Source organism: Polymorphospora sp. A560 (genome assembly GCF_045781765.1).
Classification (GTDB): Bacteria; Actinomycetota; Actinomycetes; order Mycobacteriales; family Micromonosporaceae; genus Polymorphospora; species Polymorphospora lycopeni.
Window position 1 is genome coordinate 6,015,275 of the sequence record NZ_CP122282.1, and the last position, 50,699, is coordinate 6,065,973.

The following is a 50,699-nucleotide window of genomic DNA, read 5'->3' on the forward strand; positions in this document are numbered from 1 at the left end:
CCGTCGACTACGCCAGCGAGCCGTTCGCCGGCCTCGACCGGGCGCGGGCTGAGGGTCGGCTGCGGGTGTACTGCCTCGGGGTCGCGCTGGACGCCCTGACGCTGTTCGGCGAGATCATGACCGTCCTCGTCCTGGACTCCGACGTGTTCGACGACTTGGCGGCCGACTTCGTGGAGGCCAACGACGAGGGCCGGGTGGTCGCCGAACGGTTCGCGTTCGATGAGGGCACGATCCGCGGCCTGCTCGACGGTGGGCGCCTGGCGCCGGCCGGGGCCGGCTGCGTGGAGCTGGCCTGGCGGTGGCGGGACCGGCTGCTCGGGTAGCCGCCGTTTGCCAACACGGACGGCCGATTCGTTGGCGGGAGCCGCGTCTTGCAAAGTCGGCTTGGCGTCGTCGGCACTATCCGCGTGGCGGACGTTCGCGGCCCGTTCGAGATCCGGACAGGCGGTAGAATCGGGGACGAAAGCTGAATAAGTCGAGCCCGGACGCGGTGCTGGTAACACCGGCCGGGCTCTTGATCGCCTAGTTGGAGGCGACCCATGCTTAGGGTAGAAGTCTACCTGTTGCGTACGTCTGTGCGACCGCTCGGCGGTGCCCGATGAAGGTTCGCCGCTCAATGCCAGACGCCGGCTGGACTCCGATCGCCAACACCGCGCACCGAGACTACGGGCTGTCCTGGCGTGCCCGCGGCCTGCTTGGCGAACTTCTCTCCTACCCCGACGGTTGGGACACCAACGTCGACAAGCTCGTCGAGGCCGGCCGCAGGTACGGCAACTTCACCGAGGGGCGGGCCGCGATGCGTACGGCGATGAAGGAACTCGCCGACCGTGGCTACGTCCAGTACGTCCGGGAGGCGGACGCCAAGGGGAAGTGGACGACGGTCGTGGTTGTCTCCGACGTTCGTATAACCGCAGGTCGCGCCGACGTACCAGAAACCGGAACGTCGGATATCCGAGACGTCGGAGAACCGGGCCGTCGGGAAACCGGAACGTCGGAAGACCGGTCTGTTACTACAAAGACGGACACGAACACGGAAACAAAGACTGATCTTCAAAGATCCGGTGACGAACATTCCGAGTCGCTCGCTTCGCTCGCTCTCGCCTCTGACGAGGCGAGCAGCGATGACGAGAACGACGAGGCTTCGCGTGTGCTGAACAACGTCTACCGCGTCATCGACAACATGGATCCGGACCTTCGCCGGCGGCACCTGCTTGCCGTTGAGCGGAAGCGTCCCAAGATCTACCGGGAGTGCCGGAAGGCTGCGATCGAGCAGTTGGAGCGGGCCGACCCGGAGGTGTTGAAGGGGTCAAGGTCGGCGATGGCAATCGACCGGTTGAGCTACAAGTGGATGGCGCAGCACTACTCGCCGCGGTGGCCGCAGTGGTTCTCGCAGCCGTTGGAGGTTGCCTGGCGGGAGATGGGGATGCCGCGGGCAGCGTAGGCCGTCTGGCTACCGCTCTTCGTAGTAGGTCTCCTCGTACCAGACCTCTTCGTACTCGTAGTAGACGACCTCGCCATCCTCGTCCTCGTCTTCGTCGTCGTACCAGTAGTCGACGGGGTGCGCCCACCGCCATACGAGCCAGCCGAGGAAGAGGACCAGGGCGAGGCCAGCGAGTCCGACGAGGGCGGGCGGCACCGCGTTCATGGGGGCCTCCGACGGCTGGGGGCGGTGCGGCCGAGGGTAGGTAGGCATAGGCGGTGATCACAATGTCGGGTCGCCGACAGCTGTCGGCCGGGCAGGAATCCACAGGGGATCTCCCGCGTTCAGCGGGCCCACGGCGGTGTGTTAGAGACGACCCCATGGCCGGCAACCTGTCGGCCCGGACCGCTGGGGAGTTGCTGATGGATATGTGGAGCGACGCGTTCGACACCATGAACGCGATCGACATGAAGGCGAAGGAGTTGACCCTCGATCAGCAGTTGAAGCTTGCCGAGATCAAGGCGCTACTGTCGATCTCGCAGGAGCTGTCGAGGATTCACCACAACGGCATCAACCCGACGTACGACTCGGGTTCGTAGCCCCGGACAGCGTGAAGCCGGCCCCCACACGGGAGGCCGGCTTCGTCGTTGCGGGGGTCAGCGGTCGAGCAGGGCCTGGATTGCGGGCTCCAGCCCGTCCGGGTTGTAGACGGCGACCGGCGGGCTGCCGACGCCGGACCGGTCCCAGAGCATCACCTGGTACTGGCCGGCGGGCTGGTGCCGGGCTGCGATCTCTCGGGCGAAGTCGTCCGGGGTGAGGTTGCTCTGCTCGTGGCCGCGCGGGTCTTCGGGTTCGCCGGCGATGACCTGGTGGCTCCAGATGCCGTGGCGACGGCGCTGGATTTCCCAGGTGTAGCGGTTCGTCATGGTCGAAGCCTCTCAGGACTCAGTGACGGACTGGTCGATGTGCTGCCGCCGGATTTCGGCGAGCGCGGCCACGAACCGGTCTACCTCGGCGTGGATCTGCTGTTCGGCGGGGCCGTGCGGGTCGAGCCATGGCGCCCCGTCGACCCGGCACCACTCCAGGGCTTCGTGGATGGCTTCAGCGACCGCGTAGCCGGCGTACCGGTCGATCCACCCCGCCGGGTTGAGGATGGGCGGGTCGGTGGGCCGGGGGTCATCCCAGTCTCCGGAGGCGTTGAGGTCGCGACCGTAGGCGCAGGGAATGGAGGGGCCGGTGATGCCGTCGGAGCCGAACTTGCGCCGGACTGGTGAGCGGGCGTAGGTGAGCTGGAATTCGACGCGGGCGGCGGCTTCGGTGGCGGCGACCTGTTCGAGGTCCCAGAGTTCGTCTTCGCTGGCGAGGTCGGTCATCGTGTCCCCTTGGTGTGGGCGGCTTGGTCAAGCTGGTCGGCGCGCTGTTCGAGTTCGGTGACGTCGTACAGGTCGGCCCACCGCTTGGCTTGGTCGCGGAGGCGGGCGGCTTCGCGCCGGAGTTCGGATCGGCGGCCGGCACGCTGCGGGCTCACCGGAACGCGTCCTTGGGGATGCCGACGAAGATGTGCGCCGACCCGAACGCCTCGATGTTTGCGGTGTGCTCGGCCATGGTTTCGCCGCCGCACTTGAGGCAGCCGCCGTGGACGGGCTTGTCGAGCCGAACCGCGTAGGTGACGCCGACGGGTCCGCGCGAGCGTACAGAGCGGATGTGGTTGCCGCAGACGCGGCCGTTGTCGGTGCTGGGGTGGTTGGTGCGGGCTTTCGACGTCTTGCCGCAGCGGCGTGTTCCGGTGTAGACGGTGCCGGTGCTCCAGCCGCACCGGTCGGCGGGGGTGATGGTCACCGGGTCGCCTCCTTGGCGTCGTGGTCAGCGAGTGCCTTCTCCCCTGCGTCGGTCAGCTCCCAGAGCCGCCCGGAGTAGATCGAGAGGCCAAGCTGTCGACCAGGCTGGATCAGACGCGGCTGAGTGTTGGCGAGGTCGTTGCAGGTGCCGGTGACGGTTGTCTTGCTGCCGTCGGCGGCCTTCCAGATGTCCTTGGTCTTCTCGGTGCGGGTCCAGCCTTGGTAGCGGAGGACTTCGCCGCGCTGGACGGCGCGCAGAACTCGGACGCGGAGCGGGGTGAGCTTGAGGGTGGCGGTCACGTCACGCCTCCTTGGCGGGTGCGAGGTGGGTCCACTCGGCAAGGTTGACCTCGTCGTACCGCCGCCAGCCCCGACTGTCGCCCACGTCGACCCACACCTCGGCGTGCGGGCTGATGCTGGTGGGGTTCGCGAAGTAGGCGCGGGCACGGTCGCCGAGGGCTTCGTACGCCTTCGGTTGGCTGCTGTGGTTGGTGGTGGTGCCGGCGTGACGGGCCTGCCACTTCTTGCGCTTCGGGGGCATGGTCAGTTCTCCTTCCAGGGCGAGATGATCTGCGTACCGTCCGGCAGCACCCGCGTCTCCCGGTAGGCAACCGCCGTACGGGTCGGGTACGTCGGGTCGAGCCGGCCGCTGAGCATCACCGTGGCCACGGCCAAGTTGAGGTCTTCGGCTTCTGCGGCGGCGGCTTGCCGGTCCACGGTGGGGCTGTGGGTGGTGGGGTGGTTGGGCCAGTGGTAGGCCACGGCCCATTCGGTGTGGGTGGCTGGCTCGCCGAGGGCGTAGGCGATGGCGTCGGCTTGAGTGCGGAAGTCGGTGACGGGCACGGTCAGCTCCCCTCGGCCGCGACGCCGCCGTTGCGCTTGTCAGCGAGGATCCAGCGGGCACGTTCAGCAGCGGCCGTCAGTTGGGCGGTGGGGTTGGGCTGACTGGCGACGGCCTGTTCGAGGCTGCGAAGTGCGGCGAGCGCATCCGCAAAGCCGTCGGCGAGCTGGTTAACGAGTTGGAGCCGTTCGGCGGCCAGCATTCGGGTTTGGGCGAGTTCGCGGTCGAGGGTGCGGGCGATGGACTGAGCTGGGCGGAGCTTGTCGACCATGGTGACGGTCCCTTCTCGGATGGTCGGGGTCGGGTGTGGCGCCCTCGGCCGGATCCGATCCGGCACCGTCGCGGCTCGGCGAGGGCTGGCGGGTTAAATGTCGTCGTACCGGGCCTGCAAGCACTCGGGCAGAGGACGAGCATCAGGATCTCGTCGTACAGCCCCTCCGAGTACGGGTCGACCATGAGGGTGCCCGGCTTTCCGCAGCCGCAGTTCTCGTCCACGATCTCGCCGTCGATGACCTCGACGTTGTCGTGCGGCTCCAGGTCCGTCATGGCTGCCCTCCTCGGGTTGTGGTGGCTGGTTTGGGGGGCCGCCGGGGAGTCGAACCCCGCAGGTGCGCCGGAACGGCCCGGGTCAGGCGCCTTGGTGGGCGCGGCTGTCAGTCGCAGACGGGGCAGGAGTCGAACGCGGTGTAGTTGTGGACACAGTCGGTGGTTCGGGCGCCGGCCGCGCGGAGCTTGTCGAGGAAGGCCGCGTCCTGCTTGGCCTGGTAGTCGGCGTTGAGCGCGTTGATGTCGTCGATCCACTTCTGGTCGGCGGGGCTGAGCTTGTCGGCGCTGGTCATCTTGGGCTCCTTGTCGTGGTTGCCGGGTGGGCGTGGTCAGGCGATGCGCGGGGTGGCCGCGAGTCCGAGCAGGGCCAGCAGACCGGCGGCGAGGATCGGGCCGACGGCAGCCTCGGCGGTCGGCCGGTTGTCGATGGCGGCGAGCAGGTACGGAACCTCCTCCAGCACCTCGAACTCGGCCGTCTTGAAGGGCAGGCCGTCCGTGCCGTCCGTGTAGACGACGCCGATGGTGCGTCCGCCGCCGCAGTTGAAGTGGGGGCGGTAGGTGTTGGCCACCTCGCGCCAGGCGTCGTGCCGGCTGCCGGCGTAGCGGATCTTCATGCCGGGGCGGATGTCGGCGGCGGCGATGCGGCGGATCTTCACTGTCGGCTCCCTGAGGTCTGCGGGTGGTCGGGTGTGGCGGGCTCCCGGGCCTTGCACTCCGGGTGGCTGCTGGCAGCCCGTGGGGCCGGTGGTCCCGGCCCCGTCTTGCCTGTCAGGCGTTGTACGTGCCGACGTCGGTCAGGTCGGCGAGGGCGATCACGATGCCGCCGGTGAGGCGGATGTGGGTGTCGTCCTGGGCGATGACGTAGCCGGTGTGGCGGCTGGTGGCGGTGACAAGGACAACGGGGGCGCCGAGGTTGGAGAGCTGGCTGAGGGTGGCGATCCGGTTGACGTGGGCGGCGCGGGCGATGGGGCTGGCCTGGACCGGCGGGGCGACAGCCACAAGCACCTCGGCGCGGGTCAGCTTGCGCATCCCCTCAGCGTGGGTCTCGTAGTGCATCCGGCCGTCAACGATGCGGACGGTGACCTTCTCGTTGTTGATGATGCCCTCGGCGTACTGGACGAACTCGGCGGCGGGGCCGGGGCGGGTGGGGGCGAGGGCGGCGCGGGCTTCGAGGCGGTCGAGCTTGGCGGTGGCGGTGGTGGTCATCTCGTCCTCCTTGGTGCTGCTTGCTGATACATCTACCGTAAGGGGAGCCCTTGCATCTGTCAACCCTGCCCTTACACTGGAGGCATGCCAGATCCCCTAGCCCCACTACGCCGGCTCACCGCCATCCCCGACCCCGCCAAACGCGCGGTCGCCATCACCAAAGCCCTCGCCGACCTGCCCGAGGTGACGGCAGAACTGCGTGAAGCCAGACAAAACGCAGTCCTTGAGCTGCGCTCTGACCAGGGCCTCAGCCATGCTCAGGTGGCCGACCTACTCAAGGTGTCGCGGGCGCGGGCGCAGCAGATTGCGGAGGGACGGACCACAGGCAAGCGACGGGATCCGGCAGAGGCGACAGAGCCAACCGACTGACTGGCTATCGTTCGCACCGCCCGAAGTCGACGACGGGGCAGGCCGTACCAAGCCTGCCCCGTCTGCATGTCGCCGCTCACGCATTGTCCACGTGGTGTTTGGCCTCGTCGACTGCCTCTTCAAGCGTCTGCGGCCGATCCGTGCTGGTCTGCCAGCCGCAGGTGCAGGCGCCGGCATGATGTCCGGCGTCGTCGACCTCGACCAGCTCGATCCAGTGCTGGCCGTCGTCGGAGGTGACGGTAAGAAGGCTCACCGCTGACTCCCCTGCCGTCGTGCGGCCTCGATGTGCTCGCCGAGCCGCTTCAGGGCGGCCGGGCTCGCCTCGGGGTCATGCTCGGCCCGGCGCTCCAACTCGGCGAGCTGGGCAGCGTTCATCCGGGCCAGCGTGGCGGGGACGTTCACCGGCGCCGGTCCCGCTCGGCCTGCCGGCGGCTGACCCCGGCGAGCTGGGCGCGGGCTTCGCGCATCTGCGGGTGCTGGCTGAGTGCCTTCTGCGCTTCGGCGGCGAGCCGCTGCGCTTCGCGGCTACCGGTTGCCTCGGCGGCGTCGGCGAGGTCTCGCCACATGCCGTACAGGTCTGAGAAACTACTCATGGCTGCCTCCACGGGTGGTCGTGGCGGGGCGGGCAGCTTGTCAGGGCGGGCCCGTCCCGCTGCTTTTGGTGGGCGCCTCCGTGACGTCCCCGCAACGCCCGCCCCTCCCCCTCGGCGGGGCGGGCACTACGGCGGGATGCAACGGTCAGCGGGTCAGGCGATGACGAGGGCTGCGACGAACAGGAACGCCACATGCGCGGACTGGTCGAGGGCGTACAGCCCCCCTCCGCGCTCCAGCCAGTCCTTGTCCTTGCCGAGAAAGTCGGCGAGCCGCCTCAGGTGCACCCTGCGGTCGATGACGTAGTGGGTGCCGCCAGAGATGCCAAGGCCAACCGCAGCCGCTACCAGGTCAGGCGTCCAGCCAGTGGCGACGTGTAGCCCCACCAGGGCAACGACGGCGGTTGCGGTGTATCCGGCGCAGTGGGCTGTGCAGGCCAGCCAGCCGCGCCATCCGGGCTCACCCTTGGTCTTCGCCTCCCAGTCCGTTTGCAGCCAGTGGTCGGCCCACAGGTGCGCGACGTAGAGGGTGACGAAGACGGCGGCGAAGGCGGCGAGGACGTCAGTCATCGGAAGATCCGGGGCAGGGTCATGAGTCCGAAGATGGCGAGCATGGCCAGCGGGGCGATAAGCCAGTCGGGCATGGTGGCTCCTTGATCAATGGGTGGGCGGGCGGCCGGGTGGCCACCGTGCCGGTACGAGACGCGCCGGCCGGAAGCTCAGCGGTCGAAGACCTTGTTCCACGCCTGCCGGATCCACGTGGATCCGGGCCTCACTTCCGCCGCGTTCAGCAGGGCGGCGGTCCGGGCGAGGCTGGCGTGCAGGTGGGCGGTGACGAGCATCCGGTACCGCTCGTCCTCAGTCGGCTCGTACCGGCTGCCGCCGGGGATGGCATTCGGGTTGTCCGCCCACCTGTCGGTGCGATCCCAGTAGCGGGCGTTGGCAAGCTTGCCGAGACGGAGGGCTTCGGCAGCATGTTCGGGGCCGGTGACCGGCTCGGTGCGGTCCATGCGTGCTCCTTGCTGGTGGGTGGTCAGCCGCCTGGTGGCGACTCTCCAGCCGACGTCCACGCAGGTCGCCGGCCAGAGGGCCGCCGCAGGTCAGCCGACCGGCAGCACGCCAGTGGCGAAGCCGACACCGACCGCAAAGCAGACGGTGATCGCGGCAGCACCAACACCTGCGGCGATCCGCACCCACAGCCGGGACCGCAGAGGAGGCTCCTCCGTCCAGCCGTCGCCGGGCTCGGCCAACTGCCGGTAGTTGACGTCGTAGCCGGCAAGGGCAGCCTCGGCGCTGTCGAGCCGATCCACCTCAAGCTCACCCGCGTAGGTCAACTCCCACCCTGGAAGGCCGTCAGGTACCACGATCAGTCCGGCCGGCACCTCACTGATCTGCCGGGTGACGTCCATTTCGCCGTACGGGGTTGCCAGCCAGGATCGGTGGCCGTCCCAGCGAATCCGGGCGTCGTCGGCGTGGGCGAGGATGCCGTGCAGGTTGATGTCGGCCCACCTGTGAAGGTCGTCGAGCCACCCGAAGCCGATGTCGGTCGGATACCAGTGGGGCCGCTCGTTGCTGTCGACGGTCTGGTGGATGAGGTTGCGGGCAACTGCGGCAACGAAGGCGGTCGGGTCGACGGGGTCGATGCGCATGTCGGCGCCCCAGCCGGTGCGGATGACGGTGCCGTCGCCGTCGTCGATCTGGAGCCGCCAGTCAGCAGCGGCGTCGAGCAGGTCGCGGAGGACATCGGCGGTGGCCACGGTCACCACCCCCACGAGGCGCGGATCGCGGCGCGGCGGGCGTTCGTGCGGCCGGGCCGGACGCGGACGGTGCGGGTCTCGCCGTCCCGCTCGATGCGGCGGGAGCGGCGGATCTCGGTGCTGGCGTAGTTGATGGTCGCGGACGTGCTCATGGCAGGGCTCTCCCTTGGCGGGTTGGTGTGGGTTTGGGTGAGATTGGGCCCTCGGGCCGGCCGCGCCATCGGCGGCAACGACCGGTCCGGGGCGGCTCAGGACGCGTTCGGTCGCGTCGGCAGGTAGGCGGCGATGTCGTCGGCGAGCGCCACCAAGGCGTCGACCGCCGTGCGGTCGCTGATCTCGACCCGAATCGGGTCGCCGCAGTCGTCGGACAGGGTCAGGTGCAGGCGGCCCTGCTCGTCGTGCCCTAGGTGGGCGGTGAGGTGGTCGCCGATCCAGTGGACCCGGCTGGGAACCGACGGAAGGTCTTCGACCGGGGGCCGGCGACGGTTGGCGAAGTCGACGGCCACAACCGAGCCCATCTCACGCCTGCTCTCGAACCACGATGTGACCGCGCCGGCCGAGCCGGAACGTACCGACGTCGGTGACGAGCCTGACCAGGTGCCAGCCCTCCTCGACCCGCAGGACGATGACCCAACGGTGGGCACGGTCCTTCAGGTCTGCGGGGTCGGCGATCAGGTCGTGCCGGACGGTGTCGAGAGCGACGATGGGCCGCTCGGAGGGCTGGCTGGTGTCGAAGCCGGCAAGGTCGATCGCCTCGCGGCGCCGGATCTGCGGGGCGCTCACTGGTCCACCGCCTTGCGGAGCGCCTGCCCCTCGGCCCGCGCCTGCCCGGACGCCCGCTCCCAGCCGTCAACCTTCAGCGTGGCGCCGGTGATGACCTTCCGGGGCAGCTTCGCCGGGTCGTAGTGCAGGTCGACGAGGTCCTTCGCGGCCAGCGACATAAGCTGGGTGCTGGAGATCCCGGTGCCGCGGGCGCGAACGATGGTGCCGCCGTTACGAGCGATCCGGTCGATGAGCGCCTGGCCGGCCCGGCTGAGCGGCTTGGTCTCGACGCCGGACTTGGAGCGGCTGACCTGCGGCTTCCGGGACAGGCCGTTCGCGGCGAAGTCGGCCTTGATGGTGGCCAGGGTCCGCGGGCGCATGTCGGCGGCGATCTGCGCGTACGCCCCGGAGACGATCCGCTCGGCCTCGGCCACCACCAGTTCGGCCGCGGTCTCCTCGGCCTTCGCGACCGCGATGAGCTGCGGCAGCCGCAACTGGTCGTGGATCTCGGTCGCGGTCAGCCCGTCCAGGGCGAGGGCGCGGAGGTGGGCGTAGTGGGCGCGGGCGGCGTCGCGGTCGACGTTGGTGTAGCGGAGGTTGTCGCGCTCGATGCCGGAGCTGTCGAGGACGTGGATGGCGATGTGGGTGCCGAAGTCGGTGCTGATCAGGGTGACCGCGCCGTACTGGCGGGCGGTCGGGGTCGAGTCGGGCGTAAACTGCCCCATTGCTGGCTCCCTGGTTAGGTCAGGTAGTCGGTAGGTGCTCGGAGCGTTCCCGCGCTCCGTGGTGCCCGGCCCCTGTCGCGATTCCCGTCGCGGCGGGGGCCGTCTTGCTTTGTGCTGGCATCAGCCTATGGCATCCCACCCTTGCACACAACCCCGGGTTGCCAGATAGCTTGGTTGGCACCTACTCTCACTGGCATGATCTGTGACGTGAAAGAGGAGGAGCTTCGGGAAGCGATGCTGCGCTACGAACAGGATGGCCAGAACATCGCCGCCGCCGAAGCTGAACGCCGTGAACGCCGCGACGCCGCACTACGCCGCGCCAAGGACGAAGGCTGGCGCCCAGCCGACCTCGTCGAGTTCACCGGTTGGAGCAAGGAAACCATCCGCAAGGCACTCAACCCCGAGGCGCGCGAAACCGCGGCCAAAGCCAAGGCGGAACACCGAGCCGCAACCCGCCCACCGACCCCAGAAGAGTGGTGGGCGAGCCTGACCCCGGAGGACCAGGCTGCCTACGCCGAAGCGGCCCGGCCGCCAGTGAAGTTGCCACGCGAGCTGGCCGAGAAGATGGCCGCTGCCGGCGTTCGCATCTCCTACTGGGGCTTCGAGGGGAACGAGCTTGAGGCGCAGTGGCCACGGAGGTTCCTGACCTTCATGGCCCGACAGCGGCAGAAGTAGCGGCGTGGGCGCTGCCTGCACCATGGGGCGGCGCCCTCAGTTGCCTACCTAACTCTGCTCACCTCTGGGCTTGCCCTACTTGACCTCGCTAAGCTGGAACGTACGGAGTCCAAAGGGATGGACGTTAGGGGTACGACCATGAAGCCTCGTGTAACGAAAGAGGCCATCAAGCAGTTCGCTGTGCGTTCCACCAGGGCGTCGGCGAAGCTTGAGCGTCGAACCGTGTCGTCCGGCTCCCTCAGCTCGCCACAGGTGAAGAAGTTCATGGCTGAACGCCAGCAGCGGCCCTGATGCCGCTGGAACCTGGCTATGGCGAGACGCCAGTCTCGGACGATGAGCTCCAGTGGCTGCTACCGAAGGTGCACAGCCTGTTCGAGGAGCCGGTTACCAAGGCTGCCGTCTACGGTCTGGAGCAGGCCGCCCAGGTGGAGATCACCGAAACCCTGGTTGAGGAAGTCCTCGACGGTCAGCGAACCCTGAACGACCTACTAAGCGACTACTTCCTCCGCGACCTGCACAGATGGCTGTACGGAGACATCTGGACATGGGCTGGGACATACCGCCGGCACGAACTGAACATCGGCGTCGACCCCCAGCAGATTTCCGTGCAGCTTCGTCAGTCGATGGACACGCTCAGGTGGCGCTGGGAGGATGCGGGCAACCTGACCGCGCGACAGCTCGGCATCGCCGTACATGCCGAGGGAGTCCGCATCCATCCCTTCACCGACGGCAACGGTCGCGCCACCCGACTGCATGCCGATCTTGTCTTCATAGCCGCGCAGACCGGCGACACGCTGGAGCGGTACGACTGGGAGTTGGACAAGAAGCCGTACATCGAACTGCTGCGCGAGTACGACCGACACCGCAATCCCACCGACCTGGCCGCCTTCATTGCCGTCCAGCCGCTCAGCGAGTAGCAGCCCTACTCGGCGCCAGCCTTGCCCCGTCGCGCCGGCGGCAGCAGCCCACGAAGTCGCGCCTCCCGAATCCAGGCGTTCACGGTTTGCCGGTTGACCTTCCACTCTGCGGCCATGGCCGCGGCAGGGTGCGGGGTGGCTTTGGCCCAGGCCGTGAAGTGCTGGGCAACAAGCTTCGACCACTCTTCCTGCGACTGCCCGGACCGCTGAAGTGGCGGTAGCTTCGCCAGTTCGGCGCGGGCTCGTTCCGCTCCCCGCTCAACACCGAGGTTCGCGGCGCTCTCGATCGCCCCGATCGGCACCTTTCGCAGGTCGGCACCAGACACCGAGGCCTTCCCGAGCATCAGAACACCGGTCACAGTGAGCCGGCCGTCGATGTTGTCGAGCTGCGTCCAGAGCGCCACGTCCTTCGGGCCAGCATCCCCCGCGTGCCACCCCGTCCACTGGCCACCAAAGAGGCCGGTCAGCGCCTTTGCCACGTCCGCAACGTCGAGGCCATCGAAGGCCGCAAACGGGTCTGTGGGCGCGTTGAGCTGCACGGGTTTGCGGGGCTCCATGGCGAAGACGGTACAGCCGGCCAATGACGAATCAGGGCATACCCAGCCCGCATCACCATGCACGTGTGTGCACACGTCTCAAGCCGTGTGCACGTGTATGATGAACGCATGAGCACCGACACCCTCACGCGCACCGACGCGCCGATCCTGCTGACCGTGCAGGAAGCGGCCGACCGGCTCTCCGTCAGCCGGTCCACCCTCTACGCGCTCATGAAGTCCGGCGAGCTGCGATCGATCACGATCCGCGCTAACCGTCGACTGGCACTCACCGACGTGGACGCCTACGTACAGAAGCTGCTGGACCAGGCGTCGAAGACCAAGCGGGCCTGAAACGAGTAGCGGCGCCGCCCTGCCAGGCTAGCGCCGCGAAGACCTGAAAGGTCCACCTCGATGCATCAACGGTACAGCGCGCGTCAGCCAGTAGGCGAGGCGCCGTGAGCATTGACCTCATGCTGGAGGTGATGGATCACGCCCCAGCCGATCTCACCTCGGGTGAGCGGCTGGTACTGGTCATCATCGCGGAACGCGCCAACGAGGCGACGCGGGTCGCCAAGCAGAGCAAGGCGTGGACGGTTGACACGATCGCCAGCCGGGCTGGCGTCAGCCGGGACGGTCTTCGGAAGATCTTCCAGCGCCTTGCCAAGAACAACTGCGAGGTACGTCAGCAGTTGGGCACCGACAGCAAGGGGCGGCCAGTCTTCGCCTACGAAGGAACAGCGATGACCTTCGAGGTTCCCCAACTTGCCGAGAGGAGGGACGGCAGTACCACCTCTAGCAGCAAGAGGAGGGACCGCAGTGCCCCCTCTCACGAGCAAGAGGAGGGACCACAGTCCGCAAGAGGTGGTACTCCAGTCCCGCAGAGGAGGGACCGCAGTACCCCCCAGTCCCTCATGACCCTCAAAGAACCCTCAAACTCCTCTCTCTCCAGCGTTGAACCGACGGCGCCCGCTTCGAACTCCGGTGAGCCTTCGAGCGGAGAGAGAAGAGGGAATGGTGATCAAAAGTTCAAGTCGCTACCGCACAAGCTCATCGCCCAGCACGGCATCACCGACCCCGCCGAGGTCCAGTACGTCATCGACTACCTGACCGTTACCTACTGCATCGACGGCGACGGCTGGTGGATCACCGCCAACCGCAACCGCACCCTGCCGATGCGAATCCAAGAAGCCCTCGCCGACTACCAGGCATGCGGGCAGTGCCGCGGTACCGGCAAGGTGGAAGGTCGCAGCCCCTACGGCGACTACGAGACCATCGTCGACTGCCCTGCCTGCACGAAGGGGGAGCCAGCAGACGGCCAGCCCGACTTCATAAGGAGCCTGCGCAGTTATCCCGAGTGCCCGCACCGTCTACTCGGCGGCAACGTCCCCAAGCCGGATAGCGGCTGGATGCTTTGCCGTGAGTGCCGAAAGGAAGCTGGCTGGGTCGACACCACCCCCGCCAAACCGAAGTTCAGTGGCGAGCGCCGCGCGCCGGCAAGCTACGTACCGCCCGGCCGGATCACAAACTCCCGCGCCAACGTCGACGAGTACAAGATTGATATCGCTGAGGCGATGGACGCCCGCGACAGGCGGAACGCCCGCCGCCGTCCGCCAGACCGGTACGAGCCGTACAAAGACCCCGACGACCCCGACGAGTACGAGCGGCAGGTAGCCCGCGTATTCGGCGCCCGCCACCTTGAAGGAGACGCAGCATGACCCGCATCCTTCCCAACCCGACGCACAGCACCGCCCAGCAGCACGCCCGCCGTGCCGAAGACCTCGTCTCCCGGGCCATGTCCGCCTCCATGCGCGGCTGGTTCAGCGCGGGACGTCGCCGCGAGATGCTTGCCGCCGCCCAGGTCCACGCCACCCTTGCCACCATTGCAGCCGACACCAGCGACCTCCGCGACCGGCTCGACGCCGCCGAAACCGACGCCCGTGTCGCAACCACGAAAGCATCCATGGCCCTCGGCGAACTCGACAACGTCCTCGTGGCGCTCCGCAGCTACGGCCAGGACCTGGTCATCAACGGCGGCTCTCCGTCCGAGTCGGTAGCTCGGCTGATGGCCCGCGTCTTCAACGACGAACCGGTCCCCTACGGGCCCGCCGGCGACGACGAGGACGGTGGGCCGAAGTCCAACACCGAGCCTGCCGACGACATGGACGAGCCGTTCTCCTTCAACTCGCCGCCCCAGAAGCTCAACTGACCCCGATTGGAGCGACCATGACCGACACGACGACCAACAACGACTGGTGCTGTATCGGCCGGTGCGACTCCACCGCCGACGACTGGGACGACAAGCAGTGCATGCACTGCGAGTGCTGCTGCTCCTGCATGGGCTGCCTGTACGGCCCGCCGGACGGCATGCTGATGTTCCCGGACGTTGCGACGGAGGTGCCGGCATGACCGACCAGCCCCCCGACAACCTCACCAAGCTGACCGTCAACCTCATCCCCTCCGCCGTCGCAGCCCTCGACACCGCCGCCACCCGCAGCGGCGACAACCGCACCGACAGCCTCACCCGGGCCATCCAGGTCTACGCCGAACTCCTCGCCTGTGAGGTGGGGCAGGGCATCACGGTCACCGACCGGGACGGTAACCGGGTGACGTGGGCGCGGGTGCCGCTGAGCATGGACAGGAGATGACCATGACCGACCAGCCCGCCTACGCCTCGCAGATCATCCAGCCCGGCGACGTCATCGCCGTCGGCCGAGCCAACGGCCTTTGCCCCATCGGGCAGGTCATCGACGTCGACCAGCACAAAATCCGGCTCGTTCCGTACTCGCACCACGCCGAGACGTTCACCGGCGACCCCATCGCCATCCGCCGGGTCGACATCGTCAGAACCCTGCCCGCCGAGCTGGTTGGCGGCCGGTTCGCCATGGACCCGCTGATCGAATTCCAGCGCAAATGGCGCACGGGTCAGCCTGCTGCCGAAGGAGACCGCTAATGAACGCACCCACCACCCCGCCGTCGTTCGCCGACGAGCTACGCGCCGGCCGGGCCGCTCCTGCCGACATCGACGACCACATCGAACGTTGGCACGACCTGCCGGACGACGACCCGGACGCGACCACTGCCATCTACGACTACCTCGGCCTGACCTGGGACGAATACCGGATCATGGCCTACGAGCGGCCGGCATGAACGCGCCCACCAAGCCGACCGTTGCCGACGCCGACCAGCTCGCCGCCCGCGCCCACCACGGCCAGGTCGACAAGGCCGGCAACCCGTACATCGGCCACCCGCGCGCCGTTGCCGCCGCGCTCGCTCAGTACGGCGATGACGCGGTGATGGCCGGCCTGCTTCACGACGTCGTTGAGGACACCGACGTCACCCTGGACGACCTGCGGGCCGCCGGCTACCCAGAAGTCGTCGTGCGGGCCGTGGACGCCGTAACCCGCCGGCCCGGCGAGACGTACATGAACCTGATCCGACGGGCGGCTGCTGACCCGCTGGGTCGGCTGGTGAAGCTGGCCGACAACGCCCACAACAGCGACCCGGCCCGGCTGGCGCTCCTTGCCCCCGAGCAGCGGACGCAGCTCGTCGAGAGATACGCCAAGGCGCGCACCCTCCTGGAAGTTGGCGGCATCTGATGCCGACGTCCACGGACGACGTCACCCGCTGCCGCCTTTGCAAGACCTTTGTCCCGGTCGTTGACCTGAAGGCGCACGTCAAAACCCACAGCTGGTGGGAGCACCACACCTGGATCTGGAACCAGCCCCTCCGAATCAGCTGGTTGTACAAGCTGGTCATCTGGATGTGGATTGTCTCGCTGGGCGTAGCCCTTGCCATCGTCATCGGCGCCGTTCGGAATGAGGTCGGCATATGACCAGCCATGCGACGATCTGGGCAGGAGGACCGGCATGAGCCACAGCAGGCAAATCAAGGTCACGAAGTTCAGTGCCCCGTCCCGCCCCGACCCCGGCCCGCTGCCCAGCCCCGACGAAAAGGCGCGCATCCACGGTGTCGTCGACCGGATCAACGACATTGCCACCGGCATCCTCTTCGACGCCGCGAGAGGCCACACGAGGCTTCCAAGCAGCCCGTCGCCGTCCCTCGGGCATGGTCTTCCCACCGAACGTGTCACGAAGGCGCACACGGCGCTTCTGGCCGCCACAGACGGCGTCCTGCGGTCCGTCGTGGAACTGCACGCTCCGCACGGTCGGGTCAGCGAATGCGAGGGCTGCGACTTCGACGGCTACGACGCCGAACGCCCCGACTGGCCTTGCCGCACCATCGAACTGATCGCCGAACAGGTCGGCATCACCCTGACTGCGGAGGCCGACCGTGCCTAGCATCGTGATCAAGCCCGAGCGGGACCGAGACCTGTACGTGTGCTGGTCCACCATCACCGAATGCCCCATCGCCTGGGGCGACCGCGCGTTCATGCTCGACCACCTCACACGCGAACATCCCGCCGACGGTGCACCGATCGCAGAGCCTGGCGCCCGCCTCGACCGGGCCGACCTCAACGGCACCTCCGCCCTCGGAGGGTTCTCGTTCTTCGGCAAATGGGACGACGAAGGGTTCGTCTACGAGCAGCGAGGCGTTCTTCCCCGCCAGCATCTGGCTCGGGCGTGTGAGCTGCTGAACAATGACCGGGAGGCCGAGGTGTGGGACCTGCTGGAGCCGTTCGAGGAAGAGATGGCGGTACGCCGTGGCTGACGCGTGGCGAGCCGTGGGGCGGTTGCCGAGACGAGCCCGCTGGGCTCTCTCCCAGCTTTGGAGTCGAACCTGTCGCACCCACGAACTATGATCGAACACATGTACGAGATGGGTCGGGGCGTTTCACAGCACCACCAGCACCAGCAGGCACCGTATGCTGACCCCATGGCGGCGTCGGCAAGAGACATCACGGCGGCTCTCCGCGAGAGGCTGCCAGAACTTCCCACGGTCAAACTCCACAAACTGCTCTACTACTGCCAGGGTCACCACCTGGCCACCTTCGGTGAACCCATCTTCTCCGAAACGATCTCAGCCTGGGACATGGGACCCGTCGTCGGGACCCTCTGGTACGAAGAAAAGAATGGGGCGCCGCAAGGGGATGTCAACCTTATCGGCACGCCGCTTGGCGAGGCTGAACTAAACACTGTCGGCTATGTAGTAAGCCGGTACGGTTCACTCACAGGCAAGGACCTTGAAAACCTGACGCACACCGAGACGCCGTGGCAGACCGCAAACCGCTTCAGACAGCCAGGCGGCAGGGTGACGATCCAGCGCGAGTGGATTCGCGAATATTTCCTCACGGACGGCAGCCCTGCCGCAGGGGAAGAGGCCGTGCCACTCGACTCACTAGCCGTCTCAGAGTGGCTTGCTGGCGTTCAGGAAGAACCACCTAGCCCGGACGCCCCGGACGACCGGGAAAGGCTTCTGGAGATACGCGCAGAGATCGCCGCGAGGCTGCCGAGTGCGCGGTGAATCGCTGAAGTGGAAGCTGATTCGATTTCCGGAAGCTTTCGATCGGTGGGTAACACTAGACTCACCCAACGATGAGACGCGACTCATCGTCTTGGACTGGAGCGTAGGGCGCGGCGTCAATCCCTATCGGGGCATGCGACGAGAATCCGGATTCGACAACCTCTGGTTCGGTCCGATCCCGGGCACCGAATTGGACGGAACCGCAGTTACGTGCTCCTACTGGATCTACGAGACAACGAAGATGGTCAAGTGTGAGAGCTTCTGTAGGTTGAGCCTGCCTCTGTAAAACATCGGCAACGCCGCCTACCGCGACTCCTGCTCTTCCCTCAAGCAGATGCTGGACGCCGGCCGGCTCGACGACGTTGTCCGCGACTACGGCCCCGGCTGGGGACTGGTGGGACGATACCCGCGACCAAGTCGACCGGGACCGGCTGGCCCGGGTGTGGTCGACCGCCAACTGCGACCTGCACAGGTAGGGTGCTGCCGTGCGACACACCTACCTGCCCGGCCTGGTCCAGGACCTGATCGCCCGTTCCGCGCACCCCGGCATCAAGTTCGTTGAGCCGTGGCGTGGGATCGCCGACCACGAGCACGGCGCCGGCCTTCGCATCGTGTTCGGCGACGGCTCCGGCTTTGGAATCCGGTCCATCGCTGCCGCCGGCCCAAACGGCTCTCCGACAGGCGAACCCGCCTACGACCCGACCAGCCCGCCGCCGGGGGACGTGTCCACGATCGGTGCAGACGGGACGACCGGCGCCAAGGCGTTCGCTGCCTACCTCTCGGACCTGATCAAGGTCGCCGGGCATCCGGACGTCACGGACGCGATCCCGTCCGAGTACGCCGGCCAACTGTCGGTCAAGGTGCCGCTGGACAACGGCGCCGAGCTGTACCTGATGTTCGTGGAGGCGACCGGGCCCGGCGGACGCAGGCTGCCGGACTGGAAGGCCGCCGACTGGGGCGTCATGGCCTAACCGGGCCATCGGCTAGTATCAAAGCGCCTACCAAGCAGCTTGGATTCCGTCCGGACGTCGGTTCGACATCGGCCGGCACCCTTGCACCCGGACCCCGACCGTCGCCTCGGTCGGGGTTCAGCCGTTTCCAGCCCGCGCGAGCGCATTGACGGCGGTAGCCTGCCAGCATGGAGCCGCCCAGCCCAGAGTGCGCCGGCGTACCCGTGAGCGTGTCGGGCGACAGTGAGCGTGCCCGGCAGCCGTTTACGCTGGTGTCCGCGATGCGGTGCCCTACCTGCCGCGGCTCGTACACAAGCTGGCAGGTCCAAGCCGGCACCCTGCGCCACGGCGGCGGGGCTTCTTCCTCACCGCGGGCGGCTTCCTCCTAACTGAGGAAAACCGGCCAAGCTACGTCCCCACCCGCCTTGCCGACGGCGCTACACTCAGCCCAGCCGTCCCGTCGGGGGACGGAGCACCACCTTGAGCCCTATCGGAAGGGACACCATGGCTTTGAGCCGTTTGGCGCAGCAGTTCGCCGACGAGATCCGCAACCACGACTGGTCCGACGCCCCGTACCGGGTTGACCGGGCCGGACACCGTCACGACGACGACCGCAACCCCGGCAAGCAACTGGACGCCGTGGAGACCGATCGGATCCGCACGAATGTCATGTGGGTGACTGCCCAGGTGCTCGGCTACAACGACCCCAACTTCGACGTGAACGAGTTCGCGGGGCAGTGCGGCGTCGAGATCCGGACCAGGTCGGGTCGGATAAACGGCGGTATCTGGGCCGGCATCCGGAGCACGAACGGCAAGTACGACCCGCCGGGCCGCGAGCCCGAACTGATGGCGCCGAAGTCGTAGCGCGAACGGGTAAACTGGGGGTGCGCGACTGGTTGTCTGCCATCGGAGACGGTGGCACCCGCTGAGCGGCTTAAGCCGGCCGGCGCGCACCTCGAACCCCGATCGGCGTCTGCCGGCCGGGGTTCAGTCGTTCAGGTGTGATGCCGCTGACGTGAATTCAGTCCGAGGCAATTCAAGTTTTGGGCGAGTCAGCTTGAATTCGGCAGGAACACAACCGGTGGCACACTGTCAACGTGACCGATAACCTCCCCGAAGACGACGGCTACGACCTCATCTACCCGTTCACCGTCTGCGCCAGCAACGGCGGCCCCTACGACGACGAAGCGTTCACCGCCGGCATGCAAGCCGGCCGCGTCGACCACGCCCTCGCCGCCGCCGCGGCAGTCGGCATCACCGAGGCGACCTTCACCGTCTCGACCCCGCTCGTACCGCAACTCGACCTGATTGGCATGCACCGCGGCTTCAGCACCATGGAAGCGAAGGATGCCGAGGTCGACGGCTGGTCGTTCGTGCGGTTCTCGATGCCGCTGCCCACGTCGTAGGCTCGCCTGACCCGGCTGGGCATCCCCGCTGCCCGGTCGGGGTCGTTCAAGGTTTGTCGTCGAGACCTGAACCTTGCGCGGGAGCGTTCAAGTCGTGGCCCTACGGCCTGAACTCCCGCGGGTGGGTGTCGGGCTGGCGCTACTCGAAACCTACTGCAAACGGACGCAAGTAGCGTTTGCACAGGTCAGACCGCCTTTCCTGGCCACTGAGACGGCCTACTCGAAAGTGGCCGGCAAGAAAGATGGCCTGCGGTTGGGGGATGACGCGGCTGCCTGCACTTGCAAGCCCGGCAGCGGCGTACACCGGCGCGGCTGTTCCCGCATCAACCCGCGGCAGCCCGCACCAACCTGCACCGTCTACCGACTAGACACTTGCACTGTCTACCAGCTAGACTTAAGCTATGAGGGCACGGGAAGTCAACCAGCGAATCGAACGACTCGGCGGCACCATGCTCCGGCAGCGCGGATCCCACCGCATCTACCGCGCCACCAACGGCACCACCACCGCCCAAACCGTCGTCCCCCAACACGCAGGCGACATCCCCAACGGCACCCTAAAGTCGATCGAAAAGGCCCTCGAACCAGTCTTCGGAAAGGGGTGGCTCCAGTGACCACCTACCGCGTCATCGTCACCCGCGAAGACGACGCCTGGCTCGCCGACGTCCCCGCCCTCCCCGGAACCCAGACCTTCGCCCGCAACCTCCCCAGCCTCGACGCCAACGTCCGCGAAGCCATCGCCCTCACCGAAGACCTCCCCGAAGGCGCCGAAACCGGCCTGAACATCGCCTACGAGTACCGGACCGGCGACCCGACCCTCGACCAGGCCGCCGCCCAGCTCCGCGCCGACCGGGAGGCAGCCGACCGGCTCGCCAGCCAAGTCGCTGCCCGCACCGACGAAATGGCGCGGGACCTGGTCCAGAACCGGCGCATGTCCGTGCGGGATGCCGCGGCACTGCTGGCGGTCAGCCCGCAGCGGATCTCGCAGATCGCACCGAAGGCGAAGCGGGTCGGTAGCGGCGAGACGACCGCGGAGGCGGCATAGCAAGTTGAGATCAGTCCTGGCCGTGGCTGAAGCAAGGCTGATCTAGGATGCGACGAAGCCCTCCCGGCCGGCCACGGGAGGGCTTCGTAATGTCTGCCGTCAGAGCACCCAGTAGGCGTACTGGTCCTCGCTCAGGAAGTTCGTCACCTTCAACTGAATCTTGCCGCCCTTGACCGCGTTCTTCGGCACATCGAACGGCACCCAGCCAGCCTTCTTCTGCCCCGCCGCGACGTCCGCCGACTCGAACAGCTGCACCCCATCCAGAACCGTGAACGTTGACTCGTACACCGTCCCGTCCGGGCCGATGAACGACAGCTCGCACGAGCATACGTACGTGTTGCCCTTCGTAACGTTCACCTCCAGGTACGCCAGAAGGTAAACGCCGTAGTCCGGCTTGATGAACTGGGTACCGGACTTCTGCTGCGTCTTCGTCACCGTGTACTTGATCGCCTGGGAGTCGTTGGACACCTCGATCGTGTCGCCGACCTTCTGCTCCAGCGTCTTCGGGGCTTCCGACGTGTCCGGGTTCGGCTCGCCGCTGGCGACCGCGCCGGCCGGGGCGCCACCTTCGCCGGACGAACCGGATACGTCCGAGTCGATGCCGTCGGCACTACAGGCCAGCATGAACACGGCGAGGGCGGCCACGCCGGCGAGGGTCAGCTTGTTCTTCATGGGGAGGATGCTCCTTGGGGACCGCATGGACCGTGGGCGCGGCCGAGTCCTCGGTCCATGTAGGACTCGACCGCCCGCAGAAGTGTGTCGCGTCCATTTCTTGATCGTTACCGTCCGTGCGGTTGGTGCCGGCTGGTAGATCGGATGCCTACTCTCCGCTTACCGGCGGGTACGTCGGAAACCCGATCAAGCGAGCAGGGCCGGCAGTCAAAACGGGGCAACGAGGAATGCGCCCGACATCTACCCTGCACCGACCGCGCCCGGAGCGTTGCCGCCTTGACCGCAGCTTCCTTGTAGAAGTTGCTGCTACTACGATGGCAACCATGAATGCCGCCACCACTACCCGCCCACCACCCACGCCAGACGCCGCGCCCGCCTATCGTGGGCGCCGTGACGTCTACAAAGTTCGGGGCCGCATGGTGACCGCCGACGGGTTGCCAGTTCTGGACCGGAAGGCCGTGGCAGAACTGCTCGGCCTGGAGCCCAAGTCCATCAGCCAGTACCTGTTCGAGTCGCGACCGGGCGGGCGGTACGAGCATCACCCGTTCCCGGCGCCGGATGACCGGATCGGCCGGGCCCCGTGGTGGCGGCCCGAGCGTGCGGATGAGATTCGGGAGTGGGCGGCGAACCGGCCGGGGCAGGGTGCTGGCGGCGGTCGGCCGCGTAGGTCGAGCTAGAAACTTCGTAGTACTTGCTTCTATCACCTCAGCCGGTTAACCTTGTAGAAGTTATTGCTATGAAGATCGGAGCCGACATGAGCCGCACCGCCACCCAGCCCACCGGCCTCACCATCGGCACCCGCCGCACCACCTACGCCGATGGCACCTACCGCTACACCGGCGTCCTCCGCCACGCCGGCAAGCTCGTCGCCGACTGCGGCCACCAGCACACCAACCGAAACATGAGCGGCCGTACCCGATCCGCCGAGGACTGCATGCGAGACCTCATCCGCACCGCCCAGCTCCCGGCCGACCTCCACCCCGCCGCCGTCGAGCAGCAGGCCACCGAACTTCGCAACGGCTGGCTGAAGTTGCAGCGCGGTTTCTTCCAGCACAGCCGCGCGACGATCGAGCAGGCCAGGGCCGACGCCGAGGCCGCCGCGGACGCCTACCCCGTTCGGATCGCCGCGATCCGCGCCCTGATCGACCAGCACGGCATGGCCAGCAAGCCAAAGGCCGCGGTTGCCGAGCCGGAACCGACCAACTTTGGCGAGCTGCCCGCCTGGATGACCGGAGAAGCCGCATGACCGTCAACCCGATTGAGGGCGACGTGCTCTCCGCGCCCGGCTCCCACCTGCTCACCCCCACCGACGACCTGGAATTCGTGCTCCGGTTCATCGATGAGAGCTTCCACGAGACCGACCGCTACCGCGAAGACGACCTCGATGAGGCGGGTATGGCCGTTGCTGCTGCCCTACGGCAGGTGCAAGTGGCTGTACTGCAGCGCCAGGCAGTCCGCCGCGGCCCAGCCGACGTCAACTACTGCGGCGTCCCCGACCGGTACGCGCCTGCCTGCGGCCCCGACCTCGGCCTGCCGTGGTGTCGAACGCATGCCACCGCGGACGAGCCGGCGCCGACGACGCTGGCCGACCTCCTCGACGACAACCACGGGCGGGCGGAGGTGACCCGGTAATGTCCATCCACCTGCCCGCCCCCACCTATCGGCCCGGCGGACCCGACGGCAAGGGCTGGAACAGGCTCTCTCTGAACGCCCACATGGGCAGCCATCCCGGCCAGTGCGCGCTCCGTCCCCGGTCGTACGCGGCCCTGTTCGACATGCGGCGAGACACTCGCCACGCCTCGTTCGGGCTGTACGGTCACTGCACCAGCGACGGCAAGTGCGGCACCTGCACGGTCCTCACCGCTAAGCCGCGCCTTCTGAGCTCCTTCACCGAGCAGATCCTTGTTCGCGAACTGGACCGCACCCCGCCGGCCGGCTGGACCACCGAGCGGCGCGTCGAGCTGCACGTTATGAACCGGCCCGACCGGGGGTTCGCCGAGACGTCGTACCGCTGGACGTGGGAAGAAATGGCCCACCTGCCTGGGTGGCGCGTGGGGCGCCAATATCGGGACGAGCACAGCGAGGGCTTCTGGTTGCACAAGGTCAACCCGAATCGGCATGACGGACTGCCGGACTGCACGCATGGCTGGCTCAACCGAGACCACTGCCGGGAATGCCGAGCGGAGTTGGGGCAGTGACCAGCCACGCCGAGCAGATCACGGCAGACAGCGTCGACGACACCCACACCGACGAATCCGACCGCCTTGCGCCCGGCGTCTACCTCAACAACCCACAGGGACACGCCCGCGTTGTCGGCGTCAACCAGCGCGAACTGTGCGTCCTCGACCTTGGCGGCCTGGTCAGCGTCGGCGGCATCGAAATCCGGAACCCCGACGACCTGGACCGACTTGCCGTCCGGCTTGCCGAGAACGCTGCCCGGCTTCGAGCGCGCCTTGCGAACCGAGATGCCGCAATCATCGAGAGGAACGCCATCTGATGCCGACCTTGACCATCACCATCGGCCTTCCGGGCAGCGGCAAGACGACGCTCGCCCGGCGGTGGGTCGACGAGAACCCCGCGGCCCGCGCCCGCGTCAACCGTGACGACACGAGGGCCATGCTCCACGGCGGTCGGCTCGGCACCCGCGAGCAGGAAGAGCAGGTGACGATCGTCTGCCACGGCGCGATCCGCGGCCTGCTTCGGAGCGGCCTGGACGTGATCTGCGACGACACCAACCTGTCCCAGCGCAGCATGCAGCAGCTGCGGCGCATTGCCGACCAGGCCGGAGCCCGGTTCAAGGTCGTCGACCTGACCGGGGTGCCGATCGACGTCTGTATTGCTCGCGACGCCCAGCGGACCGGCCCCGCCCGGGTGGGTGAGGCCGTCATCCGCCGCATGTACGCCCAGTACCGGCGCGAGCTGGCCAGAACCCCCGCCCTGGCGGCCTGAGCCGCGTACGGCCGCGCCGGACCTGTGCCGGTGCGAGCGGTAGCAGCTCAGACCACCGCCCCAAGGAGGAGCCCATGAGCCTCGCCGAGCAGATCCGTGCCAAGCTCGCCGACGATGCTGGCACCAACGACTACGACCCCGGACTAATCGTCAACTACCACGACGCTCTGATCGCCGTCCTCGACCAGTGCGCGACCCTGCGAATCATGAGCGGATGCGACCCTAGCCGGTTTATCGCCGACGAGTTCGAGACGGTGATCGCCCGTCAACTGGGGGTCGCGGCGGAGGTTGCTCGATGACCGCGCTGCTGCCAGTCGCCCCGGAGATGCGGTTCGACCCGAACCCGACCATGCTCTACGCCAATTCCAGTCCCGCTAAGTTGGCCGCCCAGTACGCCGGGTACGCGGCGAGCCTTGACACGTGGCAGCCCGGCTGGCATCTGTGCGATCTGTCCAAGATGGCGCCAGCCCTGCGCCGTGAGGCACTGCTGCGGCGCAAGGCGAAGGTCCGCCACCAGGTCGCACCGGAGCCGATGGCCTGCCGGTGGTGCGGCATCCCCGAGCGGGAGCACGCGCAGAGCTGGGTCAAAGGCCACGGCTACCACGGCTACGTCGCCCCGGACCGGAAGCTGATCGAGGCCCGACTCCGGGCCAAGCTCGGCCGCACCAAGCCCGCACCCGCCCACCCCTGAGGAGCAGCCATGACCAGCGGCGCCGACCAGCCCAGCCCCGACGCACTCACCGGATCCGACTACGTCCTCGCCGTCGCCCGCGAACTCGTCGCTCTCGACGTCCCCGTCGATTTCAACGGCGCCGACCTCGACGAAGAGCAGTGCAACCTCCCCATCGCCGAGGGCGACGAAATCGTCTGGCTCCGCTGGCTCGAAGACCCAGAACACGGCTGGCACCTCGACGACGGCCACGGCCGCCGCTCCGCCCCGATCTGCGCACCGGACACCCCGCCCGCCGAAGCCGCCCGCATCCTTGTCAACTACCTCTGAGGAGCAGCCATGACCCAGCCCACCACCAGCGCAACGGACGCCGTCCAAACCTTCAACGACACCCACCCCATCGGCACCCCCGTCCGCTACTGGAAGGGCGCCCGCGAAGGCAACGGCAAGACCGCCCGCACCCGCACCGCCGCGCAGCTCCTCGGCGGCCACACCGCCGTCGTCTGGCTTACGGGCGTGGCCGGCTGCATCAGCCTCACCCACGTCCAGCCGATCAGCGAGGGCGAGCTGCTTCCCGACCAGCCCACCACCCGCCTCAGCGCCCACCGCGAAATCGCCGCCGACCTCGCCCTCGACATCCTCCGCGGCGCCGACCGCTACACCATCCGCGCCTGGCTGGAGCAGCACTTCGGACCCGGCGGACACGCCCCCGGCGACGTCGACAACCTCGCCGAACTGCTCTCCACCGCCGACATCACCCTCAACTTCGGCGACCAGGCCGACGAGCAGTCCGCCGGCCTCGGTTCCGTGCCGCCCCGCGCGCAGGGGATCAACCTCGCAGAGGAGTGCCGGATCGGCGCGCACGCCATCCGAGACGCCATCGGCGCCGTCCTGGCGTACGGCCCCGGCGCCGACTGGCCTGCCCTGCTGGAGAAGCATGCCCAGGTCTGGGAGGAGACCGGCAAGACGTCCGTGCCGCCCAGCGCGCAGGATCTGGAGCGGGCCGTCATCGACACCGCCCGCGCCTGGCGCACCCAGTACGGCCCGAACCTGCCAGCCGTTGCTGATGCAACCCTGACGCCCGCCTTGGTCCGGGCCGTGGACGCCCTGGAAGCTGCCGGCCGGGAGCCGCAGCAGCCGGACGGAGCGGTGTCGTGACCGCCCCGGCGCCCGCCCGCACCTATGTCCACCACGAGCCGATCACCGCCACCGGCCGGCTGTCCGACGTCATCATCCGCCGCACCGGGCAGGGCTACGACTGGGCCACCGCCACCCTCACCACCCCGGACCGGCGCCGCTGGCCGCTTGAGGTCTGGTGGGCGCACCTCAAGACCGCTCGCCCCCAGCTCGCCAACGGCACCTGGGTCACCGTCACCGGCGAGGTCCACACCTACAACGGACCCGCCCGGATCATCGCGAAGCAGGTCACCGCCGCGCCGTGAACAGATGACCTGTCGATCTGACCGCACCCTGCGCCCCGCCTCCCCCTCGAAGGCGGGGCGTCCTGCTGTCAGCACACCATGCCGAAGCCACTCCTGCCCAGGAGGGCAACACTAAACGAGTGAAGATCAACTCATACCCTCCTGGGCATGTCTGTCGGCCGCGGTCCCCGATACCGCCAGATCGCCGACGACCTCGAAGCCCGCATCACCTCCGGCGAGTTCCCGCCCGGCACCCACCTGCCCGCCGAACCCGACCTGGCCCACCACTACGACGTCGGCATGAACACCATCCGACGCGCGATCCAAACCCTGCGCGAAGACGGTCTGGTTGTCACACGCCACGGGGATCGTTCACGCGTGGCGGATTTCGCAGAGAAGACCGAGATCGTGGTACCGGCCGGCTCGAAGATCGAGGCGCGGCCAGCGCGCACGGCAGATCGGGTGAAGCTGGAGCCGGAGTGGGGCGAACTGCCGCCACACTGGCCGATCTTGCAGGTCACCTACCCCGATGGCTCTGGGGATATCTTCCCGGCACACCGCGTGACGATATCGCTGGCCGAATAGTCCGGATACGCAGAGTTAGCGAAACCGCAGGCCAACGACGTGTCGGCCAAGATTCCGAACCGTTGATCCAGGTAAACCCTGCACTAACACTGCACAACGAGGCTCAAGCGCCCCGCGGCCATCCCCAGTCGCACACCGGTCAACGTCCGCAGCCTCGCGAAACTCCGGCCTGTCATGTCACACGTACAGTGCGACACCCGCCAATCCAGCCGGTCCCACCACCCAGACAGGACAGCCTTACCCTAGATAACGACTGACCCCTAGATCAGTAATCGTCCACCTACCGCCAACCAACCGGCCACCGAACTCGTACATACGTCCGACGCAACCCAACATCGACAGTCGTAGCCTCGGAGGCTCTTGCGTGAGGGGAGACGCGCGAGCCTGGCTGACCACCAACGAGGCTGGAAGGTGCCCCCATGCACAACCCGACCGACACCGTCCCACTTCCACCCGTCGGCCCAGTCCGACGCCCCATCCGACAACTCATCGGCACCATCTGCGGCCTCACCGCACTCGCCGGAGTCGGCGCGCTTGCCGGCGCGTTCGCCGTCGGAGCCACCCTCCGCAATGATGCTCGCGCCGTTGTCGTCGCCGTCGTCGCACTACTTACCTTCGTGGCCGTCTCCGAATGGCTGATCCGCCCAATTCAGATAGAGAACGCCGCCCTCCACCGCCGGATGGCGCACCTCGAGGCCGCCGTCGAGGTCGCCCCAGCACGGTTCCGGGGCGTAGTCGAAACCATGATCGCCGCCGAGATCCAGAAACTTGAACGCCGCCTGGGCGAGCAGGTCGCGACGCGAGGACATCCTCCGTCCGACCGCAAGCTGCCCGCTCAGGTATCGGGGGGCGCCGACGATGTCGGCGAAGAGCTGAGCGAGCGGTTCCTTGGTTACATTGCCGGAATCTATGACCAGGAGAAGGGCAACGGCGGCCAACTCGGCACCTAACCCGTCCCACCGGTCACCCATCGGACAGCCGCAGAAACCTAACCGTTCGATGGGTGACTGGGCGGCCACGGCAGTAGCCCGGCCGCCAACGCCTCCGCAACTGCCACCACAGCAGGATCGTCAGCCCACGTCGACAGAGAACCCCGCCATCGGCTCCCGCCCAGCCGTGCGATAGCCGAAAACCGGCCACCGCGCCGAGCCGGCGTGCATCGCAACTCACACATCGCCATTACCACATCCCGACGCCTCCGCGGTTCCATCTCCGGCCACTTCGCCACGACCGCCGCAGGGTCGAACTCCAGGAACACCGCAGGAACTGTCGCCGCCCGGAGCTTTGCCTCCACCGCCTCAATCTGCGGAAGCAAGCGCCGTTCCGCTGCGGCCAGCATTGCCGGAGACGGGCCGTCGGCTTTGCCGGCCTCCTCATGCAGGTTGTCGAGCCGGCCGCGAAGCAGGTCCAATTCAGCCTGCAACTCCACGGTGGCAGCATTGGTGCCCGATCGGGGTTGCAGGCTAGCCAGAGCATCCGCCTGCGACAGACGGGCCAGTAGTGCCGTCTCCACCAGCGCCTCGGTTGGAAGCCGCATAACGGTTACCCGCTGGCAGGCCGAGCACGTGTACAGCGGCTTGATCGGCGCCCCTGGCCTTGGCCGGTTGTGCGACGACCTCAGCATGCCGGGACACGGCCCACCCAAGCCGCCCTTCTCCGTCGTCCCACCGCAGGCGATAGCGCCACTGAGCCAGTACGTCAACTCCACGCCGCGCTGAGTTCGCCTGGCCGGGCTTTTCAGAAGGGCAACAAGACGCTGATGCTTTTCGGGCTCGATGATTGCCGGCCACACGCCGTCGCCGACCACTTTGCCCTGGTGAACGCGCTGGCCGGCGTAGGCCGGGTTCGTGACCAGTTGGACTATGTGCCGCCATGGCGGGTTTGAGTTGCCGGGCCCTGGGATGCCGCGATCGTTGAGATCTGCCCGAATGGAGAAGATCGTCTCTCCCTTGAGGATCCGGTCAACGATCTCCCGAATTACGGCAGCCTGCTCTTCGTCAATGACCTGGCTGACGAACTTGCCGCCCTCGCCGTAGATCCGCCGGTACCCGTACGGCGTGGATCCGACCGGAAGCCCTTTCGAGGCGGCCGTCGACTTGCCCCGCCTCGTCCGGTCGGAGATCATCCCGGATTCACCCTCGGCGTCGATACCGTCGGTTGCCAACACCTTCCAGTCGCGGGTGATCCGCAGGTTGTAGTCCCGCTCGTGGGAGATGATCCGCAACGGGATTCCGCGCTCACGCAGCAGCTCCAGGAACAGCAGCCACTGGGATGCGCGGCGCTCACCGCGGGACGATTCCCACATAGCCAGCCGCTGCACCTTGCCTGCGTTGATGGCGTCGAGGAGAGCTTCCCAGTCAGGTCGACGCTTCTTCCCGAACCGGCTGGCAGACGTCTCGGGGTCGGCGTAGACGGCGCCTGCCGTCACGCCCCGCTCGTGGACGTCGAAGCCCCAGACTTCCACCTGGGACTCCACGGATTTACCGTCGTCTTTGACGGACTTGCGGGCGTAGAGGGTTTCGACGGGGGCTGCCATCCATGGAAGGTACCACTTAGTGCTGCTCAACGACTTTCCGCAAATTCGAGTACGGCGAGGCGGCCGCCGCCGGCGTCGTGGTCGTGATCGGCACGATCATCGTCGCCACGTTCGCGCTGCGGGTCATCTCCGGCCTCTTCCGGATGGAGGACCACAGATGAGCGGGCGCGGCGGAAGCCGGTGGGGCACGGTCGCCTGGGCGGTCGGGGCCTGGGCCGCCGGACTGTTCTTCTTCTTTCCCGTCCTGTGGATGGTGCTGACCGGCTTCAAGCGCGAGGTCGAAGCCGCCAGCAACCCGCCCACCTGGACCTTCACCCCGGTACTCGACGGCTACCGGCAGGTCTTCGACCGCGACATCACGCCGTACCTGCTGAACTCGCTGAGCGCGAGCCTGGTCTCCACCGCGCTGGTGCTGCTGCTGGCCACCCCGGCGGCGTACGCGCTGTCGCTGCGTCCGGTCGGCAAGTGGCGCGACGTGCTGTTCTTCTTCATCAGCACCAAGATGCTGCCGGCCGTCGCCGCCCTGCTGCCGATCTACCTGCTGGTCCGCGAACTCGGCATGCTCGACAACATCTGGACCATGGTCGTCCTCTACACCTCGATGAACCTGCCGCTGGCCGTCTGGATGATGCGGTCGTTCCTGCTGGAGGTGCCGCCCGCGCTGATCGAGGCGGCGGCGGTCGACGGCGCCGGACTCGGTACGACGATCCGCAAGGTGCTGCTGCCGCTGGTCGCCCCCGGCCTGGCCGCGACCGCGCTCATCTGCTTCATCTTCAGCTGGAACGAGTTCTTCTTCGCGGTCAACCTGACCGCGACCAACGCCGGTACCTCGCCGATCTTCCTGGTCGGCTTCATCTCCTCGGAAGGGCTCTTCCTGGCCCGGCTCTGCGCCGCCGCGACACTGGTCTCGCTGCCCGTCGTGCTGGCCGGCTGGTTCGCCCAGAAGCAACTCGTCCGGGGACTTTCCATGGGAGCGGTCAAGTGAAGGCAGCCGTCATCGTGACACCCGGTCAGGTCGCCCTGGAGTCGGTGCCCGACCCGGCACCCGGCCCGCGCGACGTGGTCGTACAGGTCGCCGCCTGCGGCATCTGCGGCACCGACCTGCACATCATGGACGGCGAGTTCGCGCCGGCCTATCCGGTCGTGCCCGGCCACGAGTTCGCCGGCGAGGTGGTCGCCGTCGGCTCCGGGGTCACCGAGGTACGCGTCGGTGACCGGGTCGCCGTCGACCCGTCACTGCACTGCGGCGAGTGCTACTACTGCCGACGGGCCCGCGGCAACCTGTGCGAGAACTGGGCGGCGATCGGGGTCACCACCGCGGGCGGGGTCGCCGAGTACGCGGTCGCCCCGGCGAAGAACTGCTTCGTCCTGCCCGACGGGGTGTCGGCCGCCGACGCCGCGCTGATCGAGCCGCTGTCGTGCGCCGTACGCGGATTCGACGTGCTGCCGCGCCGGCTCGGCGACCATTACCTCATCTACGGCGCCGGAACGATGGGCCTGATGATGCAGGAGCTGGCCAAGCGCTGCGGCGCGGCGTCGGTGTCCATGGTGGACCTCAACCCGGACCGGTTGGCGACCGCCGTCCGGTTGGGCAACACCGCGGCGGTCACCGGTGCCGACGAACTGACCCGGCCGCGTGGCTGGGACGTCGTCATCGACTGCACGGGTGCCGAGGCCGCCATCGCCGACGGGTTGACGCGGGTCGGGCCGGCCGGCACGTTCCTGCAGTTCGGGGTCTCGTCGTACGACGCCCGGGCGACCATCGAACCGTTCCGGGTCTACAACAAGGAGATCACCATCACCGGCTCGATGGCGGTGCTGCACAGCTTCGAGCGGGCCGGCGAACTGTTCGCCGCCGGCGTGCTCGACCCCGACATCTTCGTCAGTCACCGGTTCCCGCTCGACGGCTACGCCGACGCCCTGGCCCAGTTCCGGGCCGGCATCGGCCGCAAGATCCTGATCACCGGGTAGCGGGCCGGACGAGGTCACGGCCTGCTCTGGTGGAGGGCGCTTCGCAGAACCGCCGTCAGGCGCTCGACGGTCTGCGCGCTCTCCGTGCGTCTCCGGTCGTCGATCCACCCGTCGTGCCATGGACCGCCGGGGCCGGCCACGACGGTCAGGGCGGCGAGTGCGCGACGCGCCACGCGCGTCGTCTTCCGGGCGGGTATCGCTGTCGCGGCCAACAGCGAATTCGGCGTGGGTACGCCGAATTCGCTGTGGAGCACAACACCTACCGGTGGCCGGGTTCGGCCGCATCACCGCGCCGTCGACCGAAGAGCAGGTCGACCTGGACGGGCTGGTGGAACGGGCCGGCGCCGACCGCCGCGCGGACGCCTTCGGCGAACCGCTCCCGGTCCGGCCCGGTCGGCAGCTCCGAGGCCGGGAACGCGGTCAACAGTTCACCGACGAGGCCCGGCAGGTCCAGGTCGACGGGGTACGCGACCGAGGTCGCCGAGACGGTCAGCCCGGCGACGGTCAGGCCCTCGCGGTAGCGCCGCTGGTCGGTGTCGTCGGAGCCGCATCCCCACGACAGGTCGCTCCCGGTCCACGACTCGAGGAAGGCCCGCAGTTCCCGGGACCAGGGCGTGTCCAGCAGCCACAGTGGCCGGCCGTTGGTGACGACGGCGAATCCCCCGCCCGGCCGGACCAGGTCGGCCACGGCCGGAAACAGCCGCCCGGTCTCCATCCAGTGCAGTGCGGTCGCCACCGTCACCACGCCGACCGATCCGGCGCCGAGAAGCGCACCGACCGCAGGAACGTCGGTGTCGCCGCCGAGCATCCAGGCCACGTTGCGTACGTCCCGGCGCGCGGCGGCCCGCCGCGCGAGGGTGAGCATGTCCGGCTCGGGATCGACGCCGACGACGGCCCGAAGCCGCGCGGCGAGCGGCAGGGTGAGCTGGCCGGTGCCGCAGCCGAGGTCGACGGCGACGTCGTCGGCCGAGAGTGCGAACGCGTCGGCTATCGCGTCGACGACCGGGGCGGGATAACCCCGCCGGTAGGTTTCGTAGAGTCGGGCGACCTCACCGCTGAACCCCAGATCCATGGCCGCAGCGTCCCAGGCCGCCGCGCCGGGCAACAGACCTGTACGCCGAGGGCGGACAGCGGCCGGCCCGGGTGCCGGGGTCGGCTGGCCGTCATCCGGGCGTGCGCGTTCGCCCCCTCGGATACAGTGACGACACCGGGCGCCCGGATGCCGGCACCGGACACCACCGCGCCAGGTGGTGGAGACCGAGCCCCGGCGGGAGGTGCGCGATCATGACGGGACCGGAGCTGCCGACCCGCTTCGACCTGCGCCGCCGTACGCACGCGAGCGCGTGGACCCGGGGCCGGGTCGCCCACGGCGACCAAGCCGCCGGCGCCGAGTAGCCGGCACCGGGCCACCGGCCGGCACCGTTCGAGCCGCCCGACCGTACGCCGGTCGTCGCCTCTTCCGACCGCCCACGGCCCGGACCCTGCCCGCCCACCCGGCGGTGCCCGCCTTCCCGAAACAGACCGCGATGACGCGTAGGAGCCCCATGGACACCGACACCATCCCCACGATCTTCGGCGCCCGGCTGCCCGACTGGGTGACCGACGAGATCGCCGACGACCCGCCGGTGCTGGCCGACGTCGAGGAGCGGATGCGGCTGGTGCTCCGCCTCGCCGACCGCAACCACCGTGAAGGGACCGGCGGCCCGTTCGCTGCCCTGGTCACCGACGCCGACACCGGACGCATCCTGTCCGTCGGGGTGAACCTCGTGCTCGCCGCCGACCTGTCCGCCCTGCACGCCGAGATCGTCGCGATCTCGCTCGCCCAGACCCGGTTCGGCACCTGGGACCTCGGCGGCCTCCCCGGGCTGCGGACCGAACTCACCGTCAACTGGCGACCGTGCGCGATGTGTTACGGCGCGACGGTGTGGTCCGGCGTCGGCCGGCTCACCATCGCCGGGCAGGGTGACGAGGTCGAACACCTCACCGGATTCGACGAGGGGCCGGTCCGCGACGACTGGCAGGAGCAACTCGTCAAGCGCGGCATCGACGTACGAACCGACATCCTGCGCGACGAGGCGCTGGCCGTCTTCCGCGCGTACGGCGAACGGACCGACGCCACCGTCTACAACGGCCGCCGCGGGTAGCCCACCCGGACAGCGGGGCGGGCGGGGAACAACGCCGTTCCCCGCCCGCCCCGGTCAGGAGCCGGTGCCGCCGGACCGTCAGGAAGTCCTGGTGCCGACCACCTTCACGTCCTTGACCCGGCCGATGTTGTCGAACGAGCCGAAGCCGACCCGACCGGAGTCGAACGTCTTGTCGACCGCGGTCATCAGCGGGTCCTTGGCACCGTCGACGTAGACGGCGATCTCACCGGTCGCCGGCAGGTGCTTGACCCGGACCTGGTGCCACTCGGCGTCGATGATCGCCGGCGGCGCGCCGCGCCAGCCGTTCCACTGGTGGTCGATCCGCTCACGGTCGGCGTTGTTGACCTTGTAGATGCCGTTGTGCGGGTAGATCATGTTGTCGGTCGACAGGTGCGCGTAGTAGTACTCGGTGTCGGACTTCCAGCCAAAGACGATGATGACGTCGCGGTTGGTGACCTCGACCGGCGTGTCCAGGCGTACCTTGGCGTCGATCTGGACCGCGCCGAACGTCGGTCCGGCGGTCAGGACGGCGTACTCGAACGGGCGGCGCGGGCCGGGCCGCGACACGCCGGCCTCGGCCAGGATCACCTCGTTACGGGTGAACTGCCACTTCGACGGCGTGATCGGCGCCCAGTTCTGCGCCCCGGTGGTGTTGCCGACCCGGTTGGTGCCGGTCTTCTCACCGGCGAACTCCTTCGTACCGGTGACCTTCCAGATCTTGCCGTTCGCCTTCGAGAACAGGTACAGCTCACCCGAGGCGTCGGCGGCGAACCGCAGGTCGGCACGGTTCGGGTCCCCCTGCGAGCCGGGGCCGGACAGGTCCTGGATCCGTACCCAGTTGCCGGTGGCGCCGTCGACCAGCTTGAGCTGGTGCAGCGGGGCGAGGTCCTTGCCGCGCCGCATCTGGTTGACCTCGGTGTAGAAGACCCGACCGTCGACCAGGTCGCCGAAGACGTACTTGCCCTTCAGCGCCGGCACGTTTTTGCCCCGGTAGACGAACCCGCCGGCGACCGCGCGGCCGACGTCGGAGGTGCAGTTCCAGCCGGGCGGCGGGTCGTGGTCGTACGCTGCGACCGGGTACGTGTAGCCGTACTGCGCGTCGTCGGCGGGCAGTGGCAGGATCTTGTCGCACGGGTTGGTGGCCGTCTTGTCGAAGACGAAGGCGCCCTCGCGCTCGCTCCAGCCGTAGTTGTCGCCGGCACGTACCTCGTAGATCGCCTCGATGGCGTGCTCGCCGATGTGGCCGAGGAACATCCGGTTGTTGGCACCCGGGTCCCAGCTGAACCGGTGCGGGTCACGCATGCCGATCGCGTAGATCTCGCCGAGCGCGCCCTCGTCGCCGTGGAACGGGTTGCCGCGCGGCACACCGTACTTGCCGCTGGCCGAGTCGCGGCCGAGCGGGTCGATACGCAGGAACTTGCCGTGCGGCATCGTCATGTCCTGCGGGTCGTCGTTGCGGACCCCGATGCCGCCGTCCCCGACGGCGAGGTAGAGCAGGCCGTAGTCACGGTCGTTGCGCTTCGCGGTCGGGTTGAAGTCGATCTGCTGGATGCCGTGGGTCTGGCCGGCGAACCCGATCCGGATGACCTCGCGCCGCGCGCCCTCGAACGTGTCGGCGGCCGGGTTGGTGGCCCGCCACTCGGTGACGATGCCGTGGTACGTCGTACCGGGCTGGGCCACCAGGTCGGGCACCTTCGTGGTGGTCGACGCGAGTTCGGTGTGGACGGTGTAGAAGAGGCCGTTCTTCGCGAACTCGGGGTGGAAGGCGACGTATCCGAAGCCCTGGCCGAGGCCGCGGCCGGAGAAGAACTGCGGTGCGAACGTCGCGGCGACGTCGAGGTAGACGTGCTCCTCGCCGTCCTTGACCAGGTAGAGGTTGCCGTTGAGGTCGGGTACGGCCATCCGGCCGGTGCCATCGGGCAGCTCGATGAGCGCGTTGATCCGGGCGTGCCGCATGAGCCGGCCGTCGGTCGGCGCCGGCGTCGGGAACGAGCGGGGGAACGCCGCGAACTCCTCGAGTACCAGCCCGAGACGGGACTGGACGGGCTGCTCGGGGATCGGGTCGTAGATCGCCTCGGCGGCCTGCGCCGCGGCCGGGGCGACCAGGGTGGACAGGACGAGTGCGGCAGCGGTGAGTGTCGCTGTCGCCAGCGCCCTGCCGCTGCTACGAGCTGAAACGCGCACGCGTGTCACTCCAATCGGGGGACGGTTGGTGGGGTGTGTCAGCGCTGCTTGTCAGGTAGCGGTAGGGCCTCTCGGAATCGGGCCGTCGGGACGGTCGGCCGGCCGGAGAGGGTCGGTGGAAGTTGCAAAGGCGCCGACCGGGATGTGATCGGGTGGCACGATCCGTCCACGACCGGGCCGCTTTTCGGGGGTGCGGTCTTTTCGCAGGTCAGTACCGATTGCGCGAGCCGTTGCCGGCCCTCGGGCGGACACCTCGCGGGTACGGACGGATCCGGTCGTCATCCCTGGACGCTCCTTTGCACCGGGACGTAAGCGCTTTCGCAAGCGCTTACGCAGCCTAAGCCGTGATCCGTATCGACGGCAAGACCTACGTCACATTGACCAGCACCACCGGTTACGGCAGGCGCCCACGCATATCAGGGACTGTCGGCGGCAAATGGACGCATCCCGCCAGACGATGACGATCATCGAGGAACCGGCTCGACTCCCCGGGAACGCTCGGGTGCGGTGAAGCGTCGTAGGGTTGACCATTGCCGCTCGGAGCCTTGCGGAGGTGCCCGGTGCGAATGTTGCTGAGCCGGCTCGCCGGCGTACTCGTGCTGACGCTCGGCACCACCGCCTGCGTGGCGGAGAGTCAGGTGGACTATCCCTACTACGAGTCGCCGGCGGCACTGTTCGACCGGGCGGATCTCGTCGTGGAGGCCGACCTCTCCCCCGACTCCCGGGTCACCCTGTTGGAGCCCGACCCACCGACGGGGACCGATCCGGCGGCCAATCCCCAGGCCGGGGTGGAGCCGGATGCCGAGCCGGTGTCCGGCGCCATGGTGGTCACGGTCTACACCGCCCGGGTGGTCACCGTCTTCAAGGGCGAGGCGCGGGTCGGGCAGAGCATCGAGGTCAAGGAGATGGGCGGAACGCTGCGCGGCGTACGGCACGAGGTTGCGGGCGCGGTGCCGCTGAGCGGCGGCGAGCGGTACGTGCTGTTCCTGTCGACGTACCCGAACGCGCCGGCGTCACTACTCAACCCGCAGCAGGGGCAGTACCGGGTGGATGGCTCGGGCACGCTGTCCGTCGTACCGGGCAACGAACTGACGCTGACCCGCGCGGACCTCGAACGCCTGGCGGCGGCTAGCTAGCCCTCCCCGCGGCTGGCGATCTCCGCCGCCCGGTGTGCGATCGTCTCGCCGAAGACACCGCCGACGTAGCCGCAGCCCGGGCACTGGAGGTTGCGGTCGAGGTGGCCGCCGCAACCACTACAGCGGCCGTGGTCGTCCGGGTCGGTGTAGCGCGCGAGTGCCTCGCAGAGCGCCCGCGCCGACCGCTCCGTCAGCTCGAAGCCGCCCCGCACACCGCCGGCCCGCATCTCGACCGACACCACCTTGGCGCCGGGTCGCGGGTCGAACGGTGCGATCCGGGCGAGGAACCGTTCCATCGCCGCCATCACGTCGGCTGGTTGGGAGGTCACCCGGAGAACCCTACGAGGTGACCGGGATGCCGGATCAGCCGCAGGCTCGCTCCGTTGACTTCCACCAAGGTTGAGGTTTTAGCGTCGCCGTCATGCCCCAGAAGAACCCGGTCCACTCCGGCACCCGGCAGACTGGCGGGCGCCGGTGGCTCGGCCTCGGTGTGCTGACACTGCCCGCGCTGCTCGCCTCGCTCGAACTGACCGTGACCCACCTCGCGCTGCCGACGATCGGCGCGGATCTCGGCGCCAGCAGCAGCCAGCAGTTGTGGATCGTCGACATCTACGCGTTCACCCTCGCCGGAGCGATGTTGGCGATGGGCTCGCTCGGTGACCGGATCGGGCACCGCCGGCTGTTGATGCTCGGCGCGGCAGTGTTCGCGGTGGCCTCGACCCTGGCCGCGTACGCCCCGAACGCCGAAACACTGATCGCCGTACGCGCGCTCATGGGTATCGCCGGATCGACCCTGATGCCGTCGGTCCTGGCCCTGACCGCCACCCTCTTCACCACCGCGAGCCGGCGACGCGTGGCGATCGGCGCGGTCATCGCGAGCGTCTCCGCCGGCACCGCGATCGGGCCACTCGTCGGCGGCTGGCTGCTGGACCGGTTCTGGTGGGGCTCGGTCTTCCTCATCGGCATGCCGGTCATGGCACTCCTGCTGGTGCTCGGCCCATGGCTTCTCCCCGAGCGGCACGGAGACCAACGCGGCCGGATCGACGTACTCAGCGCTCTGCTCACGGTCGGCGCCGTACTGCCCGTCGTCTACGCGCTCAAGCAGATCGCGACAGGCAACGGCGAATGGACCTCCCCGCTCCTGCTCGCGCTCGGTCTGGCCCTCGGCACTGCCTTCGTACGCCGGCAGCGGCGGCTGCCCGACCCGATGGTCGACCTCACCCTCTTCCGTAACCCCGCCTTCGGCGCGGCGCTGGCGACCCTCGCCTTCGGCATCTTCGTGCTCTGGGGCGCGAACTACGCGATCGCCCAATACCTCCAACTCGTGCAGGGGCTGTCGCCTCTGCGGGCCGGCCTGTGGACCGCACCCTCGGCGCTCGGCGTCATAGCCGGATCGACGGCCGCACCGCAGTTGGTCAGGCTGGTCCGGCCGGCAACGGTCATCGCCGGCGGGCTTCTCGTCGCCACCGCGGGCTTCGTCGTCCTCACCCGGATCGGCTCCACCGGCGGGCTCGCCACACTGGTCACCGGCGCCGTCATCGTCTCGGCCGGACTCGGCCCGATGATGGCCCTCGCCACCGACCTGGTGATCGGCAGCGCGCCCCCGGAACGCGCCGGATCAGCCTCGGCGATGGCCTCGACATCACCCCAGCTCGGTGGTGCCCTCGGCATCGCCGTCCTCGGTAGCGTCATCGCGGCCCGCTACCGGGACCTGGTCGGCGACCGGATACCGACCGGTGTCCCCGCCGATGCCGCTGCCAGCGCCACCGACAGCCTCGCGGCCGCCGTCGACCTCGGCGCCCGTCTGTCCACACCGGCCGGACCGGCCCTCGCCGACGCCGCCCGGGCGGCATTCGTCGGCGGATTCCAGCTCACCGCGGCCGTCAGCGCCGCCGTCACGCTCGCCCTCGCCGTCGCGACGATCGCCGTGCTCCGAACGGCGCGAAGCCGGCCTACACTCGGCGGCGGCGGACCGTAGCGCAGAGGTCGTCGCGCCCGGTTGCCCACCGGGAGGACGCCGGTTCGATTCCGGCCGGCCCGCCACCCTGCGTTCCTGACGAGCGGATCGGGCAGCTCATGCTCCGTCGTAGCCACCGCGAGAAGCATGCGCGGAACCTCGGCTATCTGTCGCCGCCGGCGATGGTCGCCGCCGTCGCCGACCGGCGGCGGGCCGGTGACTGGCGGGGCGTCTGCGCGGCCGGTCTCGTCGACGTACACGTCGACCCGCGGGACGTGGCCGCCCGGTTCGGCGCCGAACAGGCGGCCCGCATCGAAGCCGACCTGCTCGGGTTCGCGCCCGATCTGCTGCGCCGGTTCGCGCCACGGACAGCGTCGCTGGAGCTGCGGCCCCGGGCCCGGATCGTGTTGTCCCGGCTGGCGGGTGCGATCGGTGACCGGGCGGTGCTGGTCGCCGACCTGCCGGCCGGCGAACGGTTCCGGCAGCGCATCGAACTGGGGGTCCTGTCCGCCGCGAAGCTCGACCGCCCCTGGTACAACCTGTACGACCTGCCCGACTGGTGCTGGCACGCCGACGCGGTCGCCGCCCGGCGTTGGGCGTACGGCGCGTCGGCGACCCGGCTGGCCTGGCACGACCCTGACGGCCGGCCGTACCCGCCGGGTGTCGCCGGCGCGCGGCGGCCGGCCGACCGGGCCGACGAGGTCGAGGTGCTGGCGGAGCTGCTGGAGACGGGCCAGGTGACGGCGGCTTACGAGGCGGCCGGCTGCACGGTCGACCCGAAGCCGCCGCCGCGGTGGTACGGCGACCGGACGCTGGAGCCGTGGCTCGCGCGGTTCGGGGCGTCGCTGCCGGTGCTGGCGGCCGAGTCCCGCCGCCTCGCCGGCCGGTACGCGCGACCGTCGCTGCGGGCACTGTCCCAGTCGATCGCGGTCGAGGTGGCGGACGACGGAGGTCTGACCGTACGGATGGCGGCGTGGGAACGGGACTTCGCCGGACCGATCGCCTTCGGGGTGGCGGCTCCGGTCGACGTGGCGCTGCTGCGCCGGGGTGCGCTGCGGGTTGACGACCTGCATCCGCTCGTGCACGAGGCGCTGTTTTCGGGGCGGACGCGGACGCCACCGGCTCCGGTACCGGTGGAACGGCCCGTGATCCGGATCAGGTGCGGGACGCGGTGGCATCCGGTGCAGGTGACCGGCGCCCGGATCACCACGCTGGAGCACTCCGAGCGGGAAATCGACCGGGAGTTCACGCTCGCCGTGCTCGGCGGTCCGATCGGCGGTTGCGCCGCGGCGGTCCGCGCGTTCCGTACCGGGGCGAAGCCGGTGCCGAAGGATCTCCGCCGGATCCGGCAGGACCTGTTCGCGCTCGCCTTCCACGGCGACACCGACGCGTTGCTCGCCATCGTCGCGACGGGCCTGGATCCCGGTCTGCGCGACAGCGACGGCGGCACGCTGATGCACTGGCTGCACCACCTCGACCACCGGCGGGCGCTGCCGGTCCTACTCGCCGCCGGACTGGCGGTCACCGACCACGACCGCAACGGTGACACACCGCTGCACCGGGCTGCCGCTTCCGGAGCCGCCGACGTCGTGGCGGCGCTGGTCGAGGCGGGCGCTGATCCGGATTCGGTCGACGGGCGGGGCCGGACCGTCGCGGAGGTCCTCGCGCAGGCCCGCCGCGAGCCGAAGCGGTAGCCGTCGGGACTGTCGGTGGCGTTGGGTATGCTGCCGCGCGGCGAGGCCGTAGCGCAGAGGTCGACGCGCCTTGACTGCAATCTGGAGGACGCCGGTTCGAATCCGGCCGGTCTCGCCCCATACCGCTCCGAGGAGGCACCGTGCCCGTCGACCGCGCCGAGTTGGCGGCCTGCCTGGCCGTGCTCGCGCGCCTCGACGGCGACGACCTCGACGACCCGACCCGCCAGCGGCTGGAGCGGGCGGTGGTCACCGCCGCCCGAGGGGTGAAGAAGCGGGCGAAGTCCCGCCGCGACGCGCGTACCCGCGAGGCGGACCGGGCGGTGCTGGCGAGCGCCACCCGGTTCCACACCGAGATCCCCGGCACCGGGCCGGCCGAAGGCCGGGCGGGGGCCGGCGGCGGCACGCTGGTCCGGGCCCGGCACTGCTACGTGTGCAAGGTGGCCTACCGGGAGGTGGACGTCGACTACCACCTGATGTGCCCGTCCTGTGCGGCGGAGAACAGGCTGCGCCGGCACGCCCGCTGCGACCTGACCGGCCGCACGGCGGTCGTCACCGGCGGCCGGGTGAAGATCGGCTTCCACACCGCGCTGAAGTTGCTGCGCGACGGTGCCGACGTCATCGTCACGACCCGGTTCCCGCGTGACGCGGCCCGCCGCTACGCGGCCGTCGCCGACTTCGACGACTGGGCGGACCGGCTCTACGTGCACGGCGTCGACCTGCTCGACCTGCCGGCGGTGCTCGATCTCGTCGCCCTGGCCGGCCGGCGGTTCAGCGGGCTGGACATCCTGGTCAACAACGCGGCGCAGACGCTGCACCGGCCGGTGGCCTACCACCGGGAGGTCCGCGAGGGCGAGTCGGCGGCGCTCGACGGGCCGGCGGCCCGGATCGCGGTCGGCGGGGCGTCGCCCGTCGCGACCGGGGCGGGGCTCCCGGCGGTGCTCGACACGTTCTTCCCGGCCGGCCGGGTCGACGAGACCGGTCAGCCCCTCGACCTGCGCGAGGTCAACTCGTGGGTGCTGCGCGACGCCGACGTGACCCCGCAGGAGTGGTTGCAGGTGCATGTGGTCAACGCGTTCGCGCCGTTCCTGCTCACCTCGCGGCTGCGGCCGCTGATGGCGGCGAGCGCCCACCCGCAGCGGCACGTGGTGCAGGTGTCCGCGATGGAGGGCAGCTACTCGCGGGCCGGCAAGACCGTCCGGCATCCGCACACCAACATGGCGAAGGCGTCGCTGAACATGCTGGTCCGCACCGTCGCCGCCGACTACGTCACCGACGGCATCCACATGAACAGTGTGGACACCGGCTGGGTCACCGACGAGCGCCCGCACCCGAGCAAGACCGCGCAGCGGGAGCAGGGTTTCCGACCGCCGCTGGACGTGGTCGACGGTGCCGCCCGGGTCTACGACCCGGTCGTGCGCGGCGTGTCCGGGGCGCCGGTGAGCGGCCTGTTCCTCAAGGACTACCGGAGTGTGCCCTGGTGACCGATCCGACCCCGGTACGCTGCCCGGCCATCACCCATCCGGAGGCCGGGCTCGCCGACGAGGGCGACTTCGACCCGCTGCTGGCCCGGCTCGCGGTGCCGGACGCGGTCCGCGACGCGGAGGTGTTCCCGCGCGGGACCATGCAGGTCGATGGCCGGCTCGACCTGTGCAAGCAGGGCATCGGGCCGGTCCGGACCGGCCGGATCGTCGCCGCCGCGGTCGACTCGCCGCTGGTCCGGCACCTGCTGCTGGGCACGAACGGGCTCGGCAGCGACGGCGCCCGGGCGGTCGCCGACGCGCTGCGGCCGGGGCACGGCCTGGAGACGGTCTACCTGGGCTGCAACCGGATCGATCCGGCCGGGGTCGACGCGCTCGCCGGCCGGATCGAGAGCGACGAGACGATGCGCGCGCTGTGGCTCAAGCGCAACCCGATCGGCGACGAGGGCGTGGCCCGGCTGGCCCGGGCACTCGCCGTCAACGCCACGATCCGGACCCTCGACCTGGTCAACGTCGGCATGAGCGGGCGCGGCCTGGCGACGCTGGTCGAGGCGCTCGCCGGCCGGCGGCAGAAGCTGCAACGGCTGTTTCTCGGCGGCAACGGCTTCGGCCCGGAGGTGGTGCCGGCGCTGCGTACGCTCGTCCACGACGCCGGCATCCGCGAGCTCTACCTGGCCGCCAACCACCTCGGCGACACCGGCGCCGCCGCGCTGGGCGCCGCCATCGACGGGGTGCCGATGACGCTGGGCCTCGGCGGCAACGGCCTGACCCCGGCCGGGGTGGCGGCACTGGCCCGGCACCTCGCGGCGTGGCAGGCGCTGGACCTCGCCCGGCCGCCGTCCGAGCGGGCCCTGGGCGCGCACGGCAACCGGGTCGGCGACGAGGGCGCGGCCATCCTCGCCGGGGCACTGCCGGCGGCCCGGCTGCGCCGGCTCGACGTCCGGCGCACCGAGATCGGCGGGCGGGGCGCCCGGCTGCTCGTGGCGGCCCTCGACGGGCACCCGACCCTGGAATACCTCGGCATCAACGGCGGCGTGCCACGCCGGATGCGCCGGCAGGCGGCCGCGTTGGTCGCCGACCGGCCGGCGACCCAACCGCACCCGGACATCCAGGCGATCGCGAGTGTCTACAGGTGACAGTGCTCGGCATCCCCCACCTCACCGTCTGGCGGCGCATCCGGCGGTACGCCGTACCGGCGGCGATGGTCGAGGCGTGCGCCGCCGCCCGGGAGGCCGGTGACTGGCGGGCCGCCTGCGCGGCGGGACGGATCGACGTCGCCTTCGACCTCGCCGACGTACGTCGTGAGCACGGCGACCGGCAGGCCGACCTGATCGAGGCCGACCTCGCCGTGTTCGCCCCTGACCTGCTGCGCTGGCACCTGCCCCGGGTGCTCGGCGGACGCACGAGCATCGCCACCCACGAGACCTATCTGCTGTCGGCGCGGGACGGCCGGGTCGGCGCCGACGACGTCGGCCTGGTGCTGACCACGCCGAAGACCGTCGACGGCTCCCAGCGGCTGCGGCTCACCGTCGGGAAGACCCGGATCGGCGGCGACCAGGGCCTGATCGACCTGTCGCCGGTCTTCTGGAGCGCGGCGCACGTCGGCGGGCTCGCCGCGGCCTACGGCGGGTCCCCCGACCGGCTGCCCGGCTTCGAGCCGGACGGCACGATACGCCCGTTCGAGGCGTACGCGACCGAGGTCGTGCCCGGCGACCCGGCGAGCCGGTGGGAGGTCTACGACCGGCGGCTGGTTGACGGCGACATCGTCGGTGCGTGGGCCGTCGGCGGCGCCGACCTCGACCCGACCGAGCCGGACCACCGTTCCGTGCGGCTCTCCTCGATGGGCAACTCGATCGTCGCGCTCGGCGTCGCCGCCGAGATGGCCCGGCTGCACGCGCGCCACGGCGTGGACGAGGCGAAGATCTCGGGCCACTGGGGGCCGATCGCCGTGGTGAGCCGCGATGCTCACGGCCGTCCCGGCGTACGGATGATCGGCTACGACCCGAAGACCTGGCGGCTGCCCCAGTTGGCGCCGCTGGTGCACACCCGGCCGGCCGACCTCGAACTGGTCCGCGCCGGTTGGATCGGGCGCGCCGACCTGCACCCCCTCGTACGGCAGGCGCTGTTCCCGGGCAGCCCCGCCCCGGACGCGCCCTCGGCGGGCACCGACCTGCGGGTGAGCGTGCCCGTACGGTGCCGGGGCGCGTGGCACACCGTCGTGCACGCCGACGGCCGGCTCACCCCGGTGTCGCATCCGCCGGAAGAGGTCAGCCGCGAACGGATGCTGCGTACGCTCGGCGGGCAGGTTTCCGGCTGCTTCGCCGCCGTGGAGGCGTGGCACGGCTCCGCCGACCGGCTCCCCCGCCCGCTGCGGGAACTGCGCCGACACGTGCTGCAACGCGTCCAGCACGGCGGCTCGGCGGCGCTGGCCGAAATGCTCGACGCCGGCCTCGACCCGCGGATGGTCGACGGTCGCGGCGGCACGCTGCTGCACCACACCCGGGCGATGGACGATCCCGCCCTGGTCCGGCGCCTCATCGACGTCGGGGTGCCGGTCGACGCCGCCGACCGCCGGGGCCGCACCGCCCTGCACGTCACCGTCAGCGACGGCGGCACGGTCGAGCAGGTGCGCGCGCTACTCGAAGCCGGTGCCGACCCGCACCTGGGCGGCGGGGACACGACCGCCGCCGAGATCGCCGAATACAAGTCCGAACTGCACGTGGACGACGACGAACCCCATCCGATGACCGCCATCCGCAAGCTGATCGACGAGTGGGAAACGCGGTGACCGACCAGGCTCTCGCCGCCGCCGACGCCCTGATCGCCGCCACCCGGAGCTGGCGCACCGAGCCGGCCCAGGACCCCAAGGTGGCGGCACTCGCGCTCGCCGTGTCGGCCAACCTGCCGGTGCTGCTGTGGGGTGAGCCCGGCATCGGCAAGTCCGCGACGTTGCAGCAGCTCGCCGACGGCCTCGGCACGCCGATGGAGACGGTCATCGCGAGCGTCCACGAGCCGTCCGACTTCGCCGGGCTGCCGATCGTCGGCGACTCGCCGGCCACCGACGGCGTGCCGATGGCCCCACCGGACTGGGCGGTACGGCTGGCCCGTACCGGGTCCGGGCTGGTCTTCTTCGACGAGCTGTCGTCGGCGCCGCCGGCCGTGCAGGCAGCACTCCTGCGGGTGGTGCTCGAACGCCGGGTCGGTAGCCTGCAACTGCCGCCCGCCGTACGGATCGTCGCCGCCGCGAACCCGCCGACCAGTGCCGCCGACGGCTGGCACCTCAGCCCGCCGCTGGCGAACCGGTTCGTCCACCTGCACTGGACGCACGACGCCCGTACGGTGGCCCGTGGACTCGCCGGCACCTGGCCGGCGGTGACCGTGCCGGCCGTCGACCCGCGACGTGCCGCGACCGCGCTGGCGAAGGCGCGCGGCGCGATCGCCGGTTTCCTCACCGCCCGCCCCGGCCTCACCCACCACCTGCCGGCCGACACCGAGGCCCGCGGCGGCGCGTGGCCGTCGCCGCGCACCTGGGAGATGGTGCTGCGGCTGCTCACGTTCCACCACAGCGCCGGCACCGGCCCGGACGTGCTGGCGCTCGCCGTCGTCGGCGCGATCGGTGACGGTGCCGGCCTGGAGTTCGTCAACTACCTCGACAACCTCGACCTGCCCGACCCGGAACGGGTGCTCGCCAACCCGGAGGCGTTCCAGCTCCCCGAGCGCGGCGACCGGCAGCTCGCGTTCCTCACCGCCGTCATCTCCGCCGTCCAGTCCAAGGTGGACCGGCAGCGCTGGGAGGCCGGCTGGGTCGTACTGGAGAAGGCGGTGCAGGCCGGCGTACCCGACGTCGCCGCCCGGGCCGCGATGGACCTCGCCGCGCTGCGCGACAGGTCGTGGCCGGTGCCGCCGGCCATCGACGCGTTCGCCGAGGTGCTGATCCTCTCCGGACGCCTGACCGGATGACCGGTGCCCTCGACCGGACGAAGCTGCTCGCCGCCCGGTTCCGGGCCGCCCAGGACCGCCCCTACCTGGCGACGGCGCTGTTCAGCATCACCGTCGTCGCCTCCGACCAGGTGCCGACGATGGGCGTCGACCGCCGCTGGCGCTGCTACGTGTCACCGGACTTCGTCGACCGGCAGCCGGTCCCCCAGCTCGCCGCCGTGTGGATCCACGAGGTCGCCCACCTGCTGCGCGACCACCACGGGCGGGCCGACCGGCTGCCGGCCGGCGACCGGCACGACCACTACCGGGTCAACGTCGCCCAGGACTGCGAGATCAACGACGATCTGGTCGCCGACCGGCTGCCGCTGCCGGCCGACCGGATCGAACCGAAGACGTACGGGCTGCCGAACGGCCAACTGTTCGAGCAGTACCTGAAGACACTCCCGCCCGGCGTCAAAGGCCACGACTGCGGATCCGGCGCGCACGGCGTCGACCGGCCGTGGGAAAGCGGAACCGGCGGCGGGCGCGGGGTCAGCGACGTCGAGGCCGGCGCCATCCGCCGGGACACCGCCCACGCGATCCGCGCCCACACCCGCGGCCGGGGAACCGTACCCGACGGCTGGGGCCGGTGGGCGGCCGAAATCCTCGAACCACGGGTCGACTGGCGGCGGGCGCTGACCGGCGCCGTACGCGAAGCCTCCGCCTGGGCCAGCGGCGCGGTCGACTACACCTACCACCGGCCGTCCCGCCGGTCGGCGGCGCTACGCGGCGTGGTGCTGCCGAGTCTGCGCCAGCCCGTCCCCCGCGTCGCGATCGTCGTCGACACCTCCGGGTCGATGGGCGACCCGCAGCTCGCGGCGGCACTCACCGAGGTGTCCGGGGTGCTGCGGGCGGTCGGCATCGGCGGCAACCGGGTCACGGTCCTGTCCTGCGACGCGGCGGTACACGTGGTGCAGCAGGTGCACACCGCCGGGGAGGTGCGGCTCGCGGGTGGTGGCGGCACCGACATGCGGATCGGGGTCGAGGCCGCGCTCAAGGTACGCCCGCACTTCGTCATCGTGCTGACCGACGGCCACACGCCGTGGCCCGGCGAGCCGCTGGAGTCGACCCGGATCATCGCCGGCCTGATCGGCGCCGACGCACCCGCACCCCCGTCGTGGATAACAAGCATCCACATCGACGACTGACTGCCCGGGCACGGTCAGCGCGACCGTGCCAGATCCGGGCGGACGTTGTCGATCTGGGCGGGAGGGACGTTATCCGGGCCGGATAAGGTCCCTCCCGCCCAGATCAACTTCAGTACCCCCCCTGGCGCCGGTCGCTCAGCGAGTACTTCCCCGACGAACTGAGCGTGGGTGGGGTTATGGCGCCCGCGTAACCCCGCTGGCGCTCAGGTCGTCACCACACGCCGCACAGGCGGCGCGGTATCTTCGCTACCGGTGGCGGACGAGGGGAGGTAGTCGTGGCCAGGGAGACCGGGCGGAAGGTCATCGCCTCGAACAAGAAGGCGCGGCACGACTACACGATCCTGAAGACGTACGAGGCCGGGATCGTGCTCGCCGGCACCGAGGTCAAGTCGCTGCGGGCCGGCCGGGTGTCGCTGGTCGACGCGTTCGCGCAGGAACGCGACCGCGAGATCCTGCTGTACGGGCTGCACATCGCCGAGTACGGCTTCGGCTCGTGGACCAACCACGCCCCCCGCCGTACCCGGAAGCTGCTCCTGAACCGGGTGGAGATCGACCGGATCCTGGAGAAGCTGCGCGACGGCGGGACCACGCTGGTGCCGCTGTCGATGTACTTCGACAACGGCTGGGCGAAGGTCGAGTTGGGCCTCGCGCGCGGCAAGAAGGAGTACGACAAGCGTCAGGCCCTGGCCGAACGCGACGCCAACCGGGAGATCGCCCGCCACCTGGGCCGCCACCTCAAGGGCATCCGTTGAACACACCGCTCGGCGGGCGTCGAACTGTCAGAGGTGGCTGCTCTAATCGCGGTGCCCGATTGGCGGGCGCTGGACGAATTGGAGCCTGCCATGGGTGTTCTGCACGACTACTTCCGCGCGCCGGACGCGGCCACCGCGATCCGGGCGATGGACGCGCTGGGCGGGCCACTGACACCGGATGGCGACGGGCGGCCGGCATTCGACGGCGTGGCCACCAAGGGGATCGATCCCGACGTCGTCCTCGGCAAGTTGGTCGCGCTGATGCGGGAGGTTCCGTGGACGACCGACGTGGTCGGGGACGAACTGGTGTGGCCGGCACCGGACGCGGCGCCGCGGAACGCCGAGGAGGCGAGGGCGATGCCGCCGGACGCGCCGTGGGTGACCGGTCCGTGGCTCTTCGAACTCGACGAGCCGGCGCGTGACACCCTCGCCGAACTCGACGACGACCGGCATTCCGAGATCGCCGTCGCGTGGGGGCGGACCGAGGAACTCGCCGACTTCGGTCCCGTCGACCCCGAATACCTGGTCGAGCTCGTCACCGAGCTGACCGGGCTGGCGCGCCGGGCCCGCGAGAACGGCGAGCGGCTCTACTGCTGGACCTGCCTCTAGCCGGCGGAGATCAGGGCCATGCCGGTCGCCGGGTCGTACCGTTTGGCGAGTTCCGGCGCGACCTCGGTGACGATCACCTCGAGGGTGGGCCAGACCTCGGCCTTGAGCAGGTGGCCGCCGACCGTGCTGCCGTCGCGGCGGCCGAGCACGGTGTGCACGTGCAGGGCCGGCTCGCCGTCCTGCTCGGCGACGTCGCCGAGCAGCGACAGCACCTCGACCTGTTCCCGCACCGGGATGCGCAGGTATTCGCCCCGGCCGTCGTGTTCGAGATAGCCGACCTCGGCGCTGGCGAACCCGCCGACCCCGGTCACCTGGGCGGCCCGGATGCCCTGGTCGGCCAGGGCGCGACCGATCGCACCGACCGGCTCCTCCCCCTTGTCGCAGACGACGACCAGGACGCGGCTGGTCTGGTGGCGCATCTCACGCAGTCTCATCGACGCCCTCCGGTCGGTGCGGCTGGTCCCCTGATCCGCCGGCTACCCGGGCGGGCGACCGGCAAACCGGATGCCGCCGGGAAAGATCTTGTCCGGCCGCTCGGGGGCCGGACAGAATGCTCGGATGGGCTCAGGGGTTGCGGTCACGGAGGCGTCCCAGCCGGCGCTGCACCACCTCGTCACCGACGTCGCCCGGTGGCTCGACCTGCCGGTCACCCCGGTCCGGCTGACCCTGGAACCGGAGATCGCCGCCGGGTTCGACGCGCGGCGCAACCGCCAGCTCAGCATCGGGCTGCCGCTGCTCGCCTGCCTGAACGTGGCCGAGGTGCGGGCCCTGGTCGGCCACGAACTCACGCTGCTGCACCGGCCCGACGCCCGGCAGGTCATCAAGACGCTCGGCCGCCGCCAGCAGGCGATCCTCGACGAGGAGTACGAGGACGGCCGGGCCCGCCGCCGGGCCGGCACGGTCCGCCGCAAGCTCGATCCGCTCGCCGCCGAGGTCCAGCATGGCGCCGACGGGGCGGCGATCACCGCCGCCGGTGGCCGCGAGCCGGCGGCGCGGGCGTTCGCGCTGGCCAGCCTGGTCCAGGACGAATACGTCGACTTCCTGGTCGAATCCGGAATCCCGCCGTACGCGTTGCGGCTCTTCGAGGCCGGGATCAGCGACCTGGACGACGGCTGGCGACGGGTGGTGCGGCGCGGGACGGCCGAGTCGCTCTGGGACGAGGACGCGGCGGCGGTGCTGGCGACCGTCCACCCCCGGCTGGCCGAGGCGATGACGGCACTCGGCGCCGGGCCGCTGCCGGTGGCCGAGGCGGCCCGGCCGGTGCCGGTGACGCCGCTGACCGTACGTGAACAGCGCCGGCTGGTCCGCGAACTGCGGGCGATCGACGCGCTGAAGATCGTGCGGTGGACGACCTTCCGGGAGGCACCGGCCGGCTGGTGGCGGCGACGGGCGGCGAAGTACGCCAAGGGGGTACGGGCCGACGTGGCCGCCGTGCTCGGCCGGGAGCCGGTCGACGACGTGGAGGCGATCCAGGTGATCCACGACCGGGCGCCGGAACTGACCGCGCTGGTGTTCGACGTACCGGTGGAAGAAATGACCGGGGACGACGGGCCGCACCCGTCGCAGCTGTGGCTGCTGGAAAACCATCTGCTGCGCCGGGGGTGGCGGCTGGAGCACCCGGCGGTACGGGGTGTGCTGGTCGCCCCGGACGGGCGGCGGCTCGACGGGTACGAGGTGCTGCGGGCCGACCCGACCGCCGTCCGGGACCTGCTGGGTTAGTCCTACTCCCAGCGGAAGAAGCGGGCGGCGCCCAGGCTGCTGAGCACGATGGCGGCGACGAGGCTGATCAGGTGCAGCGACTCCGGGGTCTGGCC

The 50,699-nt window shown here is 69.6% G+C and carries 80 protein-coding genes and 2 tRNA genes (2 of these 82 running past the window's edge); 52 read left to right on the forward strand and 30 right to left on the reverse strand.

Going from position 1 to position 50,699, the window contains the following annotated elements; genetic code table 11:
- Both QCD66_RS27080 and QCD66_RS27085 read left to right on the forward strand, forming a co-directional pair.
- Positions 1-323: the final stretch of a helix-turn-helix transcriptional regulator gene (locus QCD66_RS27080; RefSeq protein WP_375733378.1), read on the forward strand. It extends 1,072 nt beyond the left edge of the window; 323 of the gene's 1,395 nt are visible here — the last part of the coding sequence; its start codon lies off the left edge, out of view; the stop codon is at positions 321-323.
- 293 nt (positions 324-616) lie between these two features.
- Positions 617-1,441 carry a hypothetical protein gene (locus QCD66_RS27085; RefSeq protein ID WP_375733379.1) on the forward strand — a complete coding sequence of 275 codons (825 nt, stop codon included), beginning with the start codon at positions 617-619 and terminating at the stop codon, positions 1,439-1,441.
- Between the two features lie 9 nt (positions 1,442-1,450).
- Here the strand turns inward: QCD66_RS27085 and QCD66_RS27090 are convergent, their stop codons facing one another.
- Positions 1,451-1,645, reverse strand: a complete 195-nt coding sequence (locus QCD66_RS27090) for a hypothetical protein (protein ID WP_375733380.1) — start codon at positions 1,643-1,645, stop codon at positions 1,451-1,453.
- A 197-nt stretch (positions 1,646-1,842) separates the two neighbouring features.
- Here QCD66_RS27090 and QCD66_RS27095 point away from each other — a divergent pair, with 197 nt between their 5' ends.
- Positions 1,843-2,019: a hypothetical protein gene (locus QCD66_RS27095; RefSeq protein WP_375733381.1), complete on the forward strand. Its 177-nt coding sequence runs from the start codon at positions 1,843-1,845 to the stop codon at positions 2,017-2,019.
- A 57-nt stretch (positions 2,020-2,076) separates the two neighbouring features.
- On the opposite strand, the gene QCD66_RS27100 is transcribed toward QCD66_RS27095, so the two are convergent.
- The 11 genes from QCD66_RS27100 to QCD66_RS27150 form a co-directional block, all read right to left on the reverse strand.
- Entirely contained in the window at positions 2,077-2,346 is a 270-nt protein-coding gene (locus QCD66_RS27100) for a hypothetical protein (protein ID WP_375733382.1), read from the reverse strand.
- A 12-nt stretch (positions 2,347-2,358) separates the two neighbouring features.
- A complete protein-coding gene (locus QCD66_RS27105; protein WP_375733383.1) occupies positions 2,359-2,793 on the reverse strand; it encodes a hypothetical protein in 435 nt (144 codons plus the stop codon).
- On the reverse strand, positions 2,790-2,948 hold the full coding sequence (locus tag QCD66_RS27110) for a hypothetical protein (RefSeq protein WP_375733384.1): 159 nt from the start codon (positions 2,946-2,948) through the stop codon (positions 2,790-2,792). Before QCD66_RS27110 ends, QCD66_RS27105 begins: the two co-directional genes overlap by 4 nt.
- Positions 2,945-3,259 (reverse strand): hypothetical protein, encoded by a 315-nt coding sequence (locus tag QCD66_RS27115; RefSeq protein ID WP_375733385.1) that lies wholly within the window; start codon positions 3,257-3,259, stop codon positions 2,945-2,947. Before QCD66_RS27115 ends, QCD66_RS27110 begins: the two co-directional genes overlap by 4 nt.
- Positions 3,256-3,558: a hypothetical protein gene (locus tag QCD66_RS27120; RefSeq protein ID WP_375733386.1), complete on the reverse strand. Its 303-nt coding sequence runs from the start codon at positions 3,556-3,558 to the stop codon at positions 3,256-3,258. The genes QCD66_RS27115 and QCD66_RS27120 overlap by 4 nt, the downstream gene beginning before the upstream one ends.
- Position 3,559: 1 nt before the next feature.
- Positions 3,560-3,799, reverse strand: a complete 240-nt coding sequence (locus QCD66_RS27125; protein ID WP_375733387.1) for a hypothetical protein — start codon at positions 3,797-3,799, stop codon at positions 3,560-3,562.
- 2 nt (positions 3,800-3,801) lie between these two features.
- A complete protein-coding gene (locus QCD66_RS27130; protein WP_375733388.1) occupies positions 3,802-4,101 on the reverse strand; it encodes a hypothetical protein in 300 nt (99 codons plus the stop codon).
- 2 nt (positions 4,102-4,103) lie between these two features.
- On the reverse strand, positions 4,104-4,370 hold the full coding sequence (locus QCD66_RS27135; protein ID WP_375733389.1) for a hypothetical protein: 267 nt from the start codon (positions 4,368-4,370) through the stop codon (positions 4,104-4,106).
- Between the two features lie 382 nt (positions 4,371-4,752).
- Positions 4,753-4,938: a hypothetical protein gene (locus QCD66_RS27140; RefSeq protein ID WP_375733390.1), complete on the reverse strand. Its 186-nt coding sequence runs from the start codon at positions 4,936-4,938 to the stop codon at positions 4,753-4,755.
- 36 nt (positions 4,939-4,974) lie between these two features.
- Positions 4,975-5,301, reverse strand: coding sequence for a hypothetical protein (locus QCD66_RS27145; protein ID WP_375733391.1), 327 nt, complete (start codon positions 5,299-5,301; stop codon positions 4,975-4,977).
- Positions 5,302-5,413: 112 nt separating this feature from the next.
- On the reverse strand, positions 5,414-5,851 hold the full coding sequence (locus QCD66_RS27150) for a hypothetical protein (protein ID WP_375733392.1): 438 nt from the start codon (positions 5,849-5,851) through the stop codon (positions 5,414-5,416).
- A gap of 84 nt (positions 5,852-5,935) precedes the next feature.
- Between QCD66_RS27150 and QCD66_RS27155 the strand changes: the two genes are divergently transcribed.
- On the forward strand, positions 5,936-6,220 hold the full coding sequence (locus QCD66_RS27155) for a sigma factor-like helix-turn-helix DNA-binding protein (protein ID WP_375733393.1): 285 nt from the start codon (positions 5,936-5,938) through the stop codon (positions 6,218-6,220).
- Positions 6,221-6,296: 76 nt separating this feature from the next.
- Here the strand turns inward: QCD66_RS27155 and QCD66_RS27160 are convergent, their stop codons facing one another.
- The 10 genes from QCD66_RS27160 to QCD66_RS27205 all read right to left on the reverse strand — a co-directional run bounded on the left by QCD66_RS27160 (position 6,297) and on the right by QCD66_RS27205 (position 10,054).
- Entirely contained in the window at positions 6,297-6,473 is a 177-nt protein-coding gene (locus QCD66_RS27160; protein WP_375733394.1) for a hypothetical protein, read from the reverse strand.
- Positions 6,470-6,595 carry a hypothetical protein gene (locus tag QCD66_RS27165; RefSeq protein ID WP_375733395.1) on the reverse strand — a complete coding sequence of 42 codons (126 nt, stop codon included), beginning with the start codon at positions 6,593-6,595 and terminating at the stop codon, positions 6,470-6,472. The genes QCD66_RS27160 and QCD66_RS27165 overlap by 4 nt, the downstream gene beginning before the upstream one ends.
- Positions 6,596-6,618: 23 nt before the next feature.
- Positions 6,619-6,813 (reverse strand): hypothetical protein, encoded by a 195-nt coding sequence (locus tag QCD66_RS27170; protein WP_375733396.1) that lies wholly within the window; start codon positions 6,811-6,813, stop codon positions 6,619-6,621.
- 153 nt (positions 6,814-6,966) lie between these two features.
- Positions 6,967-7,380 (reverse strand): DUF3307 domain-containing protein, encoded by a 414-nt coding sequence (locus QCD66_RS27175; RefSeq protein WP_375733397.1) that lies wholly within the window; start codon positions 7,378-7,380, stop codon positions 6,967-6,969.
- A 149-nt stretch (positions 7,381-7,529) separates the two neighbouring features.
- Positions 7,530-7,820, reverse strand: a complete 291-nt coding sequence (locus QCD66_RS27180; RefSeq protein WP_375733398.1) for a hypothetical protein — start codon at positions 7,818-7,820, stop codon at positions 7,530-7,532.
- A 90-nt stretch (positions 7,821-7,910) separates the two neighbouring features.
- Positions 7,911-8,567 (reverse strand): hypothetical protein, encoded by a 657-nt coding sequence (locus QCD66_RS27185; protein WP_375733399.1) that lies wholly within the window; start codon positions 8,565-8,567, stop codon positions 7,911-7,913.
- A gap of 2 nt (positions 8,568-8,569) precedes the next feature.
- Entirely contained in the window at positions 8,570-8,719 is a 150-nt protein-coding gene (locus QCD66_RS27190; RefSeq protein WP_375733400.1) for a hypothetical protein, read from the reverse strand.
- Positions 8,720-8,815: 96 nt separating this feature from the next.
- Complete coding sequence (locus QCD66_RS27195) at positions 8,816-9,085, reverse strand: hypothetical protein (RefSeq protein WP_375733401.1); 270 nt, start codon at positions 9,083-9,085, stop codon at positions 8,816-8,818.
- A gap of 1 nt (position 9,086) precedes the next feature.
- Positions 9,087-9,350 (reverse strand): hypothetical protein, encoded by a 264-nt coding sequence (locus QCD66_RS27200; RefSeq protein ID WP_375733403.1) that lies wholly within the window; start codon positions 9,348-9,350, stop codon positions 9,087-9,089.
- Positions 9,347-10,054 carry a hypothetical protein gene (locus tag QCD66_RS27205; RefSeq protein ID WP_375733404.1) on the reverse strand — a complete coding sequence of 236 codons (708 nt, stop codon included), beginning with the start codon at positions 10,052-10,054 and terminating at the stop codon, positions 9,347-9,349. Before QCD66_RS27205 ends, QCD66_RS27200 begins: the two co-directional genes overlap by 4 nt.
- Positions 10,055-10,261: 207 nt before the next feature.
- Here QCD66_RS27205 and QCD66_RS27210 point away from each other — a divergent pair, with 207 nt between their 5' ends.
- A complete protein-coding gene (locus tag QCD66_RS27210; RefSeq protein ID WP_407566845.1) occupies positions 10,262-10,729 on the forward strand; it encodes a hypothetical protein in 468 nt (155 codons plus the stop codon).
- Positions 10,730-11,019: 290 nt separating this feature from the next.
- On the forward strand, positions 11,020-11,646 hold the full coding sequence (locus QCD66_RS27215) for a Fic family protein (protein WP_375733406.1): 627 nt from the start codon (positions 11,020-11,022) through the stop codon (positions 11,644-11,646).
- Positions 11,647-11,651: 5 nt separating this feature from the next.
- Here QCD66_RS27215 and QCD66_RS27220 read toward each other — a convergent pair whose 3' ends face one another.
- The gene (locus QCD66_RS27220; protein WP_375733407.1) at positions 11,652-12,203 is read right to left on the reverse strand and encodes a hypothetical protein; all 552 of its coding nucleotides are present in this window, start codon (positions 12,201-12,203) and stop codon (positions 11,652-11,654) included.
- Between the two features lie 108 nt (positions 12,204-12,311).
- On the opposite strand from QCD66_RS27220, the gene QCD66_RS27225 reads away from it, so the two are divergent.
- The 17 genes from QCD66_RS27225 (at position 12,312) to QCD66_RS27305 (ending at position 21,001) form a co-directional block, all read left to right on the forward strand.
- The gene (locus QCD66_RS27225; RefSeq protein WP_375733408.1) at positions 12,312-12,533 is read left to right on the forward strand and encodes a helix-turn-helix domain-containing protein; all 222 of its coding nucleotides are present in this window, start codon (positions 12,312-12,314) and stop codon (positions 12,531-12,533) included.
- Between the two features lie 104 nt (positions 12,534-12,637).
- A complete protein-coding gene (locus tag QCD66_RS27230; RefSeq protein WP_407566846.1) occupies positions 12,638-13,897 on the forward strand; it encodes a hypothetical protein in 1,260 nt (419 codons plus the stop codon).
- The gene (locus tag QCD66_RS27235) at positions 13,894-14,388 is read left to right on the forward strand and encodes a hypothetical protein (RefSeq protein WP_375733410.1); all 495 of its coding nucleotides are present in this window, start codon (positions 13,894-13,896) and stop codon (positions 14,386-14,388) included. Before QCD66_RS27230 ends, QCD66_RS27235 begins: the two co-directional genes overlap by 4 nt.
- 17 nt (positions 14,389-14,405) lie before the next feature.
- Positions 14,406-14,588 carry a hypothetical protein gene (locus QCD66_RS27240; RefSeq protein ID WP_375733411.1) on the forward strand — a complete coding sequence of 61 codons (183 nt, stop codon included), beginning with the start codon at positions 14,406-14,408 and terminating at the stop codon, positions 14,586-14,588.
- The gene (locus tag QCD66_RS27245; protein ID WP_375733412.1) at positions 14,585-14,827 is read left to right on the forward strand and encodes a hypothetical protein; all 243 of its coding nucleotides are present in this window, start codon (positions 14,585-14,587) and stop codon (positions 14,825-14,827) included. Before QCD66_RS27240 ends, QCD66_RS27245 begins: the two co-directional genes overlap by 4 nt.
- Before the next feature lie 2 nt (positions 14,828-14,829).
- Positions 14,830-15,132: a hypothetical protein gene (locus QCD66_RS27250; RefSeq protein ID WP_375733413.1), complete on the forward strand. Its 303-nt coding sequence runs from the start codon at positions 14,830-14,832 to the stop codon at positions 15,130-15,132.
- Positions 15,132-15,329: a hypothetical protein gene (locus QCD66_RS27255; RefSeq protein WP_375733414.1), complete on the forward strand. Its 198-nt coding sequence runs from the start codon at positions 15,132-15,134 to the stop codon at positions 15,327-15,329. Before QCD66_RS27250 ends, QCD66_RS27255 begins: the two co-directional genes overlap by 1 nt.
- A complete protein-coding gene (locus QCD66_RS27260) occupies positions 15,326-15,778 on the forward strand; it encodes an HD domain-containing protein (protein WP_375733415.1) in 453 nt (150 codons plus the stop codon). Before QCD66_RS27255 ends, QCD66_RS27260 begins: the two co-directional genes overlap by 4 nt.
- Positions 15,778-16,014, forward strand: coding sequence for a hypothetical protein (locus QCD66_RS27265; protein WP_375733416.1), 237 nt, complete (start codon positions 15,778-15,780; stop codon positions 16,012-16,014). The genes QCD66_RS27260 and QCD66_RS27265 overlap by 1 nt, the downstream gene beginning before the upstream one ends.
- Before the next feature lie 34 nt (positions 16,015-16,048).
- Positions 16,049-16,480 (forward strand): hypothetical protein, encoded by a 432-nt coding sequence (locus tag QCD66_RS27270; RefSeq protein WP_375733417.1) that lies wholly within the window; start codon positions 16,049-16,051, stop codon positions 16,478-16,480.
- Positions 16,473-16,850, forward strand: a complete 378-nt coding sequence (locus tag QCD66_RS27275; protein WP_375733418.1) for a hypothetical protein — start codon at positions 16,473-16,475, stop codon at positions 16,848-16,850. Before QCD66_RS27270 ends, QCD66_RS27275 begins: the two co-directional genes overlap by 8 nt.
- A 99-nt stretch (positions 16,851-16,949) precedes the next feature.
- On the forward strand, positions 16,950-17,603 hold the full coding sequence (locus tag QCD66_RS27280; RefSeq protein WP_375733419.1) for a Panacea domain-containing protein: 654 nt from the start codon (positions 16,950-16,952) through the stop codon (positions 17,601-17,603).
- Positions 17,604-18,088: 485 nt separating this feature from the next.
- Positions 18,089-18,574: a hypothetical protein gene (locus QCD66_RS27285; protein ID WP_407566847.1), complete on the forward strand. Its 486-nt coding sequence runs from the start codon at positions 18,089-18,091 to the stop codon at positions 18,572-18,574.
- A 483-nt stretch (positions 18,575-19,057) separates the two neighbouring features.
- Positions 19,058-19,417, forward strand: coding sequence for a hypothetical protein (locus QCD66_RS27290; protein ID WP_375733420.1), 360 nt, complete (start codon positions 19,058-19,060; stop codon positions 19,415-19,417).
- 233 nt (positions 19,418-19,650) lie between these two features.
- Complete coding sequence (locus QCD66_RS27295; protein WP_375733421.1) at positions 19,651-19,959, forward strand: hypothetical protein; 309 nt, start codon at positions 19,651-19,653, stop codon at positions 19,957-19,959.
- 401 nt (positions 19,960-20,360) lie between these two features.
- Positions 20,361-20,570 carry a type II toxin-antitoxin system HicA family toxin gene (locus tag QCD66_RS27300; protein ID WP_375733422.1) on the forward strand — a complete coding sequence of 70 codons (210 nt, stop codon included), beginning with the start codon at positions 20,361-20,363 and terminating at the stop codon, positions 20,568-20,570.
- The gene (locus QCD66_RS27305) at positions 20,567-21,001 is read left to right on the forward strand and encodes a type II toxin-antitoxin system HicB family antitoxin (RefSeq protein ID WP_375733423.1); all 435 of its coding nucleotides are present in this window, start codon (positions 20,567-20,569) and stop codon (positions 20,999-21,001) included. Before QCD66_RS27300 ends, QCD66_RS27305 begins: the two co-directional genes overlap by 4 nt.
- A 99-nt stretch (positions 21,002-21,100) precedes the next feature.
- Here the strand turns inward: QCD66_RS27305 and QCD66_RS27310 are convergent, their stop codons facing one another.
- Positions 21,101-21,673 carry a DUF4352 domain-containing protein gene (locus QCD66_RS27310; RefSeq protein WP_375733424.1) on the reverse strand — a complete coding sequence of 191 codons (573 nt, stop codon included), beginning with the start codon at positions 21,671-21,673 and terminating at the stop codon, positions 21,101-21,103.
- Positions 21,674-21,996: 323 nt separating this feature from the next.
- Between QCD66_RS27310 and QCD66_RS27315 the strand changes: the two genes are divergently transcribed.
- From QCD66_RS27315 to QCD66_RS27375, 13 genes are all read left to right on the forward strand, one after another.
- Positions 21,997-22,350 carry a hypothetical protein gene (locus tag QCD66_RS27315; RefSeq protein ID WP_375733425.1) on the forward strand — a complete coding sequence of 118 codons (354 nt, stop codon included), beginning with the start codon at positions 21,997-21,999 and terminating at the stop codon, positions 22,348-22,350.
- Between the two features lie 77 nt (positions 22,351-22,427).
- The gene (locus tag QCD66_RS27320; protein ID WP_407566848.1) at positions 22,428-22,919 is read left to right on the forward strand and encodes a hypothetical protein; all 492 of its coding nucleotides are present in this window, start codon (positions 22,428-22,430) and stop codon (positions 22,917-22,919) included.
- Positions 22,916-23,305: a hypothetical protein gene (locus QCD66_RS27325; RefSeq protein WP_375737119.1), complete on the forward strand. Its 390-nt coding sequence runs from the start codon at positions 22,916-22,918 to the stop codon at positions 23,303-23,305. Before QCD66_RS27320 ends, QCD66_RS27325 begins: the two co-directional genes overlap by 4 nt.
- A complete protein-coding gene (locus QCD66_RS27330; RefSeq protein ID WP_375737120.1) occupies positions 23,305-23,871 on the forward strand; it encodes a hypothetical protein in 567 nt (188 codons plus the stop codon). Before QCD66_RS27325 ends, QCD66_RS27330 begins: the two co-directional genes overlap by 1 nt.
- Positions 23,868-24,170 carry a hypothetical protein gene (locus QCD66_RS27335; RefSeq protein WP_375737121.1) on the forward strand — a complete coding sequence of 101 codons (303 nt, stop codon included), beginning with the start codon at positions 23,868-23,870 and terminating at the stop codon, positions 24,168-24,170. Before QCD66_RS27330 ends, QCD66_RS27335 begins: the two co-directional genes overlap by 4 nt.
- Positions 24,170-24,622: an AAA family ATPase gene (locus QCD66_RS27340; RefSeq protein ID WP_375737122.1), complete on the forward strand. Its 453-nt coding sequence runs from the start codon at positions 24,170-24,172 to the stop codon at positions 24,620-24,622. The genes QCD66_RS27335 and QCD66_RS27340 overlap by 1 nt, the downstream gene beginning before the upstream one ends.
- Positions 24,623-24,696: 74 nt before the next feature.
- The gene (locus tag QCD66_RS27345; protein WP_375737123.1) at positions 24,697-24,921 is read left to right on the forward strand and encodes a hypothetical protein; all 225 of its coding nucleotides are present in this window, start codon (positions 24,697-24,699) and stop codon (positions 24,919-24,921) included.
- On the forward strand, positions 24,918-25,313 hold the full coding sequence (locus QCD66_RS27350; RefSeq protein WP_375737124.1) for a hypothetical protein: 396 nt from the start codon (positions 24,918-24,920) through the stop codon (positions 25,311-25,313). Before QCD66_RS27345 ends, QCD66_RS27350 begins: the two co-directional genes overlap by 4 nt.
- 9 nt (positions 25,314-25,322) lie before the next feature.
- Positions 25,323-25,622, forward strand: a complete 300-nt coding sequence (locus tag QCD66_RS27355; protein WP_375737125.1) for a hypothetical protein — start codon at positions 25,323-25,325, stop codon at positions 25,620-25,622.
- Positions 25,623-25,631: 9 nt separating this feature from the next.
- A complete protein-coding gene (locus QCD66_RS27360; RefSeq protein ID WP_375737126.1) occupies positions 25,632-26,450 on the forward strand; it encodes a hypothetical protein in 819 nt (272 codons plus the stop codon).
- A complete protein-coding gene (locus tag QCD66_RS27365) occupies positions 26,447-26,734 on the forward strand; it encodes a hypothetical protein (RefSeq protein WP_375737127.1) in 288 nt (95 codons plus the stop codon). The genes QCD66_RS27360 and QCD66_RS27365 overlap by 4 nt, the downstream gene beginning before the upstream one ends.
- Before the next feature lie 147 nt (positions 26,735-26,881).
- Positions 26,882-27,298, forward strand: coding sequence for a winged helix-turn-helix domain-containing protein (locus QCD66_RS27370; RefSeq protein WP_375737128.1), 417 nt, complete (start codon positions 26,882-26,884; stop codon positions 27,296-27,298).
- Positions 27,299-27,717: 419 nt separating this feature from the next.
- Entirely contained in the window at positions 27,718-28,248 is a 531-nt protein-coding gene (locus tag QCD66_RS27375; RefSeq protein ID WP_375737129.1) for a hypothetical protein, read from the forward strand.
- 38 nt (positions 28,249-28,286) lie between these two features.
- Here the strand turns inward: QCD66_RS27375 and QCD66_RS27380 are convergent, their stop codons facing one another.
- Complete coding sequence (locus QCD66_RS27380; RefSeq protein ID WP_375737130.1) at positions 28,287-29,834, reverse strand: recombinase family protein; 1,548 nt, start codon at positions 29,832-29,834, stop codon at positions 28,287-28,289.
- Positions 29,835-29,991: 157 nt separating this feature from the next.
- On the opposite strand from QCD66_RS27380, the gene QCD66_RS27385 reads away from it, so the two are divergent.
- Positions 29,992-30,819 carry a carbohydrate ABC transporter permease gene (locus QCD66_RS27385; protein ID WP_375735366.1) on the forward strand — a complete coding sequence of 276 codons (828 nt, stop codon included), beginning with the start codon at positions 29,992-29,994 and terminating at the stop codon, positions 30,817-30,819.
- Positions 30,816-31,805 (forward strand): zinc-dependent alcohol dehydrogenase family protein, encoded by a 990-nt coding sequence (locus QCD66_RS27390; RefSeq protein ID WP_375735365.1) that lies wholly within the window; start codon positions 30,816-30,818, stop codon positions 31,803-31,805. Before QCD66_RS27385 ends, QCD66_RS27390 begins: the two co-directional genes overlap by 4 nt.
- Positions 31,806-32,064: 259 nt before the next feature.
- Here QCD66_RS27390 and QCD66_RS27395 read toward each other — a convergent pair whose 3' ends face one another.
- Positions 32,065-32,877: a class I SAM-dependent methyltransferase gene (locus tag QCD66_RS27395; RefSeq protein WP_375735364.1), complete on the reverse strand. Its 813-nt coding sequence runs from the start codon at positions 32,875-32,877 to the stop codon at positions 32,065-32,067.
- Positions 32,878-33,349: 472 nt separating this feature from the next.
- Here QCD66_RS27395 and QCD66_RS27400 point away from each other — a divergent pair, with 472 nt between their 5' ends.
- Entirely contained in the window at positions 33,350-33,949 is a 600-nt protein-coding gene (locus tag QCD66_RS27400) for a nucleoside deaminase (protein ID WP_357536376.1), read from the forward strand.
- 78 nt (positions 33,950-34,027) lie between these two features.
- Here QCD66_RS27400 and QCD66_RS27405 read toward each other — a convergent pair whose 3' ends face one another.
- Positions 34,028-36,133 (reverse strand): PQQ-dependent sugar dehydrogenase, encoded by a 2,106-nt coding sequence (locus QCD66_RS27405; RefSeq protein ID WP_375735363.1) that lies wholly within the window; start codon positions 36,131-36,133, stop codon positions 34,028-34,030.
- A 560-nt stretch (positions 36,134-36,693) separates the two neighbouring features.
- Between QCD66_RS27405 and QCD66_RS27410 the strand changes: the two genes are divergently transcribed.
- Entirely contained in the window at positions 36,694-37,269 is a 576-nt protein-coding gene (locus QCD66_RS27410; RefSeq protein ID WP_375735362.1) for a hypothetical protein, read from the forward strand.
- On the opposite strand, the gene QCD66_RS27415 is transcribed toward QCD66_RS27410, so the two are convergent.
- Complete coding sequence (locus tag QCD66_RS27415; protein ID WP_375735361.1) at positions 37,266-37,598, reverse strand: hypothetical protein; 333 nt, start codon at positions 37,596-37,598, stop codon at positions 37,266-37,268. The genes QCD66_RS27410 and QCD66_RS27415 overlap by 4 nt on opposite strands.
- 92 nt (positions 37,599-37,690) lie before the next feature.
- Between QCD66_RS27415 and QCD66_RS27420 the strand changes: the two genes are divergently transcribed.
- The 11 genes from QCD66_RS27420 (at position 37,691) to QCD66_RS27470 (ending at position 48,885) form a co-directional block, all read left to right on the forward strand.
- Positions 37,691-39,247: an MFS transporter gene (locus QCD66_RS27420; RefSeq protein WP_375735360.1), complete on the forward strand. Its 1,557-nt coding sequence runs from the start codon at positions 37,691-37,693 to the stop codon at positions 39,245-39,247.
- Positions 39,237-39,311, forward strand: a tRNA-Gly gene (locus QCD66_RS27425). The genes QCD66_RS27420 and QCD66_RS27425 overlap by 11 nt, the downstream gene beginning before the upstream one ends.
- 34 nt (positions 39,312-39,345) lie before the next feature.
- Positions 39,346-40,920, forward strand: coding sequence for an ankyrin repeat domain-containing protein (locus tag QCD66_RS27430; protein ID WP_375735359.1), 1,575 nt, complete (start codon positions 39,346-39,348; stop codon positions 40,918-40,920).
- 42 nt (positions 40,921-40,962) lie between these two features.
- Positions 40,963-41,035: transfer RNA gene (locus tag QCD66_RS27435), tRNA-Cys, on the forward strand.
- Positions 41,036-41,060: 25 nt separating this feature from the next.
- Entirely contained in the window at positions 41,061-42,401 is a 1,341-nt protein-coding gene (locus QCD66_RS27440) for an SDR family NAD(P)-dependent oxidoreductase (protein ID WP_375735358.1), read from the forward strand.
- Entirely contained in the window at positions 42,398-43,534 is a 1,137-nt protein-coding gene (locus QCD66_RS27445; protein WP_375735357.1) for a gala protein, read from the forward strand. The genes QCD66_RS27440 and QCD66_RS27445 overlap by 4 nt, the downstream gene beginning before the upstream one ends.
- Positions 43,531-45,186 (forward strand): ankyrin repeat domain-containing protein, encoded by a 1,656-nt coding sequence (locus QCD66_RS27450; RefSeq protein ID WP_375735356.1) that lies wholly within the window; start codon positions 43,531-43,533, stop codon positions 45,184-45,186. Before QCD66_RS27445 ends, QCD66_RS27450 begins: the two co-directional genes overlap by 4 nt.
- A complete protein-coding gene (locus tag QCD66_RS27455; RefSeq protein ID WP_375735355.1) occupies positions 45,183-46,358 on the forward strand; it encodes an AAA family ATPase in 1,176 nt (391 codons plus the stop codon). Before QCD66_RS27450 ends, QCD66_RS27455 begins: the two co-directional genes overlap by 4 nt.
- Positions 46,355-47,524, forward strand: a complete 1,170-nt coding sequence (locus QCD66_RS27460; RefSeq protein WP_375735354.1) for a DUF2201 family putative metallopeptidase — start codon at positions 46,355-46,357, stop codon at positions 47,522-47,524. Before QCD66_RS27455 ends, QCD66_RS27460 begins: the two co-directional genes overlap by 4 nt.
- Before the next feature lie 275 nt (positions 47,525-47,799).
- Positions 47,800-48,276, forward strand: a complete 477-nt coding sequence (gene smpB, locus QCD66_RS27465) for an SsrA-binding protein SmpB (RefSeq protein WP_364222910.1) — start codon at positions 47,800-47,802, stop codon at positions 48,274-48,276.
- A gap of 90 nt (positions 48,277-48,366) precedes the next feature.
- Positions 48,367-48,885 carry a hypothetical protein gene (locus QCD66_RS27470; protein WP_375735353.1) on the forward strand — a complete coding sequence of 173 codons (519 nt, stop codon included), beginning with the start codon at positions 48,367-48,369 and terminating at the stop codon, positions 48,883-48,885.
- On the opposite strand, the gene QCD66_RS27475 is transcribed toward QCD66_RS27470, so the two are convergent.
- The gene (locus tag QCD66_RS27475) at positions 48,882-49,319 is read right to left on the reverse strand and encodes a PCC domain-containing protein (RefSeq protein ID WP_357536354.1); all 438 of its coding nucleotides are present in this window, start codon (positions 49,317-49,319) and stop codon (positions 48,882-48,884) included. The genes QCD66_RS27470 and QCD66_RS27475 overlap by 4 nt on opposite strands.
- Before the next feature lie 124 nt (positions 49,320-49,443).
- On the opposite strand from QCD66_RS27475, the gene QCD66_RS27480 reads away from it, so the two are divergent.
- Positions 49,444-50,604 (forward strand): hypothetical protein, encoded by a 1,161-nt coding sequence (locus tag QCD66_RS27480; RefSeq protein WP_375735352.1) that lies wholly within the window; start codon positions 49,444-49,446, stop codon positions 50,602-50,604.
- A 2-nt stretch (positions 50,605-50,606) separates the two neighbouring features.
- Here the strand turns inward: QCD66_RS27480 and QCD66_RS27485 are convergent, their stop codons facing one another.
- Positions 50,607-50,699 carry the final stretch of an ABC transporter permease gene (locus tag QCD66_RS27485; RefSeq protein WP_364222921.1) on the reverse strand. Its footprint extends 687 nt past the window's final position, so 93 of the gene's 780 nt are visible here — the last part of the coding sequence; its start codon lies beyond the right edge, outside the window; its stop codon occupies positions 50,607-50,609.

Coding starts and splice junctions, on each gene's coding strand:
- QCD66_RS27370 (WP_375737128.1), top strand. CDS start 26,882: ATGTCTGTCGGCCGCGGTCCCCGATACCGCCAGATCGCCGACGACCTC.
- QCD66_RS27470 (WP_375735353.1), top strand. CDS start 48,367: ATGGGTGTTCTGCACGACTACTTCCGCGCGCCGGACGCGGCCACCGCG.
- QCD66_RS27265 (WP_375733416.1), top strand. CDS start 15,778: ATGCCGACGTCCACGGACGACGTCACCCGCTGCCGCCTTTGCAAGACC.
- QCD66_RS27430 (WP_375735359.1), top strand. CDS start 39,346: ATGCTCCGTCGTAGCCACCGCGAGAAGCATGCGCGGAACCTCGGCTAT.
- QCD66_RS27280 (WP_375733419.1), top strand. CDS start 16,950: ATGTACGAGATGGGTCGGGGCGTTTCACAGCACCACCAGCACCAGCAG.
- QCD66_RS27400 (WP_357536376.1), top strand. CDS start 33,350: ATGGACACCGACACCATCCCCACGATCTTCGGCGCCCGGCTGCCCGAC.
- QCD66_RS27135 (WP_375733389.1), bottom strand. CDS start 4,370: ATGGTCGACAAGCTCCGCCCAGCTCAGTCCATCGCCCGCACCCTCGAC.
- QCD66_RS27250 (WP_375733413.1), top strand. CDS start 14,830: ATGACCGACCAGCCCGCCTACGCCTCGCAGATCATCCAGCCCGGCGAC.
- QCD66_RS27475 (WP_357536354.1), bottom strand. CDS start 49,319: ATGAGACTGCGTGAGATGCGCCACCAGACCAGCCGCGTCCTGGTCGTC.
- QCD66_RS27180 (WP_375733398.1), bottom strand. CDS start 7,820: ATGGACCGCACCGAGCCGGTCACCGGCCCCGAACATGCTGCCGAAGCC.
- QCD66_RS27235 (WP_375733410.1), top strand. CDS start 13,894: ATGACCCGCATCCTTCCCAACCCGACGCACAGCACCGCCCAGCAGCAC.
- QCD66_RS27385 (WP_375735366.1), top strand. CDS start 29,992: ATGAGCGGGCGCGGCGGAAGCCGGTGGGGCACGGTCGCCTGGGCGGTC.
- QCD66_RS27085 (WP_375733379.1), top strand. CDS start 617: ATGCCAGACGCCGGCTGGACTCCGATCGCCAACACCGCGCACCGAGAC.
- QCD66_RS27155 (WP_375733393.1), top strand. CDS start 5,936: ATGCCAGATCCCCTAGCCCCACTACGCCGGCTCACCGCCATCCCCGAC.
- QCD66_RS27170 (WP_375733396.1), bottom strand. CDS start 6,813: ATGAGTAGTTTCTCAGACCTGTACGGCATGTGGCGAGACCTCGCCGAC.
- QCD66_RS27090 (WP_375733380.1), bottom strand. CDS start 1,645: ATGAACGCGGTGCCGCCCGCCCTCGTCGGACTCGCTGGCCTCGCCCTG.
- QCD66_RS27205 (WP_375733404.1), bottom strand. CDS start 10,054: ATGGGGCAGTTTACGCCCGACTCGACCCCGACCGCCCGCCAGTACGGC.
- QCD66_RS27360 (WP_375737126.1), top strand. CDS start 25,632: ATGACCCAGCCCACCACCAGCGCAACGGACGCCGTCCAAACCTTCAAC.
- QCD66_RS27220 (WP_375733407.1), bottom strand. CDS start 12,203: ATGGAGCCCCGCAAACCCGTGCAGCTCAACGCGCCCACAGACCCGTTT.
- QCD66_RS27270 (WP_375733417.1), top strand. CDS start 16,049: ATGAGCCACAGCAGGCAAATCAAGGTCACGAAGTTCAGTGCCCCGTCC.
- QCD66_RS27095 (WP_375733381.1), top strand. CDS start 1,843: ATGGATATGTGGAGCGACGCGTTCGACACCATGAACGCGATCGACATG.
- QCD66_RS27355 (WP_375737125.1), top strand. CDS start 25,323: ATGACCAGCGGCGCCGACCAGCCCAGCCCCGACGCACTCACCGGATCC.
- QCD66_RS27290 (WP_375733420.1), top strand. CDS start 19,058: ATGGCTTTGAGCCGTTTGGCGCAGCAGTTCGCCGACGAGATCCGCAAC.
- QCD66_RS27300 (WP_375733422.1), top strand. CDS start 20,361: ATGAGGGCACGGGAAGTCAACCAGCGAATCGAACGACTCGGCGGCACC.
- QCD66_RS27350 (WP_375737124.1), top strand. CDS start 24,918: ATGACCGCGCTGCTGCCAGTCGCCCCGGAGATGCGGTTCGACCCGAAC.
- QCD66_RS27380 (WP_375737130.1), bottom strand. CDS start 29,834: ATGGCAGCCCCCGTCGAAACCCTCTACGCCCGCAAGTCCGTCAAAGAC.
- QCD66_RS27460 (WP_375735354.1), top strand. CDS start 46,355: ATGACCGGTGCCCTCGACCGGACGAAGCTGCTCGCCGCCCGGTTCCGG.
- QCD66_RS27255 (WP_375733414.1), top strand. CDS start 15,132: ATGAACGCACCCACCACCCCGCCGTCGTTCGCCGACGAGCTACGCGCC.
- QCD66_RS27150 (WP_375733392.1), bottom strand. CDS start 5,851: ATGACCACCACCGCCACCGCCAAGCTCGACCGCCTCGAAGCCCGCGCC.
- QCD66_RS27260 (WP_375733415.1), top strand. CDS start 15,326: ATGAACGCGCCCACCAAGCCGACCGTTGCCGACGCCGACCAGCTCGCC.
- QCD66_RS27330 (WP_375737120.1), top strand. CDS start 23,305: ATGTCCATCCACCTGCCCGCCCCCACCTATCGGCCCGGCGGACCCGAC.
- QCD66_RS27195 (WP_375733401.1), bottom strand. CDS start 9,085: ATGGGCTCGGTTGTGGCCGTCGACTTCGCCAACCGTCGCCGGCCCCCG.
- QCD66_RS27175 (WP_375733397.1), bottom strand. CDS start 7,380: ATGACTGACGTCCTCGCCGCCTTCGCCGCCGTCTTCGTCACCCTCTAC.
- QCD66_RS27245 (WP_375733412.1), top strand. CDS start 14,585: ATGACCGACCAGCCCCCCGACAACCTCACCAAGCTGACCGTCAACCTC.
- QCD66_RS27320 (WP_407566848.1), top strand. CDS start 22,428: ATGAGCCGCACCGCCACCCAGCCCACCGGCCTCACCATCGGCACCCGC.
- QCD66_RS27420 (WP_375735360.1), top strand. CDS start 37,691: ATGCCCCAGAAGAACCCGGTCCACTCCGGCACCCGGCAGACTGGCGGG.
- QCD66_RS27125 (WP_375733387.1), bottom strand. CDS start 3,799: ATGCCCCCGAAGCGCAAGAAGTGGCAGGCCCGTCACGCCGGCACCACC.
- QCD66_RS27190 (WP_375733400.1), bottom strand. CDS start 8,719: ATGAGCACGTCCGCGACCATCAACTACGCCAGCACCGAGATCCGCCGC.
- QCD66_RS27345 (WP_375737123.1), top strand. CDS start 24,697: ATGAGCCTCGCCGAGCAGATCCGTGCCAAGCTCGCCGACGATGCTGGC.
- QCD66_RS27325 (WP_375737119.1), top strand. CDS start 22,916: ATGACCGTCAACCCGATTGAGGGCGACGTGCTCTCCGCGCCCGGCTCC.
- QCD66_RS27225 (WP_375733408.1), top strand. CDS start 12,312: ATGAGCACCGACACCCTCACGCGCACCGACGCGCCGATCCTGCTGACC.
- QCD66_RS27165 (WP_375733395.1), bottom strand. CDS start 6,595: ATGAACGCTGCCCAGCTCGCCGAGTTGGAGCGCCGGGCCGAGCATGAC.
- QCD66_RS27100 (WP_375733382.1), bottom strand. CDS start 2,346: ATGACGAACCGCTACACCTGGGAAATCCAGCGCCGTCGCCACGGCATC.
- QCD66_RS27310 (WP_375733424.1), bottom strand. CDS start 21,673: ATGAAGAACAAGCTGACCCTCGCCGGCGTGGCCGCCCTCGCCGTGTTC.
- QCD66_RS27140 (WP_375733390.1), bottom strand. CDS start 4,938: ATGACCAGCGCCGACAAGCTCAGCCCCGCCGACCAGAAGTGGATCGAC.
- QCD66_RS27395 (WP_375735364.1), bottom strand. CDS start 32,877: ATGGATCTGGGGTTCAGCGGTGAGGTCGCCCGACTCTACGAAACCTAC.
- QCD66_RS27215 (WP_375733406.1), top strand. CDS start 11,020: ATGCCGCTGGAACCTGGCTATGGCGAGACGCCAGTCTCGGACGATGAG.
- QCD66_RS27340 (WP_375737122.1), top strand. CDS start 24,170: ATGCCGACCTTGACCATCACCATCGGCCTTCCGGGCAGCGGCAAGACG.
- QCD66_RS27240 (WP_375733411.1), top strand. CDS start 14,406: ATGACCGACACGACGACCAACAACGACTGGTGCTGTATCGGCCGGTGC.
- QCD66_RS27315 (WP_375733425.1), top strand. CDS start 21,997: ATGAATGCCGCCACCACTACCCGCCCACCACCCACGCCAGACGCCGCG.
- QCD66_RS27480 (WP_375735352.1), top strand. CDS start 49,444: ATGGGCTCAGGGGTTGCGGTCACGGAGGCGTCCCAGCCGGCGCTGCAC.
- QCD66_RS27105 (WP_375733383.1), bottom strand. CDS start 2,793: ATGACCGACCTCGCCAGCGAAGACGAACTCTGGGACCTCGAACAGGTC.
- QCD66_RS27375 (WP_375737129.1), top strand. CDS start 27,718: ATGCACAACCCGACCGACACCGTCCCACTTCCACCCGTCGGCCCAGTC.